General features: G+C 63.6%; 52 protein-coding genes and 2 tRNA genes (1 of these 54 cut by a window edge). 23 read left to right on the forward strand and 31 right to left on the reverse strand.

Annotated elements, in window-relative coordinates; translation table 11 throughout:
- Positions 1-719: 719 nt before the first annotated feature.
- From AC4K8G_RS11290 to AC4K8G_RS11300, 3 genes are read right to left on the reverse strand one after another with little or no spacing between them, the layout of a single operon-like run.
- Positions 720-1,205, reverse strand: coding sequence for a hypothetical protein (locus AC4K8G_RS11290; RefSeq protein ID WP_491734243.1), 486 nt, complete (start codon positions 1,203-1,205; stop codon positions 720-722).
- The gene (locus AC4K8G_RS11295) at positions 1,202-1,666 is read right to left on the reverse strand and encodes a DUF3828 domain-containing protein (RefSeq protein WP_491734244.1); all 465 of its coding nucleotides are present in this window, start codon (positions 1,664-1,666) and stop codon (positions 1,202-1,204) included. The genes AC4K8G_RS11290 and AC4K8G_RS11295 overlap by 4 nt, the downstream gene beginning before the upstream one ends.
- Positions 1,663-2,067 (reverse strand): EVE domain-containing protein, encoded by a 405-nt coding sequence (locus AC4K8G_RS11300; protein ID WP_491734245.1) that lies wholly within the window; start codon positions 2,065-2,067, stop codon positions 1,663-1,665. The genes AC4K8G_RS11295 and AC4K8G_RS11300 overlap by 4 nt, the downstream gene beginning before the upstream one ends.
- A gap of 336 nt (positions 2,068-2,403) precedes the next feature.
- Between AC4K8G_RS11300 and AC4K8G_RS11305 the strand changes: the two genes are divergently transcribed.
- Entirely contained in the window at positions 2,404-3,141 is a 738-nt protein-coding gene (locus AC4K8G_RS11305; RefSeq protein ID WP_491734246.1) for a cell wall hydrolase, read from the forward strand.
- Positions 3,142-3,341: 200 nt separating this feature from the next.
- On the forward strand, positions 3,342-3,845 hold the full coding sequence (locus AC4K8G_RS11310) for a response regulator (protein WP_491734247.1): 504 nt from the start codon (positions 3,342-3,344) through the stop codon (positions 3,843-3,845).
- 7 nt (positions 3,846-3,852) lie between these two features.
- Here AC4K8G_RS11310 and AC4K8G_RS11315 read toward each other — a convergent pair whose 3' ends face one another.
- Positions 3,853-4,593: a glutathione S-transferase family protein gene (locus AC4K8G_RS11315; RefSeq protein ID WP_491734248.1), complete on the reverse strand. Its 741-nt coding sequence runs from the start codon at positions 4,591-4,593 to the stop codon at positions 3,853-3,855.
- A gap of 88 nt (positions 4,594-4,681) precedes the next feature.
- Between AC4K8G_RS11315 and AC4K8G_RS11320 the strand changes: the two genes are divergently transcribed.
- Complete coding sequence (locus tag AC4K8G_RS11320; RefSeq protein WP_491734249.1) at positions 4,682-5,251, forward strand: GIN domain-containing protein; 570 nt, start codon at positions 4,682-4,684, stop codon at positions 5,249-5,251.
- Here AC4K8G_RS11320 and AC4K8G_RS11325 read toward each other — a convergent pair.
- Together AC4K8G_RS11325 and AC4K8G_RS11330 are read right to left on the reverse strand one after the other, a co-directional pair.
- Entirely contained in the window at positions 5,248-6,675 is a 1,428-nt protein-coding gene (locus AC4K8G_RS11325; protein WP_491734250.1) for a glycoside hydrolase family 43 protein, read from the reverse strand. The genes AC4K8G_RS11320 and AC4K8G_RS11325 overlap by 4 nt on opposite strands.
- Before the next feature lie 26 nt (positions 6,676-6,701).
- Positions 6,702-6,775: transfer RNA gene (locus AC4K8G_RS11330), tRNA-Gln, on the reverse strand.
- Between the two features lie 152 nt (positions 6,776-6,927).
- On the opposite strand from AC4K8G_RS11330, the gene AC4K8G_RS11335 reads away from it, so the two are divergent.
- Together AC4K8G_RS11335 and AC4K8G_RS11340 are read left to right on the forward strand one after the other, a co-directional pair.
- The gene (locus tag AC4K8G_RS11335; protein ID WP_491734251.1) at positions 6,928-7,986 is read left to right on the forward strand and encodes a Ppx/GppA phosphatase family protein; all 1,059 of its coding nucleotides are present in this window, start codon (positions 6,928-6,930) and stop codon (positions 7,984-7,986) included.
- Positions 7,974-8,621, forward strand: a complete 648-nt coding sequence (locus AC4K8G_RS11340; protein WP_491734457.1) for an RlmE family RNA methyltransferase — start codon at positions 7,974-7,976, stop codon at positions 8,619-8,621. The genes AC4K8G_RS11335 and AC4K8G_RS11340 overlap by 13 nt, the downstream gene beginning before the upstream one ends.
- On the opposite strand, the gene AC4K8G_RS11345 is transcribed toward AC4K8G_RS11340, so the two are convergent.
- From AC4K8G_RS11345 to AC4K8G_RS11355, 3 genes are all read right to left on the reverse strand, one after another.
- Positions 8,618-9,334 (reverse strand): DsbA family protein, encoded by a 717-nt coding sequence (locus AC4K8G_RS11345; protein ID WP_491734252.1) that lies wholly within the window; start codon positions 9,332-9,334, stop codon positions 8,618-8,620. The genes AC4K8G_RS11340 and AC4K8G_RS11345 overlap by 4 nt on opposite strands.
- Positions 9,331-10,728 carry a M48 family metalloprotease gene (locus tag AC4K8G_RS11350; RefSeq protein WP_491734253.1) on the reverse strand — a complete coding sequence of 466 codons (1,398 nt, stop codon included), beginning with the start codon at positions 10,726-10,728 and terminating at the stop codon, positions 9,331-9,333. The genes AC4K8G_RS11345 and AC4K8G_RS11350 overlap by 4 nt, the downstream gene beginning before the upstream one ends.
- Positions 10,729-10,801: 73 nt before the next feature.
- A complete protein-coding gene (locus AC4K8G_RS11355; RefSeq protein WP_491734254.1) occupies positions 10,802-13,240 on the reverse strand; it encodes an Rne/Rng family ribonuclease in 2,439 nt (812 codons plus the stop codon).
- A gap of 365 nt (positions 13,241-13,605) precedes the next feature.
- Between AC4K8G_RS11355 and AC4K8G_RS11360 the strand changes: the two genes are divergently transcribed.
- From AC4K8G_RS11360 to AC4K8G_RS11400, 9 genes are all read left to right on the forward strand, one after another.
- Positions 13,606-15,264 (forward strand): MFS transporter, encoded by a 1,659-nt coding sequence (locus AC4K8G_RS11360; protein ID WP_491734255.1) that lies wholly within the window; start codon positions 13,606-13,608, stop codon positions 15,262-15,264.
- A gap of 54 nt (positions 15,265-15,318) precedes the next feature.
- The gene (gene zwf / locus AC4K8G_RS11365; RefSeq protein ID WP_491734256.1) at positions 15,319-16,776 is read left to right on the forward strand and encodes a glucose-6-phosphate dehydrogenase; all 1,458 of its coding nucleotides are present in this window, start codon (positions 15,319-15,321) and stop codon (positions 16,774-16,776) included.
- A 4-nt stretch (positions 16,777-16,780) separates the two neighbouring features.
- Positions 16,781-18,595 (forward strand): phosphogluconate dehydratase, encoded by a 1,815-nt coding sequence (edd, locus tag AC4K8G_RS11370; protein ID WP_491734257.1) that lies wholly within the window; start codon positions 16,781-16,783, stop codon positions 18,593-18,595.
- Positions 18,592-19,557, forward strand: coding sequence for a glucokinase (glk, locus tag AC4K8G_RS11375; RefSeq protein ID WP_491734258.1), 966 nt, complete (start codon positions 18,592-18,594; stop codon positions 19,555-19,557). The genes edd and glk overlap by 4 nt, the downstream gene beginning before the upstream one ends.
- Positions 19,554-20,162 (forward strand): bifunctional 4-hydroxy-2-oxoglutarate aldolase/2-dehydro-3-deoxy-phosphogluconate aldolase, encoded by a 609-nt coding sequence (eda, locus tag AC4K8G_RS11380; RefSeq protein WP_491734259.1) that lies wholly within the window; start codon positions 19,554-19,556, stop codon positions 20,160-20,162. Before glk ends, eda begins: the two co-directional genes overlap by 4 nt.
- Positions 20,163-20,224: 62 nt before the next feature.
- A complete protein-coding gene (locus AC4K8G_RS11385) occupies positions 20,225-21,076 on the forward strand; it encodes an N-acetylmuramoyl-L-alanine amidase family protein (protein ID WP_491734260.1) in 852 nt (283 codons plus the stop codon).
- A gap of 51 nt (positions 21,077-21,127) precedes the next feature.
- On the forward strand, positions 21,128-23,719 hold the full coding sequence (locus AC4K8G_RS11390; protein WP_491734261.1) for a penicillin-binding protein 1A: 2,592 nt from the start codon (positions 21,128-21,130) through the stop codon (positions 23,717-23,719).
- 37 nt (positions 23,720-23,756) lie between these two features.
- Positions 23,757-24,884 (forward strand): peptide chain release factor 2, encoded by a 1,128-nt coding sequence (gene prfB, locus AC4K8G_RS11395; protein ID WP_491734262.1) that lies wholly within the window; start codon positions 23,757-23,759, stop codon positions 24,882-24,884.
- Positions 24,877-25,563, forward strand: coding sequence for a class I SAM-dependent methyltransferase (locus AC4K8G_RS11400; protein ID WP_491734263.1), 687 nt, complete (start codon positions 24,877-24,879; stop codon positions 25,561-25,563). The genes prfB and AC4K8G_RS11400 overlap by 8 nt, the downstream gene beginning before the upstream one ends.
- Here AC4K8G_RS11400 and AC4K8G_RS11405 read toward each other — a convergent pair.
- The gene (locus tag AC4K8G_RS11405) at positions 25,560-25,964 is read right to left on the reverse strand and encodes a JAB domain-containing protein (RefSeq protein WP_491734264.1); all 405 of its coding nucleotides are present in this window, start codon (positions 25,962-25,964) and stop codon (positions 25,560-25,562) included. The genes AC4K8G_RS11400 and AC4K8G_RS11405 overlap by 4 nt on opposite strands.
- 133 nt (positions 25,965-26,097) lie before the next feature.
- Between AC4K8G_RS11405 and AC4K8G_RS11410 the strand changes: the two genes are divergently transcribed.
- The 3 genes from AC4K8G_RS11410 (at position 26,098) to AC4K8G_RS11420 (ending at position 27,350) form a co-directional block, all read left to right on the forward strand.
- Positions 26,098-26,892, forward strand: a complete 795-nt coding sequence (locus AC4K8G_RS11410) for a thymidylate synthase (RefSeq protein WP_491734265.1) — start codon at positions 26,098-26,100, stop codon at positions 26,890-26,892.
- 98 nt (positions 26,893-26,990) lie between these two features.
- Positions 26,991-27,134: an entericidin A/B family lipoprotein gene (locus tag AC4K8G_RS11415; protein ID WP_491734266.1), complete on the forward strand. Its 144-nt coding sequence runs from the start codon at positions 26,991-26,993 to the stop codon at positions 27,132-27,134.
- 72 nt (positions 27,135-27,206) lie between these two features.
- Positions 27,207-27,350: a hypothetical protein gene (locus tag AC4K8G_RS11420; RefSeq protein ID WP_491734267.1), complete on the forward strand. Its 144-nt coding sequence runs from the start codon at positions 27,207-27,209 to the stop codon at positions 27,348-27,350.
- Positions 27,351-27,428: 78 nt separating this feature from the next.
- Here the strand turns inward: AC4K8G_RS11420 and rpoC are convergent, their stop codons facing one another.
- The 3 genes from rpoC to AC4K8G_RS11435 form a co-directional block, all read right to left on the reverse strand.
- Positions 27,429-31,700 (reverse strand): DNA-directed RNA polymerase subunit beta', encoded by a 4,272-nt coding sequence (rpoC, locus tag AC4K8G_RS11425; protein WP_491734268.1) that lies wholly within the window; start codon positions 31,698-31,700, stop codon positions 27,429-27,431.
- 51 nt (positions 31,701-31,751) lie between these two features.
- On the reverse strand, positions 31,752-35,924 hold the full coding sequence (gene rpoB / locus AC4K8G_RS11430; RefSeq protein ID WP_491734269.1) for a DNA-directed RNA polymerase subunit beta: 4,173 nt from the start codon (positions 35,922-35,924) through the stop codon (positions 31,752-31,754).
- A 264-nt stretch (positions 35,925-36,188) separates the two neighbouring features.
- Positions 36,189-36,593 carry a VOC family protein gene (locus tag AC4K8G_RS11435; protein ID WP_491734270.1) on the reverse strand — a complete coding sequence of 135 codons (405 nt, stop codon included), beginning with the start codon at positions 36,591-36,593 and terminating at the stop codon, positions 36,189-36,191.
- 116 nt (positions 36,594-36,709) lie between these two features.
- On the opposite strand from AC4K8G_RS11435, the gene AC4K8G_RS11440 reads away from it, so the two are divergent.
- Entirely contained in the window at positions 36,710-37,582 is an 873-nt protein-coding gene (locus tag AC4K8G_RS11440) for a LysR substrate-binding domain-containing protein (protein ID WP_491734271.1), read from the forward strand.
- Between the two features lie 47 nt (positions 37,583-37,629).
- On the forward strand, positions 37,630-38,268 hold the full coding sequence (locus AC4K8G_RS11445; RefSeq protein WP_491734272.1) for a glutathione S-transferase family protein: 639 nt from the start codon (positions 37,630-37,632) through the stop codon (positions 38,266-38,268).
- Here the strand turns inward: AC4K8G_RS11445 and AC4K8G_RS11450 are convergent.
- Positions 38,265-39,167: an aspartyl/asparaginyl beta-hydroxylase domain-containing protein gene (locus tag AC4K8G_RS11450; protein ID WP_491734273.1), complete on the reverse strand. Its 903-nt coding sequence runs from the start codon at positions 39,165-39,167 to the stop codon at positions 38,265-38,267. The genes AC4K8G_RS11445 and AC4K8G_RS11450 overlap by 4 nt on opposite strands.
- Positions 39,168-39,329: 162 nt before the next feature.
- Between AC4K8G_RS11450 and AC4K8G_RS11455 the strand changes: the two genes are divergently transcribed.
- Positions 39,330-40,199: an alpha/beta fold hydrolase gene (locus AC4K8G_RS11455; RefSeq protein WP_491734274.1), complete on the forward strand. Its 870-nt coding sequence runs from the start codon at positions 39,330-39,332 to the stop codon at positions 40,197-40,199.
- A 54-nt stretch (positions 40,200-40,253) separates the two neighbouring features.
- On the opposite strand, the gene rplL is transcribed toward AC4K8G_RS11455, so the two are convergent.
- From rplL to AC4K8G_RS11525, 14 genes are all read right to left on the reverse strand, one after another.
- Positions 40,254-40,634 carry a 50S ribosomal protein L7/L12 gene (rplL, locus tag AC4K8G_RS11460; protein ID WP_491734275.1) on the reverse strand — a complete coding sequence of 127 codons (381 nt, stop codon included), beginning with the start codon at positions 40,632-40,634 and terminating at the stop codon, positions 40,254-40,256.
- Between the two features lie 59 nt (positions 40,635-40,693).
- Positions 40,694-41,206 (reverse strand): 50S ribosomal protein L10, encoded by a 513-nt coding sequence (gene rplJ / locus AC4K8G_RS11465; protein WP_491734276.1) that lies wholly within the window; start codon positions 41,204-41,206, stop codon positions 40,694-40,696.
- A 373-nt stretch (positions 41,207-41,579) separates the two neighbouring features.
- On the reverse strand, positions 41,580-42,470 hold the full coding sequence (locus tag AC4K8G_RS11470) for an outer membrane protein (protein ID WP_491734277.1): 891 nt from the start codon (positions 42,468-42,470) through the stop codon (positions 41,580-41,582).
- A gap of 200 nt (positions 42,471-42,670) precedes the next feature.
- Complete coding sequence (locus AC4K8G_RS11475; RefSeq protein ID WP_491734278.1) at positions 42,671-43,561, reverse strand: outer membrane protein; 891 nt, start codon at positions 43,559-43,561, stop codon at positions 42,671-42,673.
- Positions 43,562-43,802: 241 nt separating this feature from the next.
- Complete coding sequence (gene rplA, locus AC4K8G_RS11480) at positions 43,803-44,498, reverse strand: 50S ribosomal protein L1 (protein ID WP_491734279.1); 696 nt, start codon at positions 44,496-44,498, stop codon at positions 43,803-43,805.
- 4 nt (positions 44,499-44,502) lie between these two features.
- Positions 44,503-44,934 (reverse strand): 50S ribosomal protein L11, encoded by a 432-nt coding sequence (gene rplK, locus AC4K8G_RS11485; RefSeq protein ID WP_491734280.1) that lies wholly within the window; start codon positions 44,932-44,934, stop codon positions 44,503-44,505.
- Positions 44,935-44,991: 57 nt separating this feature from the next.
- Positions 44,992-45,312 carry a hypothetical protein gene (locus AC4K8G_RS11490; protein ID WP_491734281.1) on the reverse strand — a complete coding sequence of 107 codons (321 nt, stop codon included), beginning with the start codon at positions 45,310-45,312 and terminating at the stop codon, positions 44,992-44,994.
- A 234-nt stretch (positions 45,313-45,546) separates the two neighbouring features.
- Positions 45,547-46,086, reverse strand: a complete 540-nt coding sequence (gene nusG / locus AC4K8G_RS11495; RefSeq protein WP_491734282.1) for a transcription termination/antitermination protein NusG — start codon at positions 46,084-46,086, stop codon at positions 45,547-45,549.
- 17 nt (positions 46,087-46,103) lie between these two features.
- Entirely contained in the window at positions 46,104-46,304 is a 201-nt protein-coding gene (secE, locus tag AC4K8G_RS11500; RefSeq protein ID WP_491734283.1) for a preprotein translocase subunit SecE, read from the reverse strand.
- 146 nt (positions 46,305-46,450) lie between these two features.
- Positions 46,451-46,526 (reverse strand) — tRNA-Trp (locus AC4K8G_RS11505).
- A 43-nt stretch (positions 46,527-46,569) separates the two neighbouring features.
- Positions 46,570-48,534, reverse strand: a complete 1,965-nt coding sequence (locus AC4K8G_RS11510; protein ID WP_491734284.1) for a CocE/NonD family hydrolase — start codon at positions 48,532-48,534, stop codon at positions 46,570-46,572.
- A gap of 7 nt (positions 48,535-48,541) precedes the next feature.
- Positions 48,542-51,697: an efflux RND transporter permease subunit gene (locus AC4K8G_RS11515; protein ID WP_491734458.1), complete on the reverse strand. Its 3,156-nt coding sequence runs from the start codon at positions 51,695-51,697 to the stop codon at positions 48,542-48,544.
- A gap of 5 nt (positions 51,698-51,702) precedes the next feature.
- Positions 51,703-52,881 carry an efflux RND transporter periplasmic adaptor subunit gene (locus tag AC4K8G_RS11520; protein ID WP_491734285.1) on the reverse strand — a complete coding sequence of 393 codons (1,179 nt, stop codon included), beginning with the start codon at positions 52,879-52,881 and terminating at the stop codon, positions 51,703-51,705.
- A 20-nt stretch (positions 52,882-52,901) separates the two neighbouring features.
- A complete protein-coding gene (locus AC4K8G_RS11525; RefSeq protein ID WP_491734286.1) occupies positions 52,902-53,330 on the reverse strand; it encodes a hypothetical protein in 429 nt (142 codons plus the stop codon).
- Between the two features lie 217 nt (positions 53,331-53,547).
- On the opposite strand from AC4K8G_RS11525, the gene AC4K8G_RS11530 reads away from it, so the two are divergent.
- The gene (locus AC4K8G_RS11530; RefSeq protein ID WP_491734287.1) at positions 53,548-54,132 is read left to right on the forward strand and encodes a cytochrome b; all 585 of its coding nucleotides are present in this window, start codon (positions 53,548-53,550) and stop codon (positions 54,130-54,132) included.
- Here AC4K8G_RS11530 and AC4K8G_RS11535 read toward each other — a convergent pair.
- Entirely contained in the window at positions 54,129-54,395 is a 267-nt protein-coding gene (locus tag AC4K8G_RS11535) for a PilZ domain-containing protein (protein ID WP_491734288.1), read from the reverse strand. The two genes, AC4K8G_RS11530 and AC4K8G_RS11535, sit on opposite strands and share 4 nt — an antisense overlap.
- Before the next feature lie 66 nt (positions 54,396-54,461).
- On the reverse strand, positions 54,462-54,977 hold the full coding sequence (locus AC4K8G_RS11540; protein ID WP_491734289.1) for a cytochrome b: 516 nt from the start codon (positions 54,975-54,977) through the stop codon (positions 54,462-54,464).
- Positions 54,978-55,113: 136 nt separating this feature from the next.
- On the opposite strand from AC4K8G_RS11540, the gene AC4K8G_RS11545 reads away from it, so the two are divergent.
- Entirely contained in the window at positions 55,114-56,442 is a 1,329-nt protein-coding gene (locus AC4K8G_RS11545; RefSeq protein ID WP_491734290.1) for a hypothetical protein, read from the forward strand.
- Entirely contained in the window at positions 56,442-56,834 is a 393-nt protein-coding gene (locus AC4K8G_RS11550; protein WP_491734291.1) for a c-type cytochrome, read from the forward strand. The genes AC4K8G_RS11545 and AC4K8G_RS11550 overlap by 1 nt, the downstream gene beginning before the upstream one ends.
- Positions 56,835-56,840: 6 nt before the next feature.
- On the opposite strand, the gene AC4K8G_RS11555 is transcribed toward AC4K8G_RS11550, so the two are convergent.
- Positions 56,841-57,538, reverse strand: partial view of a fatty acyl-AMP ligase gene (locus AC4K8G_RS11555; protein WP_491734292.1) — the final stretch only. It continues 1,069 nt past the right edge of the window; the window shows 698 of its 1,767 coding nt (coding positions 1,070-1,767); the start codon falls outside the window, past its right edge — the gene reads right to left on this strand; it ends in the stop codon at positions 56,841-56,843.

Genomic DNA, 57,538 nt, shown 5'->3' on the forward strand with positions numbered 1-57,538 from the left:
CGCTCTGCCGTCGGGCCTCGTCAGGAGTGGGAGGCGCACCATTGCTTCGCTTCCGAAATTGCATGCTGCGTGGGCGCCGGGAGTTGGCCTTGGCGACCTCTGCTTCAGCACCGCTCATGTGACGAATCCCGGGCGCGCGGACCGGGCGCCGAGCGCCGCACGCACGCTACCGATCTGTTCGGCATACTCGCGAGCGAATTGCTCGTGAGCTCGTTGGTCTCGCCGTGACAGCGATTGGGTGACGTTTATTACGGAAAGCTGGTGCCGGTGCAGCAGACGATTGAGATCCATGTGATGGTGCTCCTGGCTTTGTAAGCGGGAGCGCATCAGTGTCTCTCTGCCGCTCGCGCCTACGGGCCCGTGCGAGCGATGCCTTCTATATAGGCAGCCAGTGTGATTTTACGAGTCACCAAGAAAATACCGCTAAGGCCTTCCACCCAAACTCGCGGGGCAGTTACTAGCCCACTGGATGAATGTCTGGTTTCCACCCAAAGCAGACATCCGCGATACCCCAGAAACACTTTCCTACACCCCCTCCTTTGTGGCTCATCCTCATCGATGCAGGGCGAGCCCTTCAGGCCAAACCTCGCGCGTAGGGGCGTCACTTTTGTAACCTTCCGGCCGGGTTGCTCGCGCGCACGCGCACGGGCGTGTACTTCGTGTACTTCGGAAGCGATTCAGGCAGGGACGTGCCCTAAACTTCCGGCCGGCGCTCGGGCCTACGCACATCCCTCCACGTACTGGATTGCCGCCGTCCCCGCGTGGATGACCTGCACCTGGCGCTTGCTGTTGGTCTCGAACCGCACGCCGCGTTTCTTCGGCACGGTCCAGTAGGTCAGGTACTCGGACGGCAGGTCTTCGTAATAATGGGGCTCGGCCTTGAGCGCCTTGCCATAGGCGCGGCGGACGGCGTCCGCGCTCGCGCCGACCGCGATCCCGCGCGGCGTCGTGACCTTGCTCGGCTCGACCAGCGAGACGCGCGCGAGCTTCTTGTCCTCGAACATGAAATAGACGTCGGGATAGCCGGCCGCGTCCATTTCGATGCAGCTGTCGGGATCGTCGAGCGCCTCGCCGCTGAGCTTGGCATGGAGCGCGTGCGACACCTGGTCTCGGCTCATCCCGATCTTCACCGGTCCCCATCCGTCGGGTGTCAGGTGCCAGCTCGCCCCGGCGAGCAGCAGCGCGGTGACCGATTGCGGGTTCATTGATGCTGTCTCGCGCGCTCTTTGCGGTTCGACTCTTCGAGGGCGCGGAGCAGGCTGCCCTGGCCGGGGGTCACGATGTCCGCGATCCGCCAGCCGGCGCGGGTTTGCACGAGCTCGAGCCGGAGGTTGCGCGGTTGATCGACGCCGAGCGACACGCGCAGCCTGGCGGTGGCTTTTCGGTTTGCGCGGGCGAGGCTGCGGATCTCCGCGCGGATCCGTTCGAAATCCTGGCAATCGCACAGAGGGTCGCCGTCGAGATAGCCGACCTCGCCATGCGCGAGCCGGCTGTCTTCGTTGATCGCCGTAAGCAGCGGCGGCGCGAAATAGCGGTCGGGATGGTCGAACGGGCTGAAGTCGCGGTTGGCATACCCGGCGTAGACATGCTGGATCCACGCGCGAGGTCCTATGGCGGGGCTCTCGTTGGGCGAGCTCGCCGCGAGCAGGAGCGTCAGCGCGATCATTTGCCGCTCCCCATTTTCAACACCAGGGCCCACTCATCGTCGCGGACGGGCGCGACCGACAGCCGCGACTGGCGGATCAGCTCCATCTTCGCGAGCTTGGGCTCGGCCTTGATCTCGGCGAGGGTCACCGGCCGCTCGAGTTTCCTCACCGGCTCGACCCGGACGCGGACCCATTGCGGCGCCTTGGGATCGGGCTCGGCCTCGCGGATGATGCGCATGATGCCGACCACCGCCTTGTCGGACATGCTGTGATAGAGGAACGCCTCGTCGCCGGGCTTCATCGCCCTCAAATTGATGCGCGCGGTCGGGTTGCGGACGCCGTCCCATTCGGTGGCGCCGTCGCGCACCAGATCGTCCCAGCCATAGGCTTCCGGTTCCGATTTCATCAGCCATTTGGCCATTTGCGCCGCGCTCCCTTTTTCGCGTTTCCGTTACACCGCCGACGGGCTGCCTCAAAGCGTCGGTGAGCCGAGCCGAAATCCTTAACAAATCGCCAGAAAACTGAATAAATTGAAAGAGTTCCTGATTCCATCCCGCGTCACAAACGGTTCACCGCTGAGTGGGTTGGCCGCGGTTAACCAATAACATATCTGGTTTTCAGCAAGTGAGAGCGAGTGAGCCAGAAGCGCTTTTGACGCCGGGCTCCAAGGGCAAGACGGGCATCCCCCGCTGGAATGATTGAAGCGCGCATTTTGCGCCTCCAGCGGGTCTGTCCGCCAGTATAAGGGCAACACATTTTGGTTAAGCTTCTCGGGGCCCGCGGCGCGTCCGCGGTGATGGGACTATTCATGCTTGCGATCGGCTCCAGCGCCTCGGCGCAGGCTGCGCCGACGCTGAGCATCGCGCAGGCCGTCAAGTCGCTCGACGTTGACGCCGCCGCGAAGCCGTTCGGCACGGTCGCCTCGACCCTGGCTCGTCCGGCCGTCGCCGCTACCACCGCTGTCGCCAACGCCGTCGGCACCGTCTTTCAGTCGCAGCCGGCGCAGTCGGTGACCGTGCGGCTTCCGCAATCGGTCGCGGCCGAAGCCGCCTGGCTCTACAAGAACGGCTGGCCGCTTTACGCGCTCGCCGACCGCTACGGCGCCGGTGCTTCGCTCGACCAGGAAACCAACTGCCTCGCGACCGCCGTCTATTTCGAAGCGCGCGGTGAAACCGTCGAAGGGCAGCTCGCTGTCGCCCGCGTCGTCATGAACCGCGCGGCCTCGGGCAAGTATCCGACCGACTGGTGCGGCGTGATGAAGCAGCCGTGGCAGTTCTCGTTCGTCAATCCGCGCACCGGTTCCTATCCGTCGATCGACATGAACTCGACCGCCTGGGCCCGCGCCGAAGGCATTGCCCGCCTCGCCGTCGCCAACGTCGTGCCGAGCGTCTCGACCGACGTCCTCTGGTATCACGCCGATTACGTGGCGCCGTCGTGGGGGCGCCGCCTCAGCATGGTGCAGAAGATCGGCCAGCACATTTTCTATCGCGCCTAATTCGCGCGCATCGATTGCCCAAGGCGCTCGGAGATCCCCGCTCCGGGCGCCTTTTTCTTTAACGTCAACGCCCTGCCGCAGCGCCGAGTCATCCTGGCGTAAACCTCGTTCAATGGGGATTCGCACCGGCGCCAATCCGCGCAACGATCCAAGTCACGGATTTTCCGGGGGGAATTTCCGTTGGGGTCGGAGGTGAGCGCGTGCTCAGGATTTTAATCGTCGAAGATGATTCCCAGCTCGCCGCCACGATAAAATATCTCGTCGAAGACAATCCCCGCTACCGCGTTGTCGCCATGGCCGCCGATGCCGAGGGCGCGATCGCCGCTGCGGAGGAGCATGACCCCGACCTCGTCCTGCTCGACCTTCACCTTGCCCGGCAGACGACCGGATTTTCGGTTGCGGTGCGATTGAACGACATGGGCGTGCCCTGCCTGTTTGTGAGCGGCAAGGCGCCGGCCTTCCCGATGCCGGACCTGGCGCTCGGATGCCTGATGAAGCCGTTCACCGCGGAGGACGTGCATCGCTCTTTGGCCATGGCGGAGGACCTCCTCAGGGGCCGCGAGGCCGTTCGGCCCAAGATGCCGGAAAATCTGACGCTGTACGAGCCGCAGGAAGAGGGCGCTGCTGGCGAGCCCGGCTACATTCCCTCAAAGCCGTCGCTGCGGACGCGGATCGAGCATTGGATCTCGGGACAGCATCACTAGCTGCGCGCTAGAGCGGCATCTTTCCGCGGCGCGGCTCGCGCACGCCCATCGTCTCGCTGCACAGTGGTGCGCCCGCGTCGAGGAGTGCCTGGCGGCGACTCCTGATCTCGGCGTTTCGCTGGACGTCTTCATATTTCAGCAGGGATGCGATCGCGGGGTGAGCGAGTGTGCGTTTGACGAACCCTGACGTGCGCGGCCAGCGCGCTGGCTCGCATTCGAAGCCGGCATAGGCCCCGTTCTGGAAAAAGCTCGCGACCGCGATGTCGGCCGCTCCGATCTCGCCGAACAAGAACCCCTCTGCCGGTAGCTGACTCTCGAGATAATCGAGCGCCGCAGGGATGTCCTCGCTCAATGATTTTTCGATCCGCGCTTCGTCGCTCGGTTCGTTCCACACCAAAGGCCGCACGACCTTTTGATAGAAGAAGTTCCAGATGAAGACGTCGCCGAGGCGCGTGTCGGCGAATTCCTCAAGCCAGCGCGCTTTGGCCCGCTCCTTCGGATCTGCAGGAAACAGCGGATGCCCCGGATAGGCTTCATCGAGATAGGCGCAGATGACCGACGAATCGCTGATCGTGAAATCGCCGTCGACCAGCAGTGGAATGCGCCGCAACGGACTCAGCCGTTCGAACTCGTCGTTGCCGTAGAACGGCGTGATCGGGTCGACCTCATAAGCGAGGCCTTTGAGGTTCAGGCACGCCAGCACTTTGCGGACGTAGGGGCTGACGAAGCTTCCGACGATGCTGATCACGGGGCAGATCCTAGCGCGTCAAAATAGAACTTGCACACGCTGCATTTGTAGCGCTACATATGTAGCGACACTTCCAGGAGTCGAACGCATGCGTGCTCTACTGCCTTTCATCGTCGCTACCTTGATCCTGCCGGTCTCATCGCACCTGCGGGCTGCCGAAAATGTGGCGGTGCCGGCGTTTAAATCGGTTGAACTTCGCGGGGGTGGCAATGTCGTGGTGGTCCCGGGCCAGACGCAGCGCGTGACCATCGTCGAGGGAAGCTCGCAGGTCACGCGCTTCCGCATGAAAGAGGGCGGCAGGCTTCAGATCGACATTTGCGATCGGCAGTGCCCGCGCAACTACAGTCTTCAGGTGCGGATCGAGAGCCCACGCGTGCCTGACTTGGCGATCTCCGGGGGCGGCGGCATCAATGTGAGCGGCGGTTTCAGCCCGCAGTCGCACATCGCCGTGGCGATCGATGGCGGCGGCAAGATCGATGCGCGCGCCGTCGAAGTGCGAGACGTTACAGCAGCGGTGGACGGCGGTGGGCGCATCAATGTCCGCGCCGGTTCGGTCCTAACGGCCGCGGTGGATGGCGGCGGCGCCATCCGCTATTCGGGCAACCCGCGGGTCACCAGCGCGATTGATGGCGGCGGGTCGGTCACTCGCGAGAATTAAGCCGCGAGCTCCTTGATCTCGACTCGACCGGCATCGAACTGAAGCCCAACGGTAAGCAGCGCGCGAAACGCATTGTAGCCGCCGGTGCCGGGATGGAAGGCATGGAAGAATAGTTGGGGCCGGCCATCGAGGCCAGGGGCTACCGAAGCGTGGCCGGGTGCGGTCCATTCCTGAGTCGATCGAAGGAGCGGTTCGCCCTGCTTCCTGTATGGGCCCAGCGGATGGTCGGCGACCGCAACTCCGATCCCATAGGACGGGGTCGAAAAGTCATTGCCGGCGTAGAACAGCCAGTATCGGCCATCCTGGCGCGTGACGAACGGGCCTTCGATCAAATGGCCTTCCCAGTCGAGATCGTTGGTCAGCACGATCCGGTCGTCACCCACTAGCGAACGGCCGTCTTCGGCAAGGCGCTGGCCGCGGACAGGCGTCGACATGGCTTCAAGGATCGCTTCGGCAAGGCCGAATTCGCCAAGCGCTGCCCGCACGCGCGTCCAGTTCGCCAACGCCGCCTCGATGAACGGGTGCATGAGGAAGAAGCGGACCATTGGCCGCTGGCGATTGGCCCAGGGCACGATCGCCGCGGCGAAAGCAGCGGTGCGCCGGTCCGTATCGGCCTCGAACAAAGTGTCGATCAGGTCGGGGTGGCGTCTCGTGAGCATCGCCAAAGGCCGCGGCCAGATGCTATTCCGGTCGTCCTTCCAGAACAGATATTTGTCGCCGTTCTTATCGATGAAGATGTGGCTGTCGATCACGCCACCGCTCATTTGCGGTTGGCTTTCGTCGAAGCCGAGCCCGGTCGTGTCGACCGGGTTGCCGGTGATCAAAGGTTGGCCGTTGTCTTCCCACGGTCCAAGCGGCGAACTACTGCGAGCGAGGCCGATTGCGAGCGCGTTCGATTTCTGCCGCGCAGTGAAGGCCAGCCAATATTCGCCGCCGATCCTGGCCATCTCCGGAGCCCAGAAGTCGGCCACAGTCTTGCCTTTTGCAGCCCAAAAAGGTTCATAATCATTGGCGAATACAAACCCTTTTGGTTCCCAATGCAGTAAATCAGTCGAGTGGAGGATAGGAAAGGCGTCAGGCGCGTCATTGGACGTCGCGACCAGCCAATAGTCATCACCATCCTTCAGGACCGCCGGGTCGCCGTAGCCGACCAAAATCTTCGGATGGATGTTCTCGGTAAGCAGCGGCCGCCATCGAATTGACGGCTCGGGATGTTCCGCTTGCTCAGCGAAGACATGCGGGATCCGCGTCCCAAAGTCCTCCGACAACTGCCTGTAGAACTTCGAAAACGCCTGCTGGGTGCCGGCTTCGATGAAATAGGATCGCGCCTGGCCAGCTTCGCGCACGTGGATGCGAAAGCCTTCGCCTTCCTCGCAAGCGTCGACCGCAAAGGGAAAGGTGGCGGTGTGAGCGGCCTCGTTCATGGCGACACAATGCGCCTGGCCGAGGATGGATGCCCCGCGTGGATTCGAACCACGATTGACGGAGTCAGAGTCCGTAGTCTTACCATTAGACGACGGGGCAGCTTGGGAAGCGGCGGGATAGAAAGGGCCTGATGGGCTGTCAACGCCGAGCTGCTTAAGGCTCCGGACTTGCCTAAACGCAGTAATTTGTGATTAAAACCGACCCAAGTCAGCCGTCTATTTCGGCGGTGCAGGACAGAACGAGCGTGTGTCATGGCGCAAGGAGTCGCCAGTGCGCCTGCCTTGCAGCAGAATTATGCTGAGCAGGGCGGGCCGTCGGAACCAAGGCCTTCGCCGCGGCGAGAGGTCTACCGCCACACCTATGGAGCGATCGACCTCGGCACCAACAACTGCCGCCTCCTGGTCGCGCGCCCTACCGAGGGCGGCTTCACGGTCATCGACGCTTTCTCGCGGATTGTGCGCCTTGGCGAGGGGCTGTCCCGCACCGGCGCCTTGTCGCAGGACGCAATGGACCGCGCAGTAGGCGCTTTGTCCGTCTGCGCTGACAAATTGAGGCGCCGCAACGTTTCGCTATCGCGGTCGGTAGCGACCGAAGCCTGCCGGCGCGCAGCCAACGGCGAAGAGTTTGCCGAGCGGGTTCGCAATGAGACCGGGATCGCGCTCGACATCATCGAGCCGCAGGAAGAAGCCCGCCTTGCCGTGCTCGGTTGCCACAAGCTTCTCGAGCCGGGTGACGGGCCGGCATTGATCTTCGATATCGGTGGCGGCTCGACCGAGCTCGTGCTGATCGACCAGGATGATGGCGTGCCGAAGATCCGGGCGTGGTGGAGCGCGCCCTGGGGCGTCGTATCGCTGACGGAGAGTGAGGGGCGCGAAGCCCTGGAAGGCGAAGACCGGGTCAAGGCGTACAAGCGCATGCGCCAACGCGCGCGGAGTTCGTTTGCCAACTTCGCGACCATGCTGCCCGAAAACCGCGAGGGGATCCGATTGCTAGGCACCAGCGGCACCGTGACGACCCTCGCCAGCGTGCATCTCGCCTTGCCGTCCTACGACCGTCGCGCGGTGGACGGCCTCCATGTTCCCATCGACGCCATGACCAAGATCAGCACCATGATCGCCGGAATGGACTACGAAGAGCGGTCCAACCTCCCTTGCATTGGCAGCGAGCGCGCCGACCTGGTCGTCGCCGGCTGCGCGATCCTGGAAGCGATCATCGAAATTTGGCCGGCCAAGAACCTCGGCGTCGCCGACAGGGGCATCCGCGAGGGCATTCTCCGTTCCTTGATGGCGCGAGACGGCTGGCAATTGTGAAGCGGGTCAAGACGGCCAAGGGCCGCAAGATCTCGTCGACGCGCTGGCTCGAACGGCAACTCAACGATCCCTATGTGAAGCGCGCGAAGGCCGAGAACTATCGCAGTCGTGCGGCCTATAAGCTGACCGAGCTCGACGAGCGGTTCGGCTTTCTCAAGGGCGTCAAATCGGTCGTTGACCTGGGCATCGCGCCCGGCGGGTGGAGCCAGGTCGTGCGGCGCAAGCTGCCCCAGTCGGCGGTTGTCGGTATCGACTTGCTGCCGACCGACCCGATCGACGGCGTCGCGATCCTGCAAATGGATTTCATGGCTGACGATGCACCCGACCGCTTGAAGGAGGCGCTCGGCGGGCCCGCGGACCTCGTGCTGTCGGACATGGCCGCCAACACGGTTGGGCATCAGCAGACCGATCATCTGCGCACCATGGCGCTGGTCGAGGCCGGGCTTGAGTTCGCGCGGGAGGTACTTCGCCCGGGCGGCGCTTATGTCGCCAAGGTGCTGGCGGGCGGTGCCGACAATCAGCTGGTGGCCGAGCTCAAGCGCAGCTTCTCAACCGTGAAACACGCCAAGCCGCCGGCGAGCCGGAAGGATTCGAGCGAGTGGTACGTCGTCGCCCAAGGGTTCAAGGGCGGCTAACTAGCCTTCCTGCGCGCGGCCTCGATCGCTTGCTTCAGGGCATCGTAACCGACCGCGCCGTTCATCACACGATCGCCGATGACGAACAGCGGTGTCCCGGTCGCGCCGAGTTGCTCCGCGAGGTGGAAATTCTTCTTGAGCTCGGCCTCGATCTGCGGATCGCTCTTCGGCCCAGCCTCGATCCCGGCAATCCTCGCTGCGGCCGCATTGGTATCTGCCGCAGGGCGTCCGGCAGCCCACAAGCTGTCGTGGAACTGGCTGAAGCGGCCTAGTTTCGATGCCGTGAGTGAAAGGCGCGCCGCCGCGACACTGTCCGGCCCCAAGATGGGAAGCTCGCGATAGACGACGCGAAGGCCCTTATCCTCCTGCAGCAGGCGATCCACATAGGGGTTGCTCGCCTTGCAATAGGGGCAGGCGTAATCGAAGAACTCGACCAAGGTGACTTCGGGCTTCGCAGCGCCCTTCCAGGAGCTTCCAAACGGCGTTTCGATCGCCGCCCGGTTGGCGTCGAGCACCGGCTCATATTGAGCATCGCGCAATGCATCGACCGCGTCGGACAGGATTTTCGGGTCTGACAGGAGGCCTTGCCGGACAATGCGGCTGCTAACGATGCCCGGGCCCGCATAGGCCAGCACGCCGACGGTCAGCACCGATCCGATGATTCCCCCCGCGAACGCCGCCGTCCAGGACGACGACCCGTTATTAGTGCTCACTGATTTGTCTCGTCCCTGTATTTTTTGTCTTTTTTGGCGAGTTCGGCGCGCGACACCATGGCGATGTCCTGCGCGCGAAGATAGTCCGGCGTTCCCGGAGGGATGCCGCGCATCGCCATCTGCGCGCTTGCATAGGCAAGCTTGGGATTGCCCTCGAGGTTGCTGCGCTCAGCGGTTGCGAGCGAAGCCCGGCCGGTGTCGCCTTCGCGGTCGTAAATCACGCCGAGCTGATACCAGGCGAACGGATCCTCGTTGTCGCGGCCAACGGCGGCCTTCAGAACCTGCTTGGCTTCGGGGAAATTCTTCGGGTCTTCGGTGGCCACCAGGGCGTGGCCGAGCATCGCTGCGATCAGGGGCATGTCGCCCGACCGCTGGGTCGCCTCTCTAAGCGGCGCAATCGCGTCCTTGGGCTTGCCGCCTTCGAGCAGGATTTGGCCCTTCAGCTCAAGGAAGAAGGGATCGTGGGGTTCGGCCGCGAGGAGCGCATTTGCTTCGGCCTGCGCTTTCTCCGGGTATCCGCCAAGGTGATAGGCGTAAGCGCGCGCATAATGGCCCGGAATGCTCTGGTCGCTCTCCGGATATTTGATCACGGCCTGGCTTGGGTTCGCGAAGCCGTAGAGCTTCGCCTTGACCCGCTCAAACCGGGCCTCGAGCGCCGGGTCGATCGGCTTGTTGTAGGCGGGATCCGCCTTGAAGCTTTGCTCGAGCGCCTGGATGCGCTCGTTCGAAAGCGGGTGGGTCCGGTCATAGCTGTCCTTGGCATAGACCGCGAGCCGATACTCCTGGTTTTGCAGCTTGCCGAAGAAGTCGAGCAGGCCCTTGCCGCTGATGCCGGCACCGTGAAGATATTTCACCGCGGCCTGGTCGGCGGAGGCCTCCTGCGTCCTCGTGAACGCGAGGAACTTGGTCATGGCGACCTGCTGGCCGGCCATCATGATGCCCATCGCCGCGTCGCCGGCGCCTGCGGCGATGGCGAGCGCGCCAAGCACCATGGTCGCAATCGAAATGCCGGTGGCTTCGCTTGCGCCCTGCTGAAGTCGGATGGAGTGGCCGCCTGCGACGTGGCCGAGTTCGTGCGCGATCACGCCCTGGAGCTGGTTCACATTATCTGCCGCGAGCAGCAGCCCCGTCTGGACGTAGACCGTCTGCCCGGTGGCGACGAAGGCGTTGATCTCTGGATCGTTCAGCAGCGCGATGTTGACGCTGTTGGGATCGAGCCCGGCGGCATCGATCAACGGCCGGCTGATGTCTTTAAAGAGGAGCTCGGTTTCGGTGTCACGGAGGATCGAGGGCCCGCCGCCGCTGTCCTGCGCCGCCGCCGGCTGCAAGGCCGTGGTCACGAGCATCAGCGCCAGCATTAACAGGCGCGCGAAACGGGCGACCGGCGAATTCATCGCCGGTCGCTTACCATCTTGACCGCTGAATGAGCGATTAAAAAGCGGGCCCGATGCCTTTCGGGCGTGCGATTTAACCGAAGGTGCGCTGCCACCAGCCGCTGCGCCGTGGGCCTTCCTCTTCCGATTCGGCCGCGGTGTCGTTGTTGGCGGCCGGCGGAGCGGTAGGCTCATCCGCCTTAGCGGCGGGCTTGGCCTTCGCTTTGCTGGCCCGCTTGCGCGGCGCTTTAGCGGGCGCAGCCGCGTCCTCGGCCGTTTCGGCAGGCGGAGTTTCGGCTGCGACCGGTTCTGGCGCCGCGACATCTGCTTCGGCGTCCGCCTTCTTCGAACGGCGACGCTTGGGCTTGGCCTCCTCCGCAGGCTTGGTCTCGGCGATCGGCGGTTCCCCATCCGTCGGCGTTTCGACCATCGGTGAGCTATCCGGCTCGACCGCAGGCTCTTCGGTCACCGCTGCGGCAGGCTTGCGCCCGCGACGCCGGCGCCGGCCCTTGTCCTGAGCGGGCTCCTCTGCCTCGGCTTCAGCTTCCGCAGGTTCAGTTTGCTCGGTGTCAGCGGCGGGCTGTTCATCATGCGAAGCGTCGCCTTCTACTCCTTCGCGGCGACCCCGGCCGCGCCCGCCACGACGGCGGCGCCGGCGCCGGCGACCCTGGCGGTCGCCGTCATGATGACGCTCTTCTGCTGCTTCTTCGTCCTCGCCTTCCAGGCTTATCTCAACGACGTCCTCGTCCTCGTCGTCAGCGATATCCTCGTCAGCGATATCCTCGTCAGCGTCGTCGACGATGGCCGGTGCCTGCGTCCGAGGTGCCGGCGTCGGCCGTGTTCCGGAGCTGTCCACGGTCATCCGCGCGCCCTCGAATGTCTCGTCGATCACAACCTCGATCGACACCCCGTAGCGGTGCTCGATATCCGCGAGTTCGGCCCGCTTCTTGTTGAGCACATAGACGGCTGCTTCGCGGCCGGCACGGAGCGTGATGCGGTCGCCGCGGCCGCGGGTCGCTTCATCCTCGATGATCCGGAGGGCGCTGAGTCCCGCGGAAGCAGCCGTGCGCATGAGGCCGGTGCCTTCGCAGTGGGGGCAGGGCTTGGTCGACGCTTCGAGGACGCCGGTGCGCAGGCGCTGGCGGCTCATTTCCATCAGGCCGAAGCTCGAGATGCGGCCGACCTGGATGCGGGCGCGGTCGCTCTTCAGCGCCTCCTTCATCGCCTTCTCGACTTTGCGGACATGGCTGTTCTGTTCCATGTCGATGAAGTCGATGACGATGAGGCCGGCCATGTCGCGCAGGCGAAGCTGGCGGGCGATTTCGGCGGCTGCTTCGATGTTGGTGCTGAACGCGGTTTGCTCGATATTATGCTCGCGCGTCGAACGGCCCGAGTTGATGTCGATGGAAACCAGAGCTTCGGTCGGGTTGATGACGAGATAGCCGCCGGACTTCAGCTGAACGATCGGCTGGTACATCGCGGATAACTGGTCCTCGACGCCGTAGCGCTGGAACAGAGGTGTGGTGTCGGTGTGCTGGGTGACCCGCCGGACATGGCTCGGCATCAGCAGCTTCATGAAGCCGCGAGCGGCCTTATAGCCCTCTTCGCCTTCGACCATCACCTCGTCGATATCGCGGTGATAAAGGTCGCGGATCGCGCGTTTGATGAGGTCGCTGTCGCGATAGATCAGAGCAGGCGCGGTGCTGCCGAGCGTTCGCTCGCGGATTTCGTCCCACAGGCGGGCGAGATAATCGAAATCGCGCTTGATCTCGACCTTGGTGCGGGACAGGCCCGCGGTGCGCACGATCAGCCCCATGGTCTTGGGCAGATTGAGGTCGCTCATGATCGATTTCAGGCGCTTGCGATCAGCCCCGTTCGAGATCTTGCGCGAAATACCGCCGCCATGGCTGGTGTTCGGCATCAGCACGCAATAGCGGCCGGCGAGGCTCAAATAAGTCGTGAGCGCCGCGCCCTTGTTGCCGCGCTCTTCCTTGACGACCTGAACCAGCAACACCTGGCGGCGTTGGATGACGTCCTGGATTTTGTAGCGGCGGCGCAAATTCTGGCGCTTGCGGCGAAGCTCGTCGGCGGCCGATTCATCGACCGGCGAACGGTTGGACCCGGTGCCGGCCTCAGTCGCGGTGGCTTCGGCGACCTCATCGCCTTCCTCACGAGCTTCACCGTCGCCGTGGTCGTCGTCCTCGGCTTCGAATTCGGCCGAACGCAGCCGCTCTTCTTCGGCCGCGTGCTCGGCCTCTTCGCGAAGCAGGGCTTCGCGGTCAGCCTTGGGGATCTGGTAATAATCGGGGTGGATTTCGCTGAAGGCGAGGAAGCCGTGGCGATTGCCGCCGTAATCGACGAACGCCGCCTGAAGCGACGGTTCGACCCTGGTAACCTTGGCTAGATAGATATTCCCTTTGAGCTGCTTGTGCTCAGCGGATTCGAAGTCAAATTCCTCGATCCGGTTTCCCTTGGCGACGGCAACCCGGGTCTCCTCGGGATGGCGCGCGTCGATCAGCATGCGCATGGACATTGAATATTCTCCGGGCGCGCCGGGCCGGCCCTTCGGGACCGTGGCGCGCGAGCATTGGGGCCTTGCCCGCGGCGAAATGACCGTCGGCAATGGCTTGATGTGACAATTGTGCCTCTGCTCGATGCGCCATTCCGCAGTTATTCGCGGAAAACGCGCCCGCCGCCTCTTTCAAGGGCGGACAAAGGGCGTTCTGTGGCATCATTCGAGCGTCAACCTCGTGGATGGCCGCGAACCTCGCACTGGGTCGGGCCGGTTTCTTCGGCTGGTGCCGAAGATCGCATTGGCGGTTAGCACCGCCGAGTCTGCGCCGCAACCGTTGCTGCGTGCGAAATAATCCCCGCTCGCCGCGATAAATTGGAGCTTGCGTGACAGTCGCTGCACCGATGCTATGTGGCGTCGATGAGAATGTTCACAATGCATCAGTGGAACGCAGCCTAATGCTGAGCGCGAGCACGTTCTCCGATCGCCGCGGGCTGTGGGCCTTCATCATCGGCGTAATCGCCGTCACCGCGGGCGTCCTGCTTCACCTGCCAATGTTCTGGATGGGGCGGATGACACATTTCCAGCTCTACGGCATGCCCATGGGCAACGACATGATACTGGGCATGGCCGCGATCGTGCTCGGGGTAGCGGTGGCGGCCTACGGGCTGCTGCCGAGGAACATCTCGCGGCAGCTCGCGGTGAGCCAGGACCTCGTCGTCACGCCGCCCGAGGATGCGCCACTATCGTCCGCGCACTGGACCCTGATGGCGGTGCTCGTCATCGCCCTGATAATCGACATCATGAAACCCGCCAGCCTCGGCTTCACCATTCCGGGCATGGTCAGTGAATATGGCGTGCCGAAAGCGACGGCGTCGCTGGTGCCCTTCTTCGCCCTGAGCGGAACTGTGGTCGGATCAATCCTCTGGGGCGTGCTTGCCGACATTTACGGCCGCAAGGCCTCGATTCTGCTCTCCGCGGTGATGTTTGTCGGCACATCCATCTGCGGGGCAATGCCGTCGCTGGCCTGGAACATCGGCATGTGCTTCATGATGGGCGCAGCCGCGGGCGGCATGCTCCCCGTTACTTATGCGCTGCTCGCCGAGATGATGCCTAGCAAGCACCGGGGCTGGGCGCTGGTTCTCGTTGGAGGATTGGGTGCGGTCGGGGGCTATTTCGCCGCGAGCGGCTTTTCCGCCCTGCTCCAGCCCATGTTCGGCTGGCGCATCCTGTGGCTTCTTAACCTACCGACCGGTCTGTCGCTGGTGTTGCTCGGCGCCTTCATCCCCGAATCTGCTAAGTTTCTGCTCGCGCGCGGACGCCGCGAGGAAGCGCGCAAGGTGATGGAGCGGTTCGGTTCGAAGGCTCGGCAAACGAAGCCCGCCGAAGCCGCGGCGCTTGCCAGTGGGGCCTCGACGGCGCTGACCGGCCGCGCCTTTTTTGGCAAGCTGTTCGCACTGAGCCTCGCGGCAATCTGTTACGGCCTGATCAATTTCGGCCTGTTGCTATGGCTTCCGGCGGACATGGTGGCGCGGGGCTACAGCATGGAATTGTCGAGCAGGTTGCTCGCGGAATCCGCTCTCATCGCTTTCCCCACAGTTTTCGTAGTGGCCTATTTGTACAGCGGTTGGAGCACGAAATGGTCGGTGGTCGGCTCGCTTGTCGTGAGCTTGCTGGGTCTTGGCGGCGTCTTGTGGATCGAGTTCGCGGGGACGGGTAGTCCGGTTCTTCCGGTCGCGCTTCTGATTGTCGGCACCAATGCGTTGATCGCGATGCTGCTGCCCTATGCCGCCGAGAGCTTCCCCCTGCGCATTCGGGGCCGGACAACGGGCACGGTCGCTGCCTGCACCAAGGCGGGCGGGATGGTCGCGCAATTCCTGGCCATTCTCGCGCTCGTGCCACCGCTCGCACTCGTTGCACTGGTCATCATGGTGCCGACCATCGCCGCGCTCCTGCTCGTAAGCTGGTTCGGGAAGGAAACTCGCGGGCGCGACCTGCGCGATCTTGATCCCGATGGCCGCACCTTTGCGGCTACCGGCATTTAGCGTGAGCCAGCATTCCACCTTTGCGCCGGCGGCGCGCTCTTTATAGCAGGCGCGATGATCGAAAAGGCATCCACCCTTCTGATGTTCGGGGCGACGGGTGACCTCGCCCGACGGATGCTGTTACCGTCGCTCTACGGCCTCGATTCCGACGGGCTCCTTCCCGACGATCTGCGGATCGTCGGTACGGCCCGAACCGAGCTCGACGACCAGGCGTTTCGCGAGCGCGCGGACGCTGCGCTCCAGGAGCATCTGCCGGCAGGGTTCTACCAAGCCGGAGTGGCCGACCGCTTCCTCAGCCGGCTTCATTATGTGCCGCTCGACATCAACGATCCGGCTGGCTTCGAGCTGCTCGCGCAGGCGATCGGCGATCCATGCCACGGCGTTGCGATCTTCCTGTCGACTGCTCCATCGCTGTTCAAGCCGACGATTGATGGGCTGGCGCTGGCTGGGCTCGCTTGTCCGACCGTGCGCATGGCGCTCGAAAAGCCGCTAGGCAGCGACCTCGAATCGAGCCGTGAGATCAATGACGCGGTGGCGTCGGCGTTCCCCGAGGACCGGACATTCCGGATCGACCATTATCTCGGCAAGGAGACGGTCCAGAACCTGCTGGCACTGAGGTTCGCCAACGTGATGTTCGAGCCGTTGTGGAACAGCGCGCACATCGATCATGTCCAGATTACCGTGGCGGAGACGATCGGACTTGAGGGCCGCGGCGATTATTACGACCAATCCGGCGCGCTGCGTGACATGGTCCAGAACCACATGCTCCAGCTTCTGGCGCTGGTCGCAATGGAGCCGCCGAGCGATTTCAACGCCGCCGCGGTGCGAGACGAAAAGGTCAAAGTGCTGCGCGCGCTTCGCCCGATCACTGCTTCCGAGGTCGAAGCCCTCACGGTGACGGGGCAATATGCTCGCGGAGCGATCGATGGTGAGCCCGTGCCCGGCTATGATGAGGAAATCGGCCGCGACAGCCAGACCGAGACATTCGTCGCCCTAAAAGCCCACATCGACAATTGGCGGTGGAAGGGCGTCCCTTTCTACCTTCGCACCGGCAAGCGGATGCCGCAGCGCGACACCGAGATCTTCATCCAGTTTCGTGACGTGCCCTACTCGATCTTCGCGTCGCGCGGAGCGACCACCAAGCCCAACAAGCTCATCATCGGCGTGCAGCCCGAAGAGACGGTCAGCCTTCACCTGATGTCCAAAACGCCGGGGCTCGACCGCCAGGGCGTACGGCTGCGCGAGATTCCGCTCGATATCGGTCTGGCCAATGCCTTCAGCGAGTATCGCCGGCGCATCGCTTACGAGCGGCTGCTGCTCGACCTGATCGAAGGCGATCCGACCTTGTTCGTCCGTCGCGATGAGGTCGAGGCGCAATGGACTTGGATCGATCGCATCCGCAACGCCTGGGCGGAGAAAGGTCTGACGCCGAGGCCTTATTCGGCCGGGACCTGGGGACCCTCGGCATCGATCGCGCTGACCGAGCGCGACGGCATCAGCTGGCACGAGTGAACTGATGGCGCTGCACTCGACCATCGCAACTGTCACGGACCGCATCATCGAGCGGTCAAAGCCGACCCGACGGCGCTACCTGGAGCTGATGGCCGAAGAAAAGGAGCGGGGGATCAATCGCCCACGCCTGAGCTGCGGCAATTTCGCGCATGGCTTCGCGGCTGCCGGTGAAGACAAGGAGGCGATCAGCCACCTGCGTGGGCCGAATATCGGCATCGTCACCGCCTACAACGACATGCTGTCCGCACATCAGCCCTACGGGCGCTACCCGGAGCAGATGAAGATCTTCGCCCGCGAAGTGGGCGCGACCGCACAGGTCGCGGGCGGCGTCCCAGCGATGTGCGACGGGGTGACCCAGGGCCAGCCCGGAATGGACCTGTCCCTGTTCAGCCGCGACGTGATCGCGATGAGCACGACGGTGGCGCTCAGCCACGGCATGTTCGACGCGGCGGCCCTGCTCGGTATTTGCGACAAAATCGTACCGGGGCTGTTGATCGGTGCGCTGCGCTTCGGCCATTTGCCGATGCTGCTCGTGCCCGGCGGGCCGATGCCGTCGGGACTCCCGAACAAGGAGAAGCAGCGCGTCCGCCAGCTTTACGCTGAAGGCAAGGTCGGCAAGGACGAGCTGCTGAAGGCCGAGAGCCGGTCCTATCACGCACCCGGCACCTGCACATTCTACGGCACTGCCAACTCGAACCAGATGATGATGGAACTGATGGGGCTTCACATTCCCAATGCGGCCTTCATCAATCCGGGCACGCCGCTTCGGCAGGCGCTGACCCGCGCGGCGGTCCATCGGCTGGCCGCGCTCGCAAAGGCGAATGAGAGACCGCTCGCACACGTGGTCGATGAAAAAGCGATCGTGAACGCGATGGCAGGGCTGGTCGCGACTGGTGGCTCGACCAATCACTTCATCCATTTGCCGGCCATCGCTCGCGCGGCCGGCATCCGGATCGACTGGACCGACTTTGCCGAACTGTCGTCTGCGGTGCCGCTGATCGCGCGCGTTTATCCCAACGGGTCAAAGGACGTGAACGACTTCCAGGACGCAGGCGGCATGGCGTTCGTGACTTACACATTGGCGCATGAGGGCTTGATCCACAGCGACACGCTGACTGCCGGCGCCGATTCCATGGAGGCGTGGATCGGCAATCCGGAGCTTCATGGCGAGGAACTCATCTGGAAGCCGGCCGAGGAAAGCGCCGACGTCGATATGCTCCGCCCGGCAAGCGATCCGTTCCTGCCCGACGGCGGAATGCGCCTCGTTCAGGGCAATATCGGCCGCGCCGTCTTCAAGACCAGCGCGGTGGACGAAGAGCGGTGGCTGATCGAGGCGCCGGCGCGCTGCTTCTCCGAGCAAAATGAGGTCCTCGAAGCCTTCAAGGCCGGCGAGCTCGACAAGGATGTTGTGGTCATCGTGCGGTTCCAGGGACCACGCGCCAACGGCATGCCCGAGCTGCATAAGCTGACCCCAACCTTGGGCGTTCTCCAGGATCGCGGGCATAAGGTCGCGCTGGTCACCGACGGTCGCATGTCCGGAGCGAGCGGGAAGGTGCCCGCGGCCATCCATGTCTCGCCTGAAGCGCTTCCGGACGGGCCGCTCGCCAGAGTTCGCGACGGTGACATGATCAGGCTCGATGCGCGGTCGGGGACCTTGGAAGCGGTCGGTGTCGATCTCGCAACGCGTCCGCCGGCCAATTCGCCGCCGCCGCCATCAGGCACCGGCCGCGAGCTGTTCGCGCTAATGCGAATGCAAGCAGGCCACGCGGAGGAGGGCGCCTCCGCGATGCTCGACGCCATGGAAGCGGAGCAAGCGTGAGGCAGGTCGCAGTCGCGGATATCGGCGGAACGCACGCGCGCTTCGCGCTTGCCGGCATAGACGGCGGAAGAGTCGTCTCGCTCGACGAGCCAGAGACCTTGAAGACCGCCGAATATGCGAGTTTCCAGACGGCCTGGGAGGAGTTCGGCCGTCGCAAGCAGGTCGCGCCAACCGACCTCGCGATCGCCTTTGCCGGCCCCGTAGGCGGCGAAATGCTGAAGCTGACCAACAACCCGTGGGTAATCAGGCCGGCGCTGATCAAGGAGCGGCTGGGGGTCGACCGCTACACGATCGTCAACGATTTCGGGGCGGTGGCTTATGCCGTTGCGACCTTGCCCGATGAGGACTTTCAGCACCTTTGCGGGCCCAAGCGTCCCCTGCCCGACGAGGGCGTGATCAGCATTGTCGGGCCTGGCACTGGTCTGGGAGTAGCGGCACTGCTCAAGAAGGCCGACCATTATGAAGTGATCGAGACTGAGGGCGGGCATGTCGATTTCGCGCCGCTCGACAGCTTAGAGGACAAGATCCTGACCCAGCTCCGCCGCCATTTTCGCCGGGTCTCGATCGAGCGCGTGGCGTCGGGGCAGGGCTTGTGGAACCTGTACGAGGCGCTCGGCGCGATCGAGGGGCGCGACCTCAAATTCCACAACGACAAGGAATTGTGGCCGGCGGCGCTCGAAGCGAGCGACAGCCTCGCCACCGCCGCGCTCGACCGTTTGTGCCTGACCCTAGGCGCCGTCGCGGGTGACATGGCGCTTGCGCAAGGGGCCTCGGCGGTCGTGATCGCCGGCGGTGTTGGCCTGCGCATCGCCGATTATCTTCCGCGTTCAGGCTTTCGCGACCGCTTCATCGCCAAGGGCCGGTTCGAGCGCCGAATGGACGAGATGCCGGTGAAGCTCATCACCCATCCGCAGCCGGGTCTGTACGGCGCCGCTGCCGCCTTCGCGAAGGAGCACGGATGACCATCGACGATGTCATGCGCGCCGCGCCGGTGATTCCCGTTCTCGTGCTCGACGGTGAGGAAGACTGGACGAAGCTTGCCGAGGTGTTCGTGGATGCGGGTCTTCCGGTGCTGGAGGTCACGCTGCGCACGCCAGCGGCTCTCGATGCGATCCGGCAGATGTCGCAAGTCCCTGGCGCAGTCGTCGGGGCAGGAACGGTCCTGAACGAAGCGCAGCTTGCCCAGTCGATCGACGCGGGATCGCAGTTCATCGTTTCGCCCGGCCTGACCAATCCGCTTGCGCTGGCGGCGCGTGACACGGGCATTGCGTACCTGCCCGGCGTCGCGACCGCCGCCGACATCATGCGCGGCCTCGATCTTGGTCTCGACCGGTTCAAATTCTTTCCGGCCGAGGCGTCGGGCGGGATTCCCGCCCTAAAGGCGTTGTCGGCCCCATTCTTCAACGTGCGCTTCTGCCCAACCGGCGGTGTTCGGCCCGACAATGCGGCGGAATGGCTCGCGCTGCCGTCAGTACTCTGCGTCGGCGGGACATGGCTTTATCGCGCTGGCGACAGCCTGGACGAGGTTGCCGAGCGCGCCCACGCTGCGTCCGCACTGCGCGCCTAAACTTCCCGTTAACCATATTGCCGTGATACAAGCCTTTTCGTTCAATGACTTGGCGTGATCGAATGAGGGCGATGCTGGAAAGGCGCGGAACGGTTGCCGGCGCGGTCGTTGTTGCCGCGGCGATCGGCGCTGCGCTGCTTGCCTTCGCCAGCGGGAGCGGAGCCGCTTCCCAGTCGAGCCTGACGGTCAACCTGCCGCCCGCCGCAACCGATCGGATTTACGGCGCTCCGCAGGCCCGGGGACGGCCCATTGTGGTGATCGATGCTGGTCACGGGGGCCGCGATCCCGGTGCCCGGAGCGTGTCCGGCGAAGCGTCCGAGAAGGACCTGACCCTGGCACTGGCCCGCGAGCTTCGCGATGACCTGGTCAAACGCGGGCGCGTCCGTGTCGCAATGACTCGCGACGATGATCGCTATCTGACGCTGGAGGATCGGGCGGCGGTGGCCCGGCGCCTCAACGCGGCGATGTTCATCTCCCTGCACATGGACAGTGCGCCCAACCCGCTGGCTCGCGGGGCGAGCGTCTACTCGCTCTCCGACGTGGCCTCCGATCCGGACGCGGCGCGCTTCGCCGCGCTCGAGAACGCCGGGGTCGATATTCGCGGTTCCGATGGATCGGTAGGCTCAATCCTCTCCGACCTAGCGATGCGCGCGCAGATGAGCGCTTCGGCGGATCTCGCGGCGCGCTTTGTCAGCAAATCGACCGGCCGGTTCGAGCTTCGCTCCAATCCGCATCGCTTCGCGGCATTCCACGTGCTCCGCCGCGCCGGATCGCCGGCCGTTCTTTTCGAGGCCGGCTACATCAGCAATGCCGATGATGAGCTGCTACTCCGCTCGCCTGAGCATCGCGCCCAGATCGCGCTCGCGCTGGCGCAGGCCATCGAAGCCGACGTCGCAGCGCATTCGCGGCGTTAACGCGTTAACTCACTTCCCGCTTTTCTTCGAAGCCGCTAGACGCGCTGGCGAATGAAGTTCGAGCGTCTGGCCTTACCTGACTGGCAGCTTCCTGATCTCGTCGCCTTCAACAAGAGGGTTCACGAGCGGGTCGATCCCTGGTGGGAGGAGAAATGGGTCCGCCGTCTGACCTGGACAGGGCTGGGTTTCTTCACCTTCTTCGCGCTGGTCTGGATTTATTTCGCGAGCGGCCTGCCTTCCTCGCAAACGCTTTTGGCCTACCAGCCGCCCCTGCCAACCAACGTTCGCGGATATGACGGGACGCCCGTCCAGACCTTCGCGCGCGAGCGCCGCGTCGAGCTCAGCTACGACGAATATCCGCCACTCGTCATTCACGCGTTCATCTCGGCGGAAGACAAAACCTTTTTTACCCACGGGGGCATCGATTACCTTGGGCTGCTCGGAGCGGTCGCCGACTTCACGACCAAGAGCGTCACCGGGGGCGGCAGGGCCAAGGGCGGGTCGACCATCACCCAGCAGGTCGCAAAATACCTCCTTAAGGACTCAAGTTACAACATCGGCCGCAAGGTTCGTGAGGCGATCCTGGCTTTTCGGCTGGAATCGACGCTTTCCAAGCAACAGATCCTTGAGCTTTACCTCAACTCGATCTTCCTCGGCCGCAACGCTTACGGGGTGCAGGCCGCGGCTCGCGCCTATTTCGACAAGGACGTCAATGAACTGACCTTGCCCGAAGCGGCCTACCTGGCCGTCCTTCCCAAGGCGCCGGCCAATTACGATCCCGTGCGCGCAACCCAAAAGGCGCTCAACCGGCGCAACTATGTCCTCAAGGAGATGTACAAAAACGGCTACATCAAGGAGGAGGAATGGAAGGCCGCTGCCGCAACGCCGCTCGGCACGATCCGCTACGGCAGCAGCGAGAAATTCCGCCAGCAGGGCGGCTATTTCATGGAAGAGGTGCGGCGCGAGCTGATCAAGCGGTTCGGCGAGAATGCCGATAGCTCCCCCAACAGCCTTTATGCCGGGGGCCTGTGGGTCCGGACCTCGATGGATCCCAAGCTGCAGGATGCAGCCGCGCAGGCACTTCGTGAGGGCCTCGCGCGGTTCGACGGTGGTCGCGGATGGCGCGACACTGGCCTCAGCGTCGATCTGTCGAAGGATTGGGCAGGGCAGCTCGATCGCGCGAAGGTCGGCGTGGGCTTCCCCGATTGGTCGAAGGCCGTCGTGCTGTCGAAGGATGCCGGCGCTGCGACCGTTGGCTTTACCAACGGTTCCCAAGGCACGCTTCCCGCTTCCGCTGCATCGATGGCGGTGCGCGGCGTTGGTGGCCAGGCTTTCGACTCATTGAAGCCCGGAATGGTCGTCATCGTGAAGCAGACGGGTCCGGGCTCGTACCAGCTTCGCTCAGTGCCCGAGATCGGCGGCGGAATGGTCGCGGAGGAAGTGCACACCGGCCGGGTCCTTGCGATGCAGGGCGGCTTCGACGTCATTGGGTCGAGCTACAATCGCGCGACCCAGGCGCTTCGCCAGCCTGGCTCGGCGTTTAAGCCGATCGTCTACGTCACCGCGCTGCAGAACGGCTTCACGCCAGCGACCATCGAGCTCGATGCCCCATTCTGCGTTTGGCAGGGTGCGGGACTCGGCAACAAATGCTTCGTCAACTTCGACCGCCGGTCTGCGGGACCGCATACGCTGCGCTGGGGCGTTGAGCAGTCGCGCAACCTGATGACGGTCCGCGCCGCTTCGACGGTCGGCATGCCGAAGATTACCGACACCGCCCGCAAGATGGGCGTCGGTGATTACGGCAATTACCTGTCCTTCGCGCTCGGCGCTGGTGAAACAACTGTTTTGCGGCTGACCAACGCCTATGCGATCCTTGCAAATCAGGGCCGGTCGGTGAAGCCGACCACGATCGATTACGTCCAGGATCGGTCGGGCAAGATCATTTATCGCTCGGACAATCGCTGCGCGGTGATGGGCAATTGCAACGCGCCCGATTGGGACGGAAAGGCAATGCCGCGGCCGCCAAACCGGACGAAGCAACTGCTGGATCCGATGGCCGCATTCCAGATGGTGCACATCATGGAGGGCGTTATCCAGCGCGGCACTGCGACGGTGCTCCGCGACCTCAACCGGCCGCTGTTCGGCAAGACCGGCACCACGAACGGTCCGACCAACGTTTGGTTCGTTGGCGGCACGCCCGACATCGTCGCAGGCGTCTACCTAGGCTACGATCAGCCCAAGCCGATGGGCGGGTATGCGCAGGGGGGCCGGATCGCAGCACCGGTATTTAGGGAATGGGCACAGACCGCGCTCAAGGACCAGCCCAAGGTTCCGTTCGTCGCGCCGCCCGGCATCCGCTGGGTGCGGATCGATCGCGCGACCGGAAAACGGGTCTATGGCGTATTTCCAACAACGGAAGATCCGAAGGCGTCGGTGATCTGGGAAGCGTTCCAGCCGCAGACCGAACCGCGCCGCTCGTATCGGGGCGCCAGCGGCGATCCTTATGGGCAGGAGGAAGATGCCCAGGTGCAGCCAACCCCTCGCCAGGCGACGCGGCCAAGGGCAGCAGTACCGCAGGCCGCCCCGCCTGCGTCTACGGCGCCGCAGCCACCTGCTGGCTTGCCAACGCAGAACGGCGTCTAATAGGGCCTGACGCGACACTAGTGACGGAAGCTTGACGATGCGCGCCGAAGCGCAGGCCCATATCGACCAGATCAATGCCGCGACCGCATTGCTGCGCCGGTTCCTCGATTGGGACCGGGCGGTGAAGCGGCTCGAGGAGCTTAACGGGAAGGTCGAGGACCCGACGCTTTGGGACGATCCCAAGGCGGCGCAGGAGGTGATGCGCGAACGTCAGCGGCTCGAGCAGGCGATGGGCGCGACGCAGGCGATCGAGCGCGAGCTTTCCGACACGGTCGAGCTAATCGAAATGGCCGAAACCGAAGGCGATGACGGCCTGGTCGACGATGGCGTGAACTCGCTCGCCGAGCTTGCGGGGCGGGCCGAACGCGACAAAGTCGCCGCGCTGCTCGCCGGCGAAGCGGACGCCAACAGCAGCTATATCGAGGTCAACGCAGGGGCAGGGGGCACCGAGAGCCAGGATTGGGCCGGTATGCTGCAGCGCATGTACACGCGCTGGGCCGAGCGCCACGGCATGAAGGTCGAGCTGATCGACCATCATTCGGGCGAGCAGGCGGGGATCAAGTCGGCGACGTTGCTGGTGAAGGGCGAGAATGCCTATGGCAACCTCAAGACCGAAAGCGGCGTTCACCGGCTGGTCCGCATCAGCCCCTATGATGCCAACGCGCGCCGGCACACGAGCTTCGCCAGCGTGTGGGTCTATCCCGAGGTTGATGACGACATCGACATCCAGATCAACGAAGCCGAGCTCCGGATCGACACCTATCGCGCATCGGGGGCCGGCGGACAGCATGTGAACACTACCGACAGCGCGGTCCGGATCACGCACATCCCGACCGGCATTGTCGTCGCCTGCCAGAACGAGCGATCGCAGCACAAGAACCGCGCATCTGCGTTCAAGCAGCTAAAGGCGCGGCTTTACGAGGCGGAACTCCAGAAGCGCGAAGCCGAGGCGAATGCGGCCAATGCCGCGAAAACCGACATCGGTTGGGGTCACCAGATCCGCTCGTACGTCCTCCAGCCCTATCAGCTGGTCAAAGACCTGCGCACCGGGGTTACTTCGACCGCGCCGAGCGACGTGCTCGACGGCGACCTCGACCGGTTCATGGCCGCGGCCCTGTCGCAACGCGTCACGGGCGAGAAGATTGAGGTCGAAGACGTTGAATAGGGCGGCTGCGTTTGTGCTGGTCGCGGCGCTCGCGTCGTGTCGGGCGACGCCGGGCGAGCCCACATTCCCGGACGCTCATCGCGAGGTTGCGCCGATCGTCGGCGGCACCTTCTCGACCGAAGATGCCCGCGACCGGCTGGGTGAAGCCGAGCAGGTGATGGAACTGGCCGGCGTCAAGAAGGGCATGTCGGTCGCCGACGTCGGCGCGGGCGAGGGCTATTATACCATTCGCCTGGCGCGCGTCGTCGGCGCGAAGGGCCGCGTGCTTGCCGAGGACATTCTCCCCGACGTTCGCGATACGCTGAGCGACCGCGTGCAGCGCGAAAGCCTCGACAATGTGTCGGTAAAACTGGGCGCGCCGGACGATCCGATGCTTCCGGGGCAATCCTTCGACCGCGTGTTCCTTGTCCACATGTATCATGAGGTGGAATCGCCTTACGCGTTCCTGTGGCACCTGCGCGACGGGGTGAAGCCGGACGGAGAAGTGGTGGTGGTCGATTCCAACCGCCCGGTGAAACAGCACGGAATCCCGCCCAGGCAACTGCAATGCGAGTTCGCGGCGCTGAACATGACTCCGGTCAGGTTCAGCATGCTGACCGGCGGTGAGGCTTACCTCATTGCGTTCAGGGCGGCTGGCCCGAAGCCCGCGCCGGACAAGATCAAGGCCTGCGAGAGCTAGAGCAGCCCGATCGCGCGCATGCTGGTGCACTGCATTCCGCCGAACACCAGATGGTCGAGCAAGGTGCAGTCGAGCGCCTCGGCGGCAACCGCCAGGCGCCGGGTTGCCCTGCAGTCGGAATCGCTGGGCCGCGCATCGCCGCTCGGATGGTTATGCGCAAGGACGATGCCTGCGCTTCCATGCTCCGTCGCGTCGGCCATGATTGACCGCAGCGGGAATGGGGCGCCGCCGTCGTCGCCGGCATAGCGCGCCACGTGAACGCAGCGCGCCTGATCGTCGACATGGGCGACCCACAGGCTCTCGCGGGTCAGGTCACCGTCGGCCAGGCAGCCCGCGAAAAACTCGCGGGCCGCTCGGAGCCCGTCCAATTTCAGCGGGAGTTCGGCACGCTGATACCGCATGGGCGCAACCTACGCCCGGCACGGTAAAGCGGCTATTTGAACCGCGTTCGTTTTGGCGGGAATCAATCATCCGAATTGGATCGACCTATTCGGTCTTGGACGGCGTTGGCCTGCGGGTTAGGGTGATTCCGCGATGCGCCAATATCTCGACCTCATGCAGCGGATTCTCGACGAGGGCGTCGAGCAGCAGGACCGCACGCGGACAGGCACCTTGTCCTGGTTCGGGGCGCAGATGCGCTTCGATCTCGCCGACGGCTTCCCGCTGCTGACGACGAAGAAGCTTCACCTGCGCTCGATCATCGTCGAGCTGTTGTGGTTTCTCCGCGGCGACACCAACATCAACTGGCTGAAAGAGCGCAACGTCCGCATCTGGGATGAGTGGGCGGACGAGAACGGCGACCTCGGCCCCGTCTACGGCAAGCAGTGGCGCGATTGGGAAAGCCCGGACGGCAAGCATATCGACCAGATCGCCAACCTGGTCGAACTGATCCGCAAAGATCCTTACTCGCGGCGCCAGATCGTCACGGCCTGGAATCCGGGGGAGATAGGCCGGATGGCCCTGGCTCCCTGCCACTGCCTGTTCCAGACGCAGGTCGCGGCGGGCCGGCTGAACCTCCAGCTCTACCAGCGCAGCGCCGACATCTTCCTGGGCGTGCCGTTCAACATCGCATCTTACGCGCTGCTGACGCACATGCTGGCGCGCGAATGCGGGCTTGAGCCCGGCGTGTTCGTGTGGACGGGCGGCGATTGCCACCTTTACTCCAACCACCTGGATCAAGCGCGGCTGCAGCTCAGCCGCGACCCCAGGCCGTTACCTCAGCTGGTGATCAAGGATCGCGGGCAGGGGCTGCTCGATTATGAGAGCGACGATTTCGTGTTCGAGAATTACGAGCCCCACCCGCACATCTCGGCCCCGGTCGCTGTCTGAGGACGCTCCGCCGATAATGGCTGGGAAGATTCCGGCGCCGGAATGGAGCGCAATGGCCTGAGCCGCGTTTGAAACCCCCGTTAGACGAGGAGAACACCATGTTTCAGAAGATCGTCACGGTTGCCATTCTTGGCGCCGCGCTCGCCACGGCGGCGTGCAACACGGTTCGCGGCGCAGCGCGCGACGTGAACTCGGTCGCCAACTGCACTGAGAACGCCATCAACGGCAGCACCCGCTGCTAGGCTCGTTCAGCCAGTAGACAAACGGCCTTGCCTACGGCCATGATCGTTCCACACCCATAACGGAGGAGCATCATGGTTCAGAAGCTGGTTGCGGTTGCGTTGGTTGGCGTTTGCCTGGCCGTCGCCGCCTGCAACACGGTGCGCGGCGCCGCCCACGACGTGAGCTCGGTCGCGAACTGCACCGACAACGCCATTCATGGGCAGAACTGCCGCTAAGGCGTTTGTCGCTCAAACAGAAAACCCCGCCGAAGCATCTGCTCCGGCGGGGTTTTTATTTGTCCGAAGACTAAGGCCTTAGTCCTGGAGGTAGTCGCCCGCGTCGGCGTCGAGCCCGTGCCCGCTCGGCACCACCTCGCCCAGCGGATCATCGCCGGTACCGGCGCTATCACGAGGCGAGCGCGCGTTTTCCGCAGCGCGAAGCTCTTCGGCTGAATCCGGCGCAATGAGCGCTTCCTGCATGCGGCGCTGAGCTGCGCGGAGAGCCGTATCGCGCGACGAGGCAGCAACGCGCAGGCGGTTCATGCCCGCGCCCGTGCCCGCCGGGATAAGCCGGCCGACGATCACATTCTCCTTGAGACCCTGGAGATTATCGACCTTGCCCTGCACAGCGGCTTCGGTGAGAACGCGCGTGGTTTCCTGGAACGATGCGGCCGAGATGAAGCTGCGGGTCTGCAGGCTCGCCTTGGTGATGCCCAGGAGCACCGGCTTACCTTCGGCCTTCTTCTGCTTCTTCTCGAGCTTGGCGTTGGTTTCGTCCATCTCGTCACGATCGACTTGTTCGCCGGCCAGCAGCGTGGTGTCGCCGCCATCCGTGATCTCGACCTTCTGCAGCATCTGGCGAACGATCACCTCGATGTGCTTGTCGTTGATCTTCACGCCCTGAAGTCGATAGACCTCCTGGATTTCGCTCACGAGATACTCCGCGAGCGCGACCACACCGAGCACTTCCAGGATATCGTGCGGATCAGGCGAGCCGCCGACGAGGTTGTCGCCGCGCTTCACGAAGTCGCCTTCCTGGACTTCGATCATCTTGGCCTTCGGGACCAGATATTCGACCGGCTCCGAACCGTCCTCGGGAACGATAGCGATCTTACGCTTCGCCTTATAGTCGCGCATGAAGGTGACCTTGCCGCTGACCTTGGCAATGATCGCATTCTCCTTCGGCTTGCGCGCCTCGAACAGCTCCGCAACGCGCGGCAGACCGCCCGTGATGTCGCGGGTACGCGCGGCCTCCCGCGGCATACGCGCCAGCACTTCGCCAGCCTCGACCTGCTGTCCGTCCTCGACCGCGACGATCGCTCCGGCGGCGAGCCGGTAGACGCCGTCTTCGCCCTTCTTTTTGCCGGTCAGCGTCAGGCGCGGGTGCGGGGTGTCCTTCTTCGACTTGGTCGTGTCGTCGGTGACCACGCGCTGCGTAATGCCGGTCGATTCGTCGACCTGCTCCGTCATCGTCCGGTTCTCGATCAGGTCCTGGTACTTCACGGTACCGGCCTTCTCGGTGATCACCGGGCTAAACGACGGATCCCACTCCGCGATGCGGTCGCCGCGACTGACGATGTGCCCGCTCTCGCATAGCAAGTGCGCGCCATAAGGCACGCGGTGCGTGGAAAGCTCACGGCCATCCATGTCGAGGATGGCGATCTCGCCCGAACGGGACAGCGACAGGTGCCGTCCACGCGGATCGACGATCGTCGGCATGTCGCGGAACTCGATCGTGCCGTCGACCGGCGCTTCGAGATTCGACTGCTCGTTAAGCTGCGCCGCGCCACCGATGTGGAAGGTCCGCATCGTCAGCTGGGTGCCAGGCTCACCGATCGACTGGGCGGCAATAACGCCGACCGCCTCACCGATGTTGACCGGCGTTCCGCGCGCCAGGTCACGGCCGTAGCATTTGCCGCAAACGCCCTGCTTCGAGGCACAGACCAACGGCGAGCGGATCTTCACGCCCTGGACTCCGATGGCCTCGATCTGCGCGACCATTGCCTCGTCGAGCAGGGTGCCCTCAGGGATGGCGATCTTGTCGGTCTTCGGATCGACGATGTCTTCTGCAGTCGTGCGGCCGAGCACGCGGTCCGCGAGCGAGGCGATCATCGCGCCGCCCTGGACGATCGCCCGCATTTCGAGCGCCTGATCGGTTCCGCAATCCTCCTCGATGATCACGGCGTCCTGCGACACGTCGACGAGACGGCGGGTCAGGTAACCCGAGTTGGCCGTTTTGAGCGCCGTATCCGCGAGACCCTTGCGGGCGCCGTGGGTCGAGTTGAAGTATTCAAGAACGGTCAGGCCTTCCTTGAAGTTCGAGATGATCGGCGTTTCGATGATCTCGCCCGACGGCTTGGCCATGAGGCCGCGCATGCCCGCCAGCTGCTTGATCTGGGCCTGCGAGCCACGAGCGCCCGAGTGGGCCATCATGTAGATCGAGTTCAGATCAGCCTGGCGGCCGTTGTCGAGCTTCGGCGTCGCCGAAATTTCCTTCATCATCGCGGTTGCGACCTGGTCGCCGCAACGGGACCAGGCGTCGATCACCTTGTTATACTTTTCCTGCTGGGTGATCAGACCGTCCTGATACTGCTGCTCATAGTCCTTCACGAGCGCGCGAGTTTCCTCGACGAGGTTCTCCTTCGCCTGCGGGATGACCATGTCGTCCTTGCCGAACGAAATGCCGGCAGCGAACGCGTGGCGGAAACCGAGCTGCATGATCGCGTCGGCGAACAGCACCGTCTCCTTCTGGCCCGTGTGGCGATAGACGATGTCGATGACGTCGCCGATCTCCTTCTTGGTCAGCACGCGGTTGACCGTCTCGAAGGGCACCTTGTGGCTCTTCGGGAGCGTCTCGCCGAGCAGCATGCGGCCTGCGGTCGTCTCGAACCGCTTCATGTAGGTGTTACCCTCCTCGTCCGTTTGCGGAACGCGGCTGATAATCTTTGAATGAAGCGTGACGGCTCCTGCGCTGAGGGCCTGGTGAACCTCGGCCATGTCGCTCAGCATCATGCCCTGGCCCGGCTCATCATCCTTCTCGAGGCTGAGGTAATAGAGGCCAAGCACCATGTCTTGCGACGGGACGATGATCGGCTTGCCGTTGGCGGGCGAGAGGATGTTGTTGGTCGACATCATCAGCACGCGGGCTTCGAGCTGGGCTTCGAGGCTCAGGGGCACGTGAACGGCCATCTGGTCGCCGTCGAAGTCGGCGTTGAACGCGGCGCAGACCAGCGGGTGAAGCTGGATCGCCTTGCCCTCGATCAGGACCGGCTCGAACGCCTGGATGCCCAAGCGGTGGAGCGTCGGCGCGCGGTTCAGGAGCACGGGATGCTCGCGGATCACCTCATCGAGGATGTCCCAAACTTCCTTGCGCTCCTTTTCGACCCACTTCTTCGCCTGCTTGAGGGTCATCGAGAGACCCTTGGCGTCGAGGCGCGAGTAGATGAACGGCTTGAACAGCTCCAAGGCCATCTTCTTCGGCAACCCGCACTGGTGGAGCTTGAGCTCCGGACCGGTGACGATGACCGAACGCCCCGAATAGTCGACGCGCTTGCCGAGCAGGTTCTGACGGAACCGGCCCTGCTTGCCCTTCAGCATATCGGACAGCGACTTCAGCGGACGCTTGTTGGCGCCGGTGATGGTGCGGCCGCGACGGCCGTTGTCGAACAGGGCGTCGACCGCTTCCTGGAGCATGCGCTTTTCGTTGCGGACAATGATGTCCGGCGCGCGCAGCTCCATCAGGCGCTTCAGACGGTTGTTACGGTTGATCACGCGGCGATAGAGATCGTTGAGATCCGACGTCGCGAAGCGGCCACCGTCGAGCGGCACGAGCGGGCGAAGCTCCGGCGGAATGACCGGAACGACTTCCATGATCATCCATTCGGGGCGGTTGCCGGACTCGAGGAAGCTCTCGACGACCTTCAGGCGCTTGATGATCTTCTTCGGCTTCAGCTCGGACTTGGTCTCGGCCAGTTCCTTGAGCAGCACTTCTTTTTCACCGGCGAGGTCGAGGTCCATCAGCATGTGCTTGACGGCCTCGGCGCCGATTCCGGCCGAGAAAGCGTCTTCGCCATACTCGTCCTGCGCGGCAAGAAGCTCGTCCTCGGTCAGCAGCTGGTACTTCTCGAGCGCGGTCAGGCCCGGCTCGATCACCACATAGCTCTCGAAATAGAGGATGCGCTCAAGCTGCTTCAGCTGCATGTCGAGCAGCAGGCCGATGCGGCTCGGAAGCGACTTCAGGAACCAGATGTGCGCGACCGGAGCGGCGAGCTCGATATGGCCCATGCGCTCGCGGCGGACCTTGGATACGGTCACTTCCACGCCGCACTTTTCGCAGACGATTCCCTTGTACTTCATGCGCTTGTACTTGCCGCACAAGCATTCGTAGTCCTTGATCGGACCGAAGATGCGCGCACAGAACAAGCCGTCACGCTCAGGCTTGAACGTGCGATAGTTGATCGTTTCCGGCTTCTTGATCTCACCGAAGGACCAGCTGCGGATCTTGTCAGGCGACGCGATGCCGATCCGGATCTCGTCGAAGGTTTCCGGCTTGGCGATCGGGTTCGCGAAGTTCGTCAGTTCGTTCATGTCTAGCTCCTGACCCCTTCCGCCTGGGAAGGGGCCCAGTTGATCCTTGAATTATTCGGCGGCGAGAGCGGCTGGCTGTTCCGCGTCCGGGTCCTCGATGCTGTCGAGCTCGACGTTGAGGCCGAGCGACCGCATTTCCTTGACCAGCACGTTGAAGCTTTCCGGAATGCCGGCTTCGAAGGTGTCGTCACCCTTGACGATCGCTTCGTAGACCTTGGTCCGGCCGATCACGTCGTCCGACTTGACCGTCAGCATCTCCTGGAGCGTGTACGCCGCGCCGTAAGCCTGGAGCGCCCACACCTCCATTTCACCGAAGCGCTGGCCACCGAACTGGGCCTTACCGCCCAGCGGCTGCTGGGTGACGAGGCTATATGGGCCGATTGAACGCGCGTGGATCTTGTCGTCCACTAGGTGGTGCAGCTTCAGCATGTAGATGTAGCCGACCGTTACCTGCCGATCGAAGGGAGTCCCTGTGCGGCCGTCGTACAGCGTGACCTGGCCCGACGTGTTGAGACCCGCCTTCTCCAGCATTGCGCTGACGTCCGGCTCGCGTGCGCCGTCGAACACCGGGGTGCCCATCGGGACGCCGGCGGTGAGGTTGGAGGCAAGCTCCATCACCGAATCGTCGTCGCGGGCGTCGATCTCCTTGGCATAACCGTCGCCATAAACGTCCTTGAGCTTGGCCCGGATCGCTTTGACGTCCTTGCCGGCGACGTCCTTGCCGCGCTCATGCATGCCATCGAGCATTTCCTGGATCTGGCGACCCAGGCCGCGCGATGCCCAGCCGAGGTGCGTTTCGAAGATCTGGCCCACGTTCATGCGGCTCGGCACGCCGAGCGGGTTGAGCACGATGTCCGCATGGGTCCCGTCTTCGAGGAACGGCATGTCCTCGATCGGCAGGATGCGGCTGATCACGCCCTTGTTGCCGTGACGGCCGGCCATCTTGTCGCCCGGCTGAAGCTTGCGCTTCACCGCAACGAAGACCTTGACCATCTTGAGCACGCCCGGCGGCAGCTCATCGCCGCGCTCGAGCTTCTCGACACGGTCCTCGAAACGCCGGTTGATGACATTCGCCGCCTCATCGTACTGCGCTTTCAGCGCTTCGATGTCGGCTTGGCGCTTGTCGTCCTTGACCGCGATCTTCCACCATTCGTGACGATCCGCGCCTTCGAGGGTCGCGTCGTCCAACGTCGCGCCCTTCTTGATACCCTTCGGTGCCGCGGTCGCGGTCTGCTTCAGCAGCATCTCGCGAAGACGCGAGAAGGTCGCGCGGTTGAGGATGCCGCGTTCGTCGTCGGCGTCCTTCTTGAGCCGTTCCTTCTCTTCGGTCTGAATCGCCCGCGTACGGTCATCGATGTCGATGCCGTGACGGTTGAATACGCGCACTTCGACTACCGTGCCGGAAACACCCGGCGGGAGGCGGAGCGAGGTGTCGCGGACGTCTGAGGCCTTTTCACCGAAGATGGCGCGGAGAAGCTTTTCCTCCGGCGTCATCGGGCTTTCGCCCTTCGGGGTGATCTTGCCGCAGAGGATGTCGCCCGGTTCGACCTCAGCACCGATGTAGACGATGCCCGCCTCGTCGAGGTTGCGAAGCGCTTCCTCGCCGACGTTCGGGATGTCGCGGGTGATGTCTTCGGGCCCGAGCTTGGTGTCGCGGGCCATGACCTCGAACTCTTCGATGTGGATCGAGGTGAAGACGTCGTCCTTCACGATCCGTTCGGAGATCAGGATCGAGTCCTCATAATTGTACCCGTTCCACGGCATGAACGCGACGAGCACGTTCCGGCCGAGCGCGAGTTCACCATATTCGGTCGACGGACCGTCAGCGATGATCTCACCGGCTTCGACCGTGTCACCGACCTTCACCAGCGGGCGCTGATTGATGCAGGTGTTCTGGTTGGAGCGCTGGAACTTCATCAGTGTGTAGATGTCGACGCCCGATTCACCCGGCTTAAGGTCGCCGGTAGCGCGGACGACGATACGGGCGGCATCGACCTGGTCGACGATGCCTGAGCGGCGCGCGCCGATGGCTGCACCCGAATCGCGCGCAACCGTTTCCTCCATGCCGGTGCCGACCAGCGGCGCCTCGGCCTGGAGCAGTGGCACCGCCTGGCGCTGCATGTTCGAACCCATCAGCGCGCGGTTGGCGTCATCGTTCTCGAGGAACGGAATGAGTGACGCCGCCACCGACACCAGCTGCTTGGGGCTGACGTCCATCAGCGTGATCTGGTCGCGCGGGGCGATCAGGAACTCGCCGTTGCGGCGGGCCGAGATGATTTCCTCGGCGAACGTGCCGTTCTTCGTAATCTCGGCGTTCGCCTGGGCGATGGTGTGCTTCGCCTCTTCCATCGCCGACAGGTAAACGACGTCGGTCGTCACCTTGCCGTCGACGACCTTGCGGTACGGCGTCTCGATGAAGCCGTATTTGTTCACACGGCTGAAGCTGGCGAGCGAGTTGATGAGGCCGATGTTCGGGCCTTCCGGAGTCTCGATCGGGCAAATGCGGCCATAGTGAGTTGGGTGCACGTCGCGCACCTCGAAGCCCGCGCGCTCACGGGTGAGGCCGCCCGGTCCAAGCGCCGAGACACGGCGCTTGTGGGTGACTTCCGAGAGCGGGTTGGTCTGGTCCATGAACTGCGACAGCTGCGATGAGCCGAAGAACTCGCGAACCGCGGCGACCGCCGGCTTCGCGTTGATGAGGTCGTTCGGCATGACCGTCGACACATCGACGCTCGACATGCGCTCCTTGACCGCACGCTCCATGCGCAGAAGGCCGACCCGATACTGGTTTTCGAGCAATTCGCCGACCGAACGGACACGGCGGTTGGCGAGGTTATCGATGTCGTCGATTTCGCCCTTGCCGTCCTTGAGGTTCACCAGTTCCTGGACGACCGCGAGGATGTCTTCCTTGCGCAGCGTCGTGACAGTGTCCTCGGCATCGAGGCCAAGGCGCATGTTCAGCTTAACGCGGCCGACCGCGGACAGGTCATAGCGCTCAGGGTCGAAGAACAGGCCATAGAACAGAGCATCCGCGGTCTCGCGCGTCGGCGGCTCGCCGGGGCGCATGACGCGGTAGATGTCGGAGAGGGCGCTGTCCCCGTCCTCGCTCTTGTCGGCCTTCAGCGTGTTGCGGATCCACGGACCCGTGTTGACGTAGTCGATGTCGAGCAGCTCAAGCTTCTTAACGCCCGCCTTGTCGAGTTTCGCGAGATTCTCCTCGCTGACTTCGTCGCCGGCTTCGATGTAGATCTCACCGGTCTTCTCATTGATGAGGTCGTAGGCCGAGTAGCGCCCGAAGATTTCCTCGGTCGGGATGATGAGGTTCTTCACCCCATCCTTGCCGGCCTGGTTGGCGCGGCGCGGCGTGATCTTCTCGTTGCCCTTAAAGATAACCTCACCGGTGTCGGCGTCGACGACGTCGTGCGTTGGCTTCTGGCCACGCCAGGCCTCAGCCGAATAAGGAATCTGCCAGCCGTTTTTGCCACGCGTGTAGATCACGCGCTTGTAGAAGGTGTTGAGGATTTCTTCGCTCGACATGCCAAGCGCATGGAGGAGGGCCGTCACCGGCAGCTTGCGCTTGCGGTCGATACGGACGTTGACGATGTCCTTGGCGTCGAACTCGAAGTCCAGCCAGCTGCCGCGATAGGGAATGACGCGCGCCGCGAACAGGAACTTGCCGCTGGCGTGGGTCTTGCCGCGGTCGTGGTCGAACAACACGCCCGGCGAGCGGTGCATCTGGCTGACGATCACGCGCTCGGTGCCGTTGATGATGAAGGTGCCGTTCATGGTCATGAGCGGCATGTCGCCCATGTAAACGTCCTGCTCCTTGATATCGATGACCGACTTGGCTTCGGTCTCGGGATCGATCTCGAACGTGGTCAGGCGCAAGGTGACGCGCATCGGCGCGGCATAGGTCAGCCCCCGCTGGCGGCATTCGTCGGTGTCGTACTTGGGGTCTTCGAGCTCGTAATGATCGAAGTCGAGGTGTGCGGTGCCGGCGAAGTCGACGATCGGAAACACCGAGCGCAGCGTCTTCTCAAGGCCAGAGACGTAGCTCGTCTTGGGGTCCGAACGAAGGAACTGTTCGTAGCTTTCGCGCTGAACCTCGATGAGGTTCGGCATTTCCGAAATCTCGTGGATGTTCCCGAAGATCTTGCGGATGCGTCGCTGATTGACCTTGTTCGCGCTCTTATGACGAGGCGCGTCGATCGCTTTGGTGGCCATGTGCTTCCCTGCGCTATGCGGAGCACGCGCTGATCGAGCGCCCCGCGATGGTTTTCCGGCGTTGGCCGGATCATGTCTGGAGCGCGGTCCCGGTTTCCCTCTCCAATGCGTCTGGTCCGTGCGCCGTTTCGGACCCTGTCCCGGAGAGGACGGGAAAAGCCCCGGGCGCACGTCACCGTGCGGCGGAGCCGTCTATTTGTTGGATAGGGCCGATATAATCCTATTTCCCCGCTTGTGAAGGGGGGAAGTGGCAAATCTTCGTTATCAATCGTTCTTGAGCTCGTTGAACTCCAGAACATTGCCGTCAGGATCACGCAGAAAGCAGGTCAGACGGCGCCCCCAATCGACCGGCCCTTCAGTGATGGCGACACCTTCGCGCTTCGCCCAATCGAGCACGGCCTGGAGTGAATCCACCACAAACGCGGCATGCGTATAGCCGGGCCATTTGACGGGCTCGTCTAGCAGCACGTTGTTGGAGCGTTCGATGCCATTGAAGATGAGGTTGATGCGGCTGCCATCGTCGGCAACGATTTCAGCCACATCGTTGTCGCTGAAATCGGGGTCGATCCGAAAGCCGATCTCTCGATAGAACTCGAGCGCCTTCGCGGGGTCAGTGACGCGGATCCCAACATGGTCGTAACCGCGAAACTCGAACGGGTGATTTGTCATGACCGGCCAGATGGGGTCTATCGCCCTTCCTCAAAAGCCGGACTTCCTCACACGATCATTGAATAAAACTCACAGAGGATGCAGATCGGACCGCGATGCCGGTGCGGCCGCCCTCATTGAGATCGATCGCAGCCTTCGATGCGGCGGCCCGCCATGCGAGCTTCACCAAGGCAGCCGCCGAACTCAACCTCACCCCGGGCGCGATTAGCCATGCGATCAAGGCGCTGGAAGAGCGGCTCGATCAGACGTTGTTCGAGCGGAACGGACGGACGGTTGCGCTGACCCCAGCAGGGCTGACCCTGGCCGCGAAAGTAAGGGTCAGTCTCGGTCTGCTCTCGGACGCATTCGAAACGACACCCTGGCGGGCGCTGGATCGGCTGGTCGTTTCGACCACCGGCTCGATCGCCCAGAAGATACTTCTGCCTCGCCTTGGAGAGTTGCAGGCTTCCATTCCGGCGGCTCGTCTCGACATCCGGACGACCGACGCGCTCGCCGACTTCGATGAGGGCATCGACCTTGCCATCCGCTTCGGTCCCGGCGGATGGCGCGGCCTTCAGAGCCGCAAACTGGCGGAAGAGCGACTGATCCCGGTGGTCGGCGCGACATATCGGCCTCAAGACCGTCCAAAAAGTCAGGCCGAACTCGCAGATCACCGTTTGATCCACCATGCCGAAAGCGGCTGGCGGCTATGGCTCGATCCCGCGCAGCCCGATCCGACCCGGACTGCAAGCGCGCTCTTCCTGGCGGACCAAGCACTAGTGATCGACGCTGCGGCGGCCGGCCATGGCGTGGGCCTGGTGCGCGAGCGACTGGCCGACGAGGAACTCCGCTCAGGCCGCCTTGTCCAAATTCTGGATCGAACGGTGCCGGCCGAATATGCATATTGGGCGGTGTGGAGCGCCAGTTCGCCCAAGCTATCTTTGATCGAAGCATTTGTAGAAGCGGCCGCGGCGATTTTTGGAATTGAACTTTATTCAACTCACCGATGAATTGATCTGGCTGTTCGCGTCGCCACGCGCCGGGCATGCCACGGTCCATGACCAAGCCATTGATCCTCTACTACGCGCCGACAGCTTGTTCGATCGCGCCCCACATTGCGATCGAAGAAATCGGCGTTCCATTCGAAGCGCGTCGCATTGACCTCGGGAAAGGCGAGCAATCGTCACCGGAATTCCTTGCGCTAAGCCCGCTCGGCCGCGTTCCGACGATGATCATCAACGGCGAGGCAGTCACCGAAGTGCCGGCGTTGCTCACTTACGTGGCGAGCCTGAATCCAGCCGCGGGCCTGACGCCTCCGCCAGGCAGCCTCGCATATGCGCGCTGCTTCGAATGGCTCGGGTTCCTGGCGAGCAGCCTCCACGTCGCCTACGCGCAGTTCCGGCGCCCCCAGCGCTTTCTTCCGGAAGAATCGCATTCGCGTGACGAGTTGGTCGAGCAGGGCCGTGACAATACGATCCGCTTCTATCGGGAAGTCGAGCGGCGCCTGATAGGCGGCTGGGCCGCCGGCGACGCTTACTCGATCGCCGACATGAACCTTTTCCCGTTCTTCACCTGGGCATGGCGCCTGGATTTCGACGTTCGCGCCGAATGCCCGAAATGGGCTGCGTTGTTCGATCGGGTGAAGGACCGTCCGGCGGTGCAGCGCGCGCTCGAGCGCGAGGGGATTAGCGTTTAGCCCCGCGCGGCGCGCGAGAGGATTCCGGATGTGACCGTGCCGCTGACTCGCGCCGGCGGGGCGCCAAGCGCCATCTGAAAGATCAGGGCTTCGAACATCCCCTGCAGCGGCCATTCGTTTTTCAGAAGGCACTCGTTGCCACCCAACTTGGCGGCGTCTGCCCGTGCCGTGTCGATCAAGCCGCTATAGGTCGGCCGACCAGCCTCGCTGGTTCCGAATTCAGCCCATGCCGCCGCCCAATCCTGCGCAAACTGCTCCATCCGGTCGAGCACCGGCGCCAGCTTGGGATCCGGACGAGCGTGATCCTTCAGAAAGGTGAGATGGCAGCGCAATTCCCACGGCGACATCACCGTTGGCGAGTTCATCATCTCGAACTTGAGTTGGCCCCCGCGCCCTTCGCCGGGCTTAACCTCGCGCGCGTCCGTGGTCCCCGCTTTTGCTGACGCCATCAAAGCAGGCAGATTTCCGCCGCCCACCGTGTCTAGCACCAAGTGAATGCGTTGTTCGGAGCCCTTGTTCTCCACCTTGTGACGGCGGAAGCTGTCGAACGCCCAGCACGAGCCGGCCTCCATGTGCACAGCTTCCTCGCCACAAGTGAAGGTCACACCTGGATTCGTGATCACCGGGATGTGCAGCCGGAGGTGGGTTCGCCAATAATAATGCGTATCTATGTGCAACGGCACGTCGGCGCCGGCCGCCAGACCCATGAGGCGACTGCGTCCCCAGACGCCGCCGATCTCGGCCATGATTTCCTGAATGTACGGGCACAGGCGCAGCTGCGGGGTAGGGGCCATCTGTCCGCTGAAATCGTCGGTCTGCTGACCCCCGGGACTGACCAGGCGCACCGCCTCGTTTCCGACAAAGCCCGTCGGGTGCGCGCTCCAGGCGAGATCGGGCAAAGCGCGAACCTCAGCCGCGAGTGCGTCCGGATCGAAGCGAATAGGAAGCTTCAGGAAGGGGGTGTCGAGGCGCATTTTGCTCGTCATGGTTTTCGCAGCGTGGGGAAGCTGAATCAAGACTTCGAGCTTGATGCGCGTTCAAAGGTTGGCGCACATCGGCTGATGGCAACCAAACACAACGGATATGATGACCGTTACCTGGTAGTGCAGGACGGGCTTCAGCTGCATTATCGAGACTATCGCGGCAGTACTGACCGGCCCCCTGTGCTCTGCCTCCACGGCCTAACCCGCAACGCACGAGACTCCGCTGAGCTCGCTGATCGGCTGTCACCCCAGTTTCGCGTGATCGCGCTCGATTTTCGTGGGCGGGGGGACAGCGACTTCGATCCAGATCCGACCCGCTATAACGCCCTGGTTTATGCCAACGACACGATCCAGCTGCTCGATGAGCTGGACATAGATCAGGCAATCTTTGTCGGGACGTCCCTGGGCGGGCTTGTGACAATGCTGATTGCGACGACCTCGCCTCAACGCATTGCCGGTGCGATCTTGAATGATGTCGGCCCCGAACTCGACGCGGCGGGCTTGGACCGCATTAAATCCTACGTCGGTAAAGACCTGCGCTTTGCAAACTGGGATGAGGCGGCGGACGTGATCGCGGCGAATAATGGCAATCTTCCTGCCAGCAACACTCACGCAGACTGGGTGAAGGCCGCCCGGCGGTCGTGCCGGGAAGAAGCCGGCCAGATCCGCTACGATTATGACATGGCGATCGCGAATGCCTTCAGCGCCGTGAACAGTTCAGCGAAGGTCGATCTGTGGCCGATGTTCGGCGCATTGGCGCAAAAGCCGTTGCTGATCGTCCGCGGAGAGAAAAGCGATCTGTTGGCGCCCGCCGCGTTCGAACGAATAAAGGGCGTCGGGCCGACCACGCGGTCCGTAGTCGTTCCCGGCGCTGGTCATGCACCAACGCTAAGCGAGCCCGAAGCGATCGCGGCAGTCGACGCCTTCCTCGCGGGCATCGCGCCATAGAAAAAGGGCGGCTCCGCGTGCGGAACCGCCCTGTCTCTTTGCGTGAAGCGAAGCTTACTTGAGCTCGACGGTGCCGCCGGCTTCCTCGATCTGCTTCTTGATCTTCTCGGCTTCGTCCTTGTTGACGCCTTCCTTGATCGGCTTCGGAGCGCTTTCGACAAGCGTTTTTGCTTCGCCGAGGCCAAGACCGGTGATCGCGCGAACTTCCTTGATCACGTTAATCTTCTTGCCGCCGTCGCCGGTGAGGATGACGTCGAATTCGGTCTTCTCTTCAGCGGCCGGGGCAGCGGCGCCGCCGCCAGCAGCCGGGCCGGCAACCGCAACCGCAGCCGCGGCCGAGACGCCCCACTTCTCTTCGAGCGCCTTGGCGAGATCCGCGGCCTCGAGGACGGTCAGTTCGGAAAGCTGGTCAACCAGCTTAGCAATGTCAGCCATTTGATACTCCTTGGTGGGGCCAATGCCCCGATTGTCGTGCGTTGATGAAAAAAGATGCCTTAGGCGGCCTGCGCCCCATAGGCAGCAAAGACCCGTGCCAGCTGCGCGCCAGGCTCGTTGACGGTGCGGGCGATCTTGCTCGCGGGCGCCTGGATAAGGCCCACGATCTTCGCGCGCAGCTCGTCGAGCGACGGCAATGCGGCCAGCGCCTTGATCCCGTTAACGTCGAGAACCGTGTCACCCATCGCTCCGCCGACGATCTCGAACTTGTCGGTCGTCTTGGCGAAATCGACCGCGACCTTGGCGGCCGCGACGGGGTCTCCGGACGTTGCAAGCGCGGTCGGGCCCTTCAGCAGGTCACCGATCGGCTTGTAGCGCGTGTCCTCGAGCGCAATCAGGGCAAGGCGGTTCTTCGCAACTTTGAACTGGGCTCCGGCGTCGCGCATCTTCAAGCGCAGCTCCGTCGATTGCGCGACAGAGAGACCGAGATTGCGGGTGATGACCACCACGCTCGTCTCGTTGAAGACGTTCTTCAGCTCGTCGACCAGATCGGCTTTTTGCGAACGATCCATGCCAACTCCACATATTCGGACCAGGCGAACCCGGTCCGAGTTTCAACAATGGCCCGCCGCGGTTGCCCGCCTCGAGCCGCAAATGTCCGTGGGGATGGATCAACGGCGCTGCCGCTTGGCAACGCACGACCGGGCGAACATCGCACGCCAGCCCGAAAATTCCTGTCCCCGCCTAGGCTGCAAATTAAGGGGTCGCGCTAACGATGGCCCCAGCAACTGTCTCGGACGGTTGCACCGCCGAAGCGATGCGAGCGCGCGCCTATAACGAAATTCGCCAGCCGATCAACCCGTTGAGGCGAGGGGCGCTCACCTGCCCAAAAGAAAACCGGCCCGGGCGCGAGGCCCGAGCCGGTCTTTCTTATCAGACGCTGCCTTAGAGACCGCGTTCCGGCGCCGGAGGCGGCGGCGGAGGCGGAGGCGGCGGAGCCGGGCAGGTGTCAGTCGCCAGGATCACCGAGCCGTCCGGGCACGTCTGCGTCGCCGGAGGCGGCGGCGGAGGCGGTGGAGGCGGCGGGGGAGGCGGCGGCGGAGGCGCGGCCACGAAGTTGTAAATCAGGCTCAGCAGCAGGCTGTGCGATTCAAAACGTCCACTTCCTTCCAGCGGAATCGAACCCGCCGTGCCGAAGCCAAGGTCGGTGTCCCACTTCATCTTGCCGGTGCGGAAGTAGCGATACTTGAGGCCGACATCGATGTTGTCGCTGACTGCAGCGCGAACACCAGCGATACCCTGAAGAGCGATGTCGCTGTCGCTGTCACCAAGGACGCGGACGCGCGCAAGGCCGATACCGCCACCGAAGTAACCGCCCCAACCGGCGTCGTCACCGAAGTCGACCATGCCATTCAGCATGCCCGAAAGGACGCTGACATGGCCGCCGTAATTGAGATCGCCGTTGCTGACCGCGGGGTTCGCGTCGAGAACGGCATTCGCTGCGAACAGGAACGGCTGGTCGATTTCGATGTCGCGGACGCTCGCATGCTTGTAGCCGAGCTCGCCCTCGAGGCGGAACATGCCAAGATCATATCCGCCAACCAGGTCGACGTCGTATCCCGTCTTATACTCGATGTCGAAGCCTTCATTGTAGAAGTTCGCACCGCTGGGAATCGCCGGATCCGGGTTCGCCGGGAAGACGACGTTCACGTCGACGTTCGTGTCGCGCGGCTTCATAAGGCCAATATCGACACCAACGTACGGCGAACCGTCGCGCGCCATCGCTGGCGAAGCGATTGCCGCCGTAGCCACGGCGGCAAGCAGGAAATTGCGCATGTACTTAACCCCTTTCAGCGCTGATTATCGCTCGCTCAACTTACGCGGGTGGCCAAGGTTTCGCTAGAGCAACAGACGCGGAAAATCTGCGAACAATTGTGGCTTGCGTGCCACAGTTACGAGAGAGCCCCGGACGAAACTGACGAGCAGTCTCCTCCGGGGCTCAAATCCGCTCGGGGCCTGAGCGGAAGTATTAGGCCTTAGCGGCCGCGTTCACCGCGCTCGACTGGCGGCGGGGGCGGCGGAGGCGGCGGCACCGGGCAGCTGCTGGTCGCGAGAATGACCGAGCCATCCGGGCAGGTCTGGGTCGCCGGGGCAGCCGGAGGCGGCGGCGGCGGCGCAATGACCGGCGCCGGTGCGGCGGCCGGGGCACCGAAGTTGAACACCAGGCTCGCGAGCAAGCTGTGCGAACTATAGTGGTTGCTGGCATCAAATGCCGCGACACCGCCGCTGCCCGCTCCGACGCCGGTGAAGGTCACGCTGTCGTCGAAGTTCAGGTTGCCAGTGCGGAAGTAGCGATACTTCAGGCCGACATCGATGTTGTCGCTAACCGGCATGTAGACGCCAGCGAGGAGCTGCCATGCCCATGCGCTGTCGCTGTCGCCAAGCTCCTTGACGCGCGCCCGACCGAAGCCGCCGCCGGCATAGGCACCCACGCCGCCGTTGCCGCCGAAGTCGACCAGGCCGTTGATCATGCCCGAGAGCACGCTGGTGTGGCCGTTGAGGTCGAACTCGTCACCGGTATAGCTGGTGCCCGCGCCGGTGTTGAAAGCGGTGATGAACGCGTTGTTGAAGCGCGCGCTCTTCAGGGCCGAGCGCTTGTAGCCAAGCTCACCCTCAAGCCGGAACATGCCGAAGTCGTAGCCGCCGATGAGATCGACGTCGTAGCCGGTCTTGTGCCGGATCGTCGCCGCGCGGGTGGTCGCGATGTCGGTCACCAGCGGATCGGTGAAGTTGACGGTGGCATCGACGTGCTGGTTCTTGGGGAACAGCGCGCCGCCCTCGATCCCAACGTAGCCAGAGCCGTCGCGGGCCATGGCCGGCGTCGCAATGGCGGCCGCGGCAACCGCGGCGAAAAGATACTTTTGCATTTGGGTTGTCACCCTTTCTTGTTGTTCCCTGTCGCCGCGCCCAACTTTGCTGCACTGCGAAAGTTGCGGGTTTCAGAGTCACAGGGGCGACTTTAGCCAATAGTGTGGCAGCAAGGTCACAGATGAGCCGAAGCTCCGCGACGACAAACCGTGCGCGCTTAAGAGAAAGGGCCGGAACGGCGTGAAACCGATCCGACCCTCCGTAGTGATTAAATGCGCATTACACGCACATTACTAACCGTTACGCGCCCGAAACTTCCTCAAGCGCGATCTTGACGCCCGGGCCCATCGTCGAGCTCACGGAAATCTTCTTCAGGAACTTGCCCTTCGCACCCGACGGCTTGTTCTTGATGATCGCGTCCATGAACGCGCGGAAATTCTCGCCGAGGTCGGCTTCGGAGAAGCTCGCCTTGCCGATGCCGACGTGGACGATGCCCGCCTTTTCGACGCGGAATTCGACCTGGCCGCCCTTGGCGTCGGTGACCGCCTTGGTCACGTCCATCGTCACCGTGCCGAGCTTCGGGTTCGGCATCAGCCCCTTGGGGCCGAGCACCTTACCGAGGCGGCCGACGACGCCCATCATGTCCGGGGTCGCGATCACGCGGTCGAAATCGATGGTGCCGCCCTGGACGGTTTCCATCAGGTCTTCGGCGCCGACGACGTCCGCGCCCGCGGCCTTGGCTTCGTCGGCCTTGGCGCCCTTGGCGAAGACGGCGACGCGCACCGTCTTGCCGGTACCCTTGGGCAGCGACACGACGCCGCGGACCATCTGGTCGGCGTGGCGCGGGTCGACGCCGAGGTTCAGCGCAACTTCGATCGTCTCGTCGAACTTGGCGGTGGCGTTGGACTTGACGACCGAAATCGCCTCATCGACGCCGTAGAATTTGTCGCGGTCGACCGCGGTGAGCTGCTGCTGGCGCTTGGTGAGCTTGGTCATCTGCTTAGCCCTCCACCACGTCGAGGCCCATCGCGCGGGCGGAGCCTTCGATAATCTTGGTCGCCGCGTCGAGGTCGTTGGCGTTGAGGTCCTTCATCTTGGTCTCGGCGATCTCGCGCAGCTGCGAGCGCTTGATCGTGCCCGCGCTTGCCTTGCCCGTTTCGGCCGAGCCCGATTTGATCCGCGCCGCCTTCTTCAAAAGGAAGGACGCGGTCGGGGTCTTGGTCACGAACGAGAACGAACGATCCGCATAGACCGTGATCACGGTCGGGATCGGCGAGCCCTTCTCCATCTCCTGCGTGGCGGCGTTGAACGCCTTGCAGAATTCCATGATGTTGACGCCGCGCTGGCCGAGCGCCGGGCCGATCGGCGGCGCCGGGTTGGCAGTGCCCGCGGGCACCTGCAGCTTGATATAGCCGGTGATTTTCTTTGCCATGTCACTCTCGAATTCGGCACAAAGTGGTACTTTGCGCCGGGTTGAAGTTTAGTGGTGCTAGCGGATCGCCGGAGCGAGCCTCCCACAGACGGTTCCAGATTGTGCTGGAGGCGGGGCCATTAGCTGAAGGCCTTTGCGAAGGCAAATCGGTCCGCCTCCGCCGAGGATCAGCTCTTCGACATCCTTCGCCGTTACCGGCAAGGCACTGTCATCGTCGAACAGGCCGCCGTTGAACCAATCAATGGGCGTGAAGCCGAGGCGCCCGCCCTTATGCGCCATGGCGCGGAAGAACTCCCAGGCGAAGCAGTGCTTGCGCCAAACGTCCGCCCAACCATCGCCACCGCCAGTTTTCTGCGCGCCCTTTCGAAGGTGAACCAATCGCCGGCCTTGTCGGCGGCCATGGGATCTACCAAGCCAAGTAGCGCGCACAGGTTGTTGAAATGGCTTGCGAGGCCGAGCGCTCTTTCAGCTCGAGGCCGCCTCACTTGTCGACGAATTCATGCGGTGTCACGCTGGCCCCTCACTCGGGCAGCCGCACTCTGACGAGCGGCCATGCGAAAGAAAAGGGCCGCCGAAGCGACCCTTTTAAAAACGAAAGAGTAGCCGCTGAGGCTACTTCACCAATTCTACCTGCTCGAATTCCAGCTCGACCGGCGTGGCGCGGCCGAAGATCGAGACGCTGACCTTCACGCGGCCACGGTCGAAGTCGAGTTCCTCGACGACGCCGTTGAAGCTCGCGAACGGGCCGTCGAGCACCTTCACCGCATCGCCGATCTCATAATCGACGCTGATCTTTGTCTTGGGCCCGTGCGCGGCGGCCTCGTCCTTGGTGTCGAGCATGCGCGCGGCCTGTGCGTCGGGGATCGGCTGCGGCTTGCCGTTGGGGCCGAGGAAGCCGGTCACCTTCGGCGTGTTCTTGACCAGGTGGTAGACCTGGTCGTTGAGCTCGAGCTTGGCGAGCACGTAGCCGGGCATGAACTTGCGTTCCGACTGCACCTTCTTGCCGCGCTTCACCTCGGTGATGGTCTCGGTCGGCACTTCGATCTGCTCGACGAAGCGCTCGAGCCCCATGCGGGTCGCTTCGCTGTTGATCGCGTCGCGGACCTTGTTCTCGAAGCCGGAATAAGCGTGGATGATGTACCAGCGGGACATGTTCGTCAGACCTTAAATTACTTGGCGAGGAAGCTGAGGAGATAGCGGACCATCGACGAGAAAAAGGCGTCGACGCCGAAGAAGAAGAAGGCGAGCATCAAGGTCATGATCATCACCATGATCGCGGTCGCCACCGTTTCCTTGCGGGTCGGCCAGTGGACCTTCGCGGTCTCGGCGCGGACCTGACGGATGAATTCGCCGGGGGATGTCTTGGCCACGTGCTCGTTCGCTCTTCCTGATAGAAAAAGGCTCCGCGAACCCGGAGGTCGGCGGAGCTGGCTGCGACTTAGCGGCTACCGCCTGAGTCTTCAAGGTTCCGAATGGCACTCGGTCCCACGAAAGTACTACTTTCGTGGGTGCCCAATGGCAGGGGCAGAGGGACTCGAACCCACGACCCTCGGTTTTGGAGACCGATGCTCTACCAACTGAGCTATACCCCTAGGCCGATGCGCGACCTAGTGGCGGGCGCCGCTGCGCGCAAGGTCACTTGATCAGCGGAAGGCCGATCCAGCTTCCCTCAGCGCCGGTGAACACCCGCTGCGTTGCCGCGCGATAGTCGCCGGGTTTCGCGAAGAAGATGTTGGGCACGAAGGTTTGCGGGTTGCGGTCGTAGAGCGGGAACCAGCTCGACTGGACCTGGACCATCAGCCGGTGGCCGGGCTGGACGACATAATCGAGCGCGGGCAGCGCGAATTCGTAAGTGACCGGCTGGTTGGCCGGAATGGCTGAGGGCCGCGCCGGGTCGACGCGATAGCGGCCGCGGAGCACGTCCATCGCGATCGCGAGCTGGTAGCCGTCGGGGCGGACGTCGATCAGCTTCACCACCCAGTCGCTGTCGCTGCCGCTGGTCGACGCGACGAGGTGGACGAGCGGCGTGCCCGCGAGGCGTAGCGGCTTGGCAAGCGTCGGGCCGGTGAAAGCGAGCACGTCGGCGCGGGCGGCGGCAAAGCGCTGATCGTCGACCAGCCAGCTGGGCCAGGTCGACCCTTCCGCCCAGGGAGAGAGGTTGGGCCGCGAGCGGTAGGTGACCGGGTTGGCCGGATCCGAGATGTAGCTGTCGCTGGAGGCAGCGGGGACGTTGAACGATAGTGACTTGCCCGGCGCGAGGTAGAGCGCGGTGAGGTTGGCGGGGCAGCCGCGCAGGCATGCCGGCGGCCAGTCCTCGAGCCGCTGCCAGCGATTGGTCCCCGCCTCGAACGCCGTCACCCGCGCGATGTCGGTTGCCGCACCGCCCTTCAAATAGCGGTCGAGGAACGGGATCATCACCTCGCGGCGGAAATAGCGACCGGTGTCGGAGCCCCATTCGATTGAGCCGATAGCGAAGGCCGCGCCATTGGCCTGTCCGTGGTACCAGGGACCGAGGACGAGATGGGCGTTGGGGCTGGCCTTGGTTGCGGCGAAGGCGGCGGTCGCGCCGTAGATGTCCTCCTGGTCCCACAGGCTGCCGACGAACAAGGTCGGAACGCTGAGCGGATTGCGGGCGAGGATCTTGTCGACCGCCTGGTCCTGCCAAAATTCGTCGTAAGCGGGGTGCTGGGTCAGGCGCAGCCAGAAGGGCAGCTGCTCCATGCCCATCGCCTTGCCGTAGGCACCGGCCGACCCGAAGGCGAGGAAGTTGGAGTAATCGTCAAAGCCGCCGGGGAAGCGCCGCTCCTCCGAATTGCGGTCTGCGGTCTGCCCGTAGACGTAGGACATCATCTCCTGGCGGAAGGCGCCGTTGTGGAACCAGTCGTCGCCCTTCCACACGTCGACCATCGGGCTGATCGGCACGCTGGCTTTGAGCGCCGGGTGCGGATTCACCAGGCTCATCAGCGCGGTGAACCCGTCATAGCTGGTGCCGATCGTGGCGACCCTGCCGTTGCTCTCCGGCACGTTCTTCACCAGCCAGTCGATCGTGTCCCAGGCGTCGGTCGAATGGTCGACCGCGGTCGGGTTGAGCGGTCCGCGGAGCGGGCGGTTCATCACATAATCGCCCTCGGACCGGTACTTCCCGCGGACGTCCTGGATGGCGACGATATAGCCAGCGCGCACCAGCTCCGAATAAGCGACGTTGAGGATGTTTTCGGGGATCGGGCCATTGCCCTGGGCGGTCGCGACATCCGCCGAATAAGGCGTTCGGTCGAGCATGATCGGCGCTTGCGCAACGCCCTTCGGAATGATGAGGACGGTGTACAGCTTCGCCCCGTCGCGCATTGGGATCATCGCTTCGCGCCGTACGTAGGTGTAGCTCGACTTCGGCCAGTTGTAACCGCGCGGAAGCTTGGGCCGAGCGGCCACTTGGACGAACGGCGAGCGGAACTTGGAGGGAATGTCGCCGCCCGGCTGGACCGCCGGCTGCACGTGCGTTTCGGCGAGTATGGGCGATGCCAGCGCGAGCGCGCCAACAATTAACGCCAGCTTCCTGAAGATCACGCCGTGCTCATCGCACGGCGCAACTCCAACGGGCAAGCCGCGCCTATTCGGCTGGGATGGGGGCGGGCTCGGCCGATGGCGCCGCGCGGCGCGCCTGGAAGAAGCTTTTCACGAAGACGAAGAACAGAGGCACGAAGAAGATCGCGAGGAAGGTCGCCGACAAAGCTCCGCCGACAACCGCGCGGCCGATCGCATTCTGGCTTCCGGCGCCCGGACCGCTGGCGATCGCCAGCGGGAAGACGCCGAACACGAGCGCGAGGCTGGTCATCAGCATCGGCCGAAGCCTCAGCTTCGCGGCTTCGACAGCGGCAGCCACCGCATCGGCGCCGGCCTTCAGCCGCTCCTCGGCGAATTCGACGATCAGGATCGCGTTCTTGGCACCAAGGCCCATCGTCGTGATCAGGCCGACCTGGAGATAGATGTTGTTGTCGACGCCCGTCAGCTTCGCGATCACGACCGCGCCGATGATGCCCAGCGGAACGACCAGGAGCACCGCGACCGGAATTGTCCAGCTTTCGTAAAGGGCGGCGAGGCAGAGGAAGACGATCAGCAGCGACAGCCCGTAAAGCATCGGCGCCTGGCCGCCGGATTGCTGCTCCTCATAGCTGAGCCCGGTCCATTGCAACGCGGTCCCGGGCGGCAGCTTCGTCTGCATTTCTTCGAGCGCCCGCATTGCCGTGCCGGTGCTGACGCCGGGTGCCGGAGAGCCCTGAATCTCAAGCGACGGAAGGCCATTGTAGCGCGACAGCTGAACCGGCGCGTTGGCCCATTTGAGCGAGGAGAATGCGGTGAAGGGCGCCATGCTCTTGCCGTCACCGCCGCGGACATAAAGGTCCTCAATATCTTCGGGGCGCTGGCGGTAAGGCTCGTCGGCCTGGATATACACGCGTTTCACGCGGCCCCGGTCGATGAAGTCGTTGACGTAGGATCCGCCCCACGCGGACGAGATCGTCTGATTGATCTGGCCAACGTCGAGGCCGAGCGTGCGTGCCTTGTCCTGGTCCACATCGACGGTCATTTGCGGAGCGTCTTCGAGACTGACCGGGCGAACCCCGACCATGCGCTTGTCCTGCATCGCCATGCCGAGAAGCATGTTGCGCGCTTCGGTCAGCTTGGCGTGGCCGATATTGCCGGTGTCGACCAGCTGAAGGTCGAAACCGGTCGCATTGCCGAGCTCAAGCGCCGCGGGCGGAATGAAGGAGATGATCAGCGCGTCGCGGTAAGCGGCGAAAGCACCCGACGCCCGCGCCGCAATCTCTTTCGACGTGTTCGCCTTCCCGCCGCGCTCTTCCCACGGCTTCAGGGGAAGGAAGGCGATGCCCGCATTCTGCCCCTGTCCGGCGAAGGAGAATCCACCGACGGTGAACACCCCTTCGACGTTTTTGCCCTCGTTCTTTTCGAAATAATGGCGCGCATAATCGAGCGCCTCGTCGGTGCGAGGCAGGGTGGCGCCGGAAGGGAGGGCGACGAGCGTGAACACGGCGCCCGTATCCTCGTCTGGCATGAAGCCGGTCGGCAGCCGCCAGAACAATATGCCCATCAGCGCGACGATCACGCCGTAGGCGACCGCGGCGCGGCGCTTGCGCCCAAGCATCCGGTGAACGCCGGCCTCGTGGATGTCGCGCGCCTGGTCGAAGCGGTCGTTGAACCAGCGGAAGAAGCGCGCCAGCGGGCCATTGCCAACATGCTTGTGGGGGTCGCCGGGCTTGAGGATCGTCGCTGCGAGCGCGGGGGTCAGGATCAAGGCGACGAGCACCGACAGTGCCATCGCGGAAACCAGCGTGATCGAGAACTGCCGATAAACGACGCCGGTCGACCCGCCGAAAAAGGCCATCGGCAGGAACACCGCGGCAAGCACCGTCGCAATGGCGATCAGCGCGCCGGACAGCTCATCCATAGAACGGCGCGCGGCTTCCTTGGGTGCGAGGCCCTCGTCCTGGATCAATCGCTCGACGTTCTCGACGACGACGATCGCGTCATCGACCAAGAGGCCGATCGCCAGCACCATGCCGAACAGGGTCAGCGTGTTGATGCTGAATCCGGCAATGCTCATCACCGTCAACGTTCCAAGCAGCACGACCGGGATGGCGATGGTCGGGATCAGGGTCGCGCGAATGTTCTGAAGGAACAGGAACATGACCAGGAACACGAGCACCATCGCCTCGAACAAGGTCTCGACCACCTGTTTCAGCGAGACCTTAACGAACGGCGTCGTGTCCCACGGGTAGATGACCTTCACGTCCGACGGGAAGGTCTTCGAAATCTCGGCGATCTTGGCCTTGACCTCCGCAATGGTCTTGAGCGCGTCGGCGCCGGGCGCGAGCCGGATCGCAGCCGCGGTCGCGGGATGGCCGCTATACTTGGCGCTGAAGCCGTAGCCTTCCGAACCGAGCTCGACCCGGGCGACGTCGCGGAGGCGAACGACCGAGCCATCGGCCGAAGTCTTCAGCCGGATCTCGCCGAACTGCTCCGGCGTCTGCAGCCGCGACTGGACCGATACGGTGGCGTTGAGCTGCTGGTTCGCCGGTGCCGGCAGGTTGCCCAGCTGACCGGCTGAGACCTGCGCGTTTTGCGCCTGCACGGCAGCCGTCACATCGGCCATGGTCAGCTGGTAGCTGTTGAGCTTCATCGGATCGACCCAGATGCGCATCGCATATTGCGAGCCGAACAGCTGGAAGCCGCCGATCCCGTTGATGCGGCTGACCGGCTCCTGGATCTTCGACGCCATCATGTCGGCAAGGTCGAACTGGTCGTGCGAATTGTCCGCCGAGTAGAGGCCCGGCACGAGTGCGAAATTTGCCGAGGACTTTTCGACCCGAACGCCCTGGCGCTGGACCTCCTGAGGAAGCAGCGGAAGTGCCGCCTGGACCTTGTTGTTGACCTGGACCTGCGCCGTATCGGGGTCAGTGCCCTGCTCGAACGTCAAGGTGACGGCGACCGTGCCCGACGATGACGATTGCGAAGAGAAATAGCGCAGGTGATCGATGCCCTGCAGCTGCTGCTCGATGATCTGCGTGGTGGTCTTGTCGAGCGTCGTCGCATCGGCGCCGGGGTAGACGGCGGTCACGCTGATCTGGGGCGGCGCGAGCGCCGGGAATTGCGCGATCGGCAGCGAACGTATGGACAGCAGTCCGAACAAGCAGACGAGGATCGCCAGCACCCAAGCGAAGATGGGTCGCTCGATGAAGTAGCGCGAGATCGACATTATTTACTTTGCGAGAGCTGCGGCTTCACGGGGATGCCGGGCCGCACGAGCGGGCCGGCGTCGACAATCACCTTGTCGCCGGGCTTGAGCCCGCCGGTCACGAGCCAATCATCGCCGATCGTGCGGTCGGCCTGGACCACGCGAAGCTCTGACACTCCCTTGGCGCCGACGAGCAGCACCGTCGGCCGCCCACGCTCGTCGCGGCTGACTGCGCGCTGCGGAACGAGGATGCCGCGCGACTGGACGCCCTGCGAAATCTCACCCCGCACGAACATGCCGGGGAGCAGGATGTGCTGGGGGTTGGGGAAGACGGCGCGGATTGCCTGCGAGCCGGTAGCGGGGTCAACAGTCACGTCGGCGAAGCTCAACGTGCCGGTCATCGGATACGCCGAGCCGCTTTCGAGCTGCAGCCGCACCGGCGCCTTGTCGCTCGCGACCTGGCCGGAAAGCATCTGCTCGCGCAGGCGGAGCAAGTCGGTGCTCGATTGCTGGATATCGACGTAGATCGGGTCGAGACGCTGGATCGTCGTCAGCGCATTGTCTTGGCCCGCCTGGACGAGCGCACCCGTCGTATAAAGCGAACGGCCGATGCGGCCGGCGATCGGCGCCCGGACGGTCGTTCGGCCAAGGTCGATCTGGGCCGAGCGAAGGGCAGCGGCCTGGGCTTCCACGTCGGCTCGAGCTTCGCCGGCGGCGGACAGGGCATTGTCGTATAATTGGCGGGAGACGAAGTTGCGTTTCACCAGCTCGGCATAGCGCTTCACCTGGCCGTCGGCGGCAATCGTCGAAGCGCGCGCCCGAGCAAGCGCGGCGCGAGCGCTCGCAACCTTCGCCTCATAAGTGGCGGGATCGATGCGATAGAGCGGCTGGCCGGCGTGGACATAGTCGCCCTCGGTGAACAGACGAGCGCGGATGATTCCGTCGACCTGCGGACGGACGTCGGAGGTCTCGAACGGCGAGGTACGGCCGGGAAGCTCGGTGGTGAGCGACACCGGCTCCTCGCGAACGACAATCACGCCGACCGGAGTCGGTCCGGGAGCGGGCGGCGGCGGCGCGGCGCGGCCGAACAACAGCCATGCGACGAGCAGCACCAGCGCGAGCGCCGAGGTGGCAAGCGCGACTTGCTGGCCCATCGGCCGCTGACGAACGCGGATGATTAGCGATTCACGTTCGCTCAATTCTGCCCCCTGGTGGATATTCATGGCCAAGCTTCGACTTCGGGCACGCTGCCCCGGTGGAGGCCGACATAAGCAATGATGCGCGCGGCGTCATTCGACGAAAATCCGGCGGCGAACAGGTTGCGCATATCGCGCGTGCGGATTTCGGCGCGGAACCAGGCGGCAAGGGCGAAGCGGCGCAGCGTTTCCAGCCGCTCATTGGCGAGCGGACGCGCGATCGCGATGCCAAACAGCTTGCTGGTCAGCCGATTGAAAAAGGAATTGGGGTTGGCACTGCGCGGGCCTTCGCCGCGCGCCATGTCGATCACGGACCATTCAGTCCGGCCGAGCGCGTCATTGTCATTGGTCGGCCCGAGCGGTTCATGACGACCCTCCCAAGCCACGTCCGAATCCAGCCGCTGATGTTGAAAAGCCATGGCCCGCCACCCTTTTCGGGTCAGCGAATCCACAGTCGCCCGGGCAAGCGCCCAGGCACCGAAACGATCGGCTGGCCCAGTGATAACCGATGAAAAGCAATAAAACGCGACAGGGCCGTTCGGCCGATGGTTGATTTGGGATTCGGCAAGTTTCGATTCAAGACCATTCCGTCGAAGAAATATTCACCTTCGACGAACCGGCTTTTTGCGAACGGCTTGCGATGAGCGTCCGAGGCCGTAGGCAGGGCCGATGTCTGCGTTCCCCGAATCAAGCATTAATACCGCAACCCTCATCGCCGCCGGCGACGACGGCACCAACTATGACAATGTCGCGATTTCGCTCCACTGGGCGACCGCCGCGCTGGTCATCGCCAACTTCGCGCTCGCGCAGACCTGGGACTGGTTCCCGAAGCCCGCACGCGAGTTGATGGAAGACACGCATATGTCGTTCGGCGTGCTCCTGACCGCCGTGCTTGTCGCGCGGTTGGTGTGGCGCTGGCTGCCCGGGCATCAGGTTTCATCGCTCGAGCAGGGCTGGGTCCGCATCGCCTCCAAGGCCACGCATTATCTGCTCTACCTCTTGCTGATTGCGGAAGCGGGCTTGGGCTTTGCCTTTCGCTGGGGCGCGGGGCGGCCGATGGAGTTCTTCGGGCTCGGCATTCCGCCGCTGATCGGCGAAATGGCCAAGCCGCTACGGCATGACCTGCGCGAGCTTCACGAGAAGATCGGCTGGGCGATTATCATCCTTGCGGCGCTGCACGCGGCCGCGGCGCTCTACCATCATTATGTGCTGAAGGACCGCGTCCTCACGAGGATGCTGCCGAAGGCGCGTTAGAAGTCGCTTTCGGCGACGAACCGCGCCCCGGCGCTATCTTGCAGCACCCAGCGGACTTGCGCCTTGACCTGGCCCATGCGGGGGATCGCGATCGCCAGCCGCTCACCGACGCGCAGTTCCTCATCCGTGGACTCGATGCGGCAACCCTGGTCCGAAAAGTTGGTGAGCTTGACCGGCACCTTGGTGCCGTCGCCGCGGTGCATCACCGCCTCGATTTCTACGGGGTGGCGCTCCCGGCGCCGGACCGTTCCATTACGCTGCATACATGCCTCCCACTCAGGCGGGACTAGTGTGGGCCGATCGTGTAAATGAAGATTTAACGCCCGCTTTTAAGACGTTAGACTCCGAGCGGGCAGCATCGCCTTCAGCACATTGTCCCGAAGTACGAAGTGGTGGAACAGCGCCGCCAGTGCATGCAGCCCGATGATCGCCAGCAATACCCAGCCCAATTGCTCGTGCCAGGCGTGAAGCTTGTCGGCGAGATCGAGGTCGCGGTGGACGAGCGCCGGGAAGGCGAACCCGAAGATCTTGAGATGGCGCGCGCTGGCGCTTGAGTCCGCCCAGCCCACGATCGGCAGCGCGAACAGCAAGGCATAAATGAGCATGTGGGTGGCCCGGCTCGCCATCCACATGCCAAGCGGCAGGTCGCCGCGGCCCGAGATCGGACCCGCGCCCCACCGCATCGCCAGGCGGATGGTGGTGATGGCGAGGATGGTGAGGCCGATGACGCGGTGAACGTCGAGCCAGAACGCCCGCGCGGCAAGATCGTCCAAGCTGTTGCGGAACCAGGCGAGGCCAAAGGCCGCGGCGACGAGCGACGCGGTCAGCCAGTGAAATGAGATCATCAAGGTACGACGGTTCATATAGGCGTATGTGGATTGGACGATCGCTCCGGTTCATCGCCGAACGGATTTGAACCGAACCCGCGCTCCCCCGAACAGAGCGTGCGTCAATCGGAGCCAACGGGGGAGCTTCAATCCCATGAAATTTGCGAAGCTGTTTTTCCTGATGATCGTGTGCGCCTTCGCGGGCGCGAGTCCGGCCTTTGCCGTGCCGAGCTATTCGCGCCAGACTGGCGAGCCGTGCACGTCCTGCCACTATGGCGGATATGGTCCGGCACTCACGCCGCACGGGCGCGAGTTCAAGATCAACGGCTATTCGGACGGCAAGTTCGTGCTGCCGCTTTCGGTTACCGGCGTGGCGAGCTTTACGCACACCGCAAAGGCGCAACCGGAGGCAGCTTCCGAGCACGACAGCCGCAACAACAATTTCGCGATCGACGAGGTCGTTGGTTGGGTGGCGGGACGGATCCTGCCCCACCTCGGCACCTTCATTGCGGTCGAATATTCGGAGATCGAACGCCACGCGGAACTCGATCACTTCAACATCAACTACACACAGCCACTGAAGATTGCCGGGAAGGACGCCATCCTCGGCGTCAGCGTCAACAATGCGCCGGGCTCGACCGACCCGTTCCAATCCTTCAGCGAGATGTCTTTCCCGCACGACAGCTCTTCGCTTGTGCCCGAGCATCAGGGCATTCCGCTGCTGACCGACGGCGCGGGCGGTCAGGTCATTGGCGTCAACCCGTATCTCTGGTTCGACGATAGCATTTACGCCGAAATCGGCGGCTACCGGTCGCTCAGTCCCAAGCTGATCGACAAGATTGGCGTCGAGGATGAGTTCGGGAAGATATCCGGCGTCACCACTTATGGGCGCCTGGCTTATCAGAAAGATTTCGGGAAGCAGGTCGCCTCGATCGGGCTCGTCGGCTTGCGCAGCAGGGTCCACCCGGAACGAGAACCCGGGCCGACGAACAAGTTCACCGACTGGGGCCTGGACGCGACTTATCAATATCTCGGCAACCGCAAGAACATCGTCGCCGCAAACCTGACCTACCTGCACGAGCACCAGAAGCGCGACTTCGATGTCGCGGAAGGCGACCTGGAGCGGCGTGGGCACAACCTCAATTCCGTGAAGGCCAGCGTCAGCTATTATCGCGACAACACCTATGGCCTCAGCGGCGCGTTGTTCAGCAGCTGGGGCACGCGCGACACCGACCTGTTCGAGGCCGAGGAAGGCGGGGGCAGCCGCACCGGCAAGGCCAACACGTCGGGCTTCATCATCCAGACCGATTTCACGCCTTTCGGTAAGGAGGACAGCCCGAACAGCCCGTGGATGAACTTGCGCGTCGGGCTTCAATATATCGGCTACTTCAAGTTCAACGGCGCTGCCCATGACTATGACGGCTTCGGTCGCGACGCCAAGGACAACAACACCGTGTACGGCTTCATCCAGGTCGCGTTGTGATGAGGAAGACAGCGCAAGCCGCAGTGCTCACCGCGTTGATCTTCGCTGCTGCCGTGGGCGTTCCCCACGGCAGTTTGCGCGCGGCTGGCGATCACGAGGCCGGCGCCGACGTGTTCGATGCTTATTGTAGCGACTGCCACAGCGTTTCGCCTAAGGGCACGAACCGCAAGGGACCGACGCTTTACGGCGTCATGGGCCGCCGCGCGGGGATCGTCCCGGGCTTCGCTTATTCCGCCGGCATGGCGAAGTCAGGCCTCACCTGGAACCCGCAGACCCTCAACAATTACCTCGCCAACCCGCGCGGGATGTTTGCCGATGGCAAGATGAAGAAGGGTTTGCCCAAGCCCGAAGACCGGGCCAACGTAATCGCTTACTTGCAGCGACCGGACTGAGCGCAGTCAGGCGGCGATGTCGTAGGGCTGGATCTCGCCGGACAGATAGAGGTTGCGGGCCTTGGTCCGCGACAGCTTGCCGGAACTAGTCCGGGGCAGGGTGCGCGGCGGCACGAGCTCGACGACTGGGGTGATGCCGGTGATCGCCCGCACGCGCTCACGGATTTCATCGCGCAGCTTACCCCGCTCTTCGTTGTCCGAGACGCGGCAGTGAACGAGGACCGCGGGTGTCTCTTCGCCGGACGGGCCGGTGATTGCGAACGCCGCGATGTCGCCTGACTTGAAGCCGGGCAGTTGCTCCACTGCCCATTCGATGTCCTGCGGCCAGTGATTGCGGCCGTTGATGATGATCATGTCCTTGGCGCGGCCGACGATGAAGATGTAGCCGCCGGACATGTAACCCATGTCGCCGGTGTCCAGCCAACCATCATCGGACAGGCAGGCCTCGGTCGATTCTTCGTCGCGGAAATAGCTGTGCATGACCGAGGCGCCGCGCACATAAACCTTGCCGATGCCGCGATCAGGCAGGATCTCGCCGTCCGGGCCGCGGATTTCGACTTCCATGCCTTCAACCGGCTTTCCGCAATTTACGATCGCGCGGTAACGGCGCGGCCCCTCGGCATCCTCCGGAAGGCCGCCAGAAAGCTTGTTTTCTTCGACCAGCTCGAGCCGGATACCTTCGCCGGGCGGCATCAGCGAGACGG

The sequence above is a fragment of the Sphingomonas sp. SP3 genome (assembly GCF_058514305.1).

Coding starts and splice junctions, on each gene's coding strand:
- AC4K8G_RS11290 (WP_491734243.1), bottom strand. CDS start 1,205: ATGAACCCGCAATCGGTCACCGCGCTGCTGCTCGCCGGGGCGAGCTGG.
- AC4K8G_RS11295 (WP_491734244.1), bottom strand. CDS start 1,666: ATGATCGCGCTGACGCTCCTGCTCGCGGCGAGCTCGCCCAACGAGAGC.
- AC4K8G_RS11300 (WP_491734245.1), bottom strand. CDS start 2,067: ATGGCCAAATGGCTGATGAAATCGGAACCGGAAGCCTATGGCTGGGAC.
- AC4K8G_RS11320 (WP_491734249.1), top strand. CDS start 4,682: ATGCGTGCTCTACTGCCTTTCATCGTCGCTACCTTGATCCTGCCGGTC.
- AC4K8G_RS11325 (WP_491734250.1), bottom strand. CDS start 6,675: ATGAACGAGGCCGCTCACACCGCCACCTTTCCCTTTGCGGTCGACGCT.
- AC4K8G_RS11335 (WP_491734251.1), top strand. CDS start 6,928: ATGGCGCAAGGAGTCGCCAGTGCGCCTGCCTTGCAGCAGAATTATGCT.
- AC4K8G_RS11350 (WP_491734253.1), bottom strand. CDS start 10,728: ATGAATTCGCCGGTCGCCCGTTTCGCGCGCCTGTTAATGCTGGCGCTG.
- AC4K8G_RS11355 (WP_491734254.1), bottom strand. CDS start 13,240: ATGTCCATGCGCATGCTGATCGACGCGCGCCATCCCGAGGAGACCCGG.
- zwf (WP_491734256.1), top strand. CDS start 15,319: ATGATCGAAAAGGCATCCACCCTTCTGATGTTCGGGGCGACGGGTGAC.
- edd (WP_491734257.1), top strand. CDS start 16,781: ATGGCGCTGCACTCGACCATCGCAACTGTCACGGACCGCATCATCGAG.
- eda (WP_491734259.1), top strand. CDS start 19,554: ATGACCATCGACGATGTCATGCGCGCCGCGCCGGTGATTCCCGTTCTC.
- AC4K8G_RS11385 (WP_491734260.1), top strand. CDS start 20,225: ATGAGGGCGATGCTGGAAAGGCGCGGAACGGTTGCCGGCGCGGTCGTT.
- AC4K8G_RS11390 (WP_491734261.1), top strand. CDS start 21,128: ATGAAGTTCGAGCGTCTGGCCTTACCTGACTGGCAGCTTCCTGATCTC.
- prfB (WP_491734262.1), top strand. CDS start 23,757: ATGCGCGCCGAAGCGCAGGCCCATATCGACCAGATCAATGCCGCGACC.
- AC4K8G_RS11405 (WP_491734264.1), bottom strand. CDS start 25,964: ATGCGGTATCAGCGTGCCGAACTCCCGCTGAAATTGGACGGGCTCCGA.
- AC4K8G_RS11410 (WP_491734265.1), top strand. CDS start 26,098: ATGCGCCAATATCTCGACCTCATGCAGCGGATTCTCGACGAGGGCGTC.
- AC4K8G_RS11415 (WP_491734266.1), top strand. CDS start 26,991: ATGTTTCAGAAGATCGTCACGGTTGCCATTCTTGGCGCCGCGCTCGCC.
- AC4K8G_RS11420 (WP_491734267.1), top strand. CDS start 27,207: ATGGTTCAGAAGCTGGTTGCGGTTGCGTTGGTTGGCGTTTGCCTGGCC.
- rpoC (WP_491734268.1), bottom strand. CDS start 31,700: ATGAACGAACTGACGAACTTCGCGAACCCGATCGCCAAGCCGGAAACC.
- rpoB (WP_491734269.1), bottom strand. CDS start 35,924: ATGGCCACCAAAGCGATCGACGCGCCTCGTCATAAGAGCGCGAACAAG.
- AC4K8G_RS11435 (WP_491734270.1), bottom strand. CDS start 36,593: ATGACAAATCACCCGTTCGAGTTTCGCGGTTACGACCATGTTGGGATC.
- AC4K8G_RS11445 (WP_491734272.1), top strand. CDS start 37,630: ATGACCAAGCCATTGATCCTCTACTACGCGCCGACAGCTTGTTCGATC.
- AC4K8G_RS11455 (WP_491734274.1), top strand. CDS start 39,330: ATGGCAACCAAACACAACGGATATGATGACCGTTACCTGGTAGTGCAG.
- rplL (WP_491734275.1), bottom strand. CDS start 40,634: ATGGCTGACATTGCTAAGCTGGTTGACCAGCTTTCCGAACTGACCGTC.
- rplJ (WP_491734276.1), bottom strand. CDS start 41,206: ATGGATCGTTCGCAAAAAGCCGATCTGGTCGACGAGCTGAAGAACGTC.
- AC4K8G_RS11470 (WP_491734277.1), bottom strand. CDS start 42,470: ATGCGCAATTTCCTGCTTGCCGCCGTGGCTACGGCGGCAATCGCTTCG.
- AC4K8G_RS11475 (WP_491734278.1), bottom strand. CDS start 43,561: ATGCAAAAGTATCTTTTCGCCGCGGTTGCCGCGGCCGCCATTGCGACG.
- rplA (WP_491734279.1), bottom strand. CDS start 44,498: ATGACCAAGCTCACCAAGCGCCAGCAGCAGCTCACCGCGGTCGACCGC.
- rplK (WP_491734280.1), bottom strand. CDS start 44,934: ATGGCAAAGAAAATCACCGGCTATATCAAGCTGCAGGTGCCCGCGGGC.
- nusG (WP_491734282.1), bottom strand. CDS start 46,086: ATGTCCCGCTGGTACATCATCCACGCTTATTCCGGCTTCGAGAACAAG.
- AC4K8G_RS11530 (WP_491734287.1), top strand. CDS start 53,548: ATGTCTGCGTTCCCCGAATCAAGCATTAATACCGCAACCCTCATCGCC.
- AC4K8G_RS11535 (WP_491734288.1), bottom strand. CDS start 54,395: ATGCAGCGTAATGGAACGGTCCGGCGCCGGGAGCGCCACCCCGTAGAA.
- AC4K8G_RS11540 (WP_491734289.1), bottom strand. CDS start 54,977: ATGATCTCATTTCACTGGCTGACCGCGTCGCTCGTCGCCGCGGCCTTT.
- AC4K8G_RS11545 (WP_491734290.1), top strand. CDS start 55,114: ATGAAATTTGCGAAGCTGTTTTTCCTGATGATCGTGTGCGCCTTCGCG.
- AC4K8G_RS11550 (WP_491734291.1), top strand. CDS start 56,442: ATGAGGAAGACAGCGCAAGCCGCAGTGCTCACCGCGTTGATCTTCGCT.